Source organism: Candidatus Saganbacteria bacterium (genome assembly GCA_026387835.1).
Taxonomy (GTDB): Bacteria; Margulisbacteria; WOR-1; order JAKLHX01; family JAKLHX01; genus JAPLKZ01.
On record JAPLKZ010000010.1, the window covers coordinates 260,208 to 317,878 of the forward strand.

General features: G+C 46.9%; 55 protein-coding genes and 1 tRNA gene (2 of these 56 cut by a window edge). 18 read left to right on the forward strand and 38 right to left on the reverse strand.

The annotated features are described in order from the left end of the window. From pth to NTZ10_05405, 5 genes are all read right to left on the reverse strand, one after another. Positions 1-165 carry the start of an aminoacyl-tRNA hydrolase gene (pth, locus tag NTZ10_05385; GenBank protein MCX5749656.1) on the reverse strand. Its footprint begins 408 nt before the window's first position, so the window shows 165 of its 573 coding nt (coding positions 1-165); the start codon lies at positions 163-165; the stop codon falls past the left edge of the window. Positions 166-244: 79 nt separating this feature from the next. Further along, positions 245-2,191, reverse strand: coding sequence for a PorV/PorQ family protein (locus tag NTZ10_05390; GenBank protein ID MCX5749657.1), 1,947 nt, complete (start codon positions 2,189-2,191; stop codon positions 245-247). Beyond that, complete coding sequence (locus NTZ10_05395; GenBank protein MCX5749658.1) at positions 2,188-5,109, reverse strand: IPT/TIG domain-containing protein; 2,922 nt, start codon at positions 5,107-5,109, stop codon at positions 2,188-2,190. Before NTZ10_05395 ends, NTZ10_05390 begins: the two co-directional genes overlap by 4 nt. Continuing rightward, positions 5,099-5,869, reverse strand: coding sequence for a hypothetical protein (locus NTZ10_05400; GenBank protein MCX5749659.1), 771 nt, complete (start codon positions 5,867-5,869; stop codon positions 5,099-5,101). Before NTZ10_05400 ends, NTZ10_05395 begins: the two co-directional genes overlap by 11 nt. A gap of 62 nt (positions 5,870-5,931) precedes the next feature. Beyond that, a complete protein-coding gene (locus NTZ10_05405) occupies positions 5,932-6,987 on the reverse strand; it encodes a hypothetical protein (GenBank protein ID MCX5749660.1) in 1,056 nt (351 codons plus the stop codon). A gap of 218 nt (positions 6,988-7,205) precedes the next feature. Here NTZ10_05405 and NTZ10_05410 point away from each other — a divergent pair, with 218 nt between their 5' ends. The 4 genes from NTZ10_05410 to NTZ10_05425 are packed head-to-tail and all read left to right on the forward strand — an operon-like array spanning position 7,206 to position 10,142. After that, positions 7,206-7,469: a hypothetical protein gene (locus NTZ10_05410; protein MCX5749661.1), complete on the forward strand. Its 264-nt coding sequence runs from the start codon at positions 7,206-7,208 to the stop codon at positions 7,467-7,469. Positions 7,470-7,498: 29 nt separating this feature from the next. Continuing rightward, positions 7,499-7,867 (forward strand): response regulator, encoded by a 369-nt coding sequence (locus NTZ10_05415; protein ID MCX5749662.1) that lies wholly within the window; start codon positions 7,499-7,501, stop codon positions 7,865-7,867. Positions 7,868-7,873: 6 nt separating this feature from the next. Further along, positions 7,874-8,929, forward strand: a complete 1,056-nt coding sequence (locus tag NTZ10_05420; GenBank protein ID MCX5749663.1) for a HAMP domain-containing sensor histidine kinase — start codon at positions 7,874-7,876, stop codon at positions 8,927-8,929. A 4-nt stretch (positions 8,930-8,933) separates the two neighbouring features. Continuing rightward, the gene (locus NTZ10_05425; protein ID MCX5749664.1) at positions 8,934-10,142 is read left to right on the forward strand and encodes a hypothetical protein; all 1,209 of its coding nucleotides are present in this window, start codon (positions 8,934-8,936) and stop codon (positions 10,140-10,142) included. Positions 10,143-10,153: 11 nt separating this feature from the next. On the opposite strand, the gene NTZ10_05430 is transcribed toward NTZ10_05425, so the two are convergent. From NTZ10_05430 to NTZ10_05470, 9 genes are all read right to left on the reverse strand, one after another. Beyond that, positions 10,154-11,368, reverse strand: a complete 1,215-nt coding sequence (locus NTZ10_05430; GenBank protein MCX5749665.1) for an ROK family protein — start codon at positions 11,366-11,368, stop codon at positions 10,154-10,156. A 136-nt stretch (positions 11,369-11,504) separates the two neighbouring features. After that, positions 11,505-12,389, reverse strand: coding sequence for a ParB/RepB/Spo0J family partition protein (locus tag NTZ10_05435; protein MCX5749666.1), 885 nt, complete (start codon positions 12,387-12,389; stop codon positions 11,505-11,507). Continuing rightward, on the reverse strand, positions 12,350-13,228 hold the full coding sequence (locus NTZ10_05440) for an AAA family ATPase (GenBank protein ID MCX5749667.1): 879 nt from the start codon (positions 13,226-13,228) through the stop codon (positions 12,350-12,352). The genes NTZ10_05435 and NTZ10_05440 overlap by 40 nt, the downstream gene beginning before the upstream one ends. 34 nt (positions 13,229-13,262) lie before the next feature. Continuing rightward, positions 13,263-13,931 carry a 16S rRNA (guanine(527)-N(7))-methyltransferase RsmG gene (gene rsmG / locus NTZ10_05445; protein MCX5749668.1) on the reverse strand — a complete coding sequence of 223 codons (669 nt, stop codon included), beginning with the start codon at positions 13,929-13,931 and terminating at the stop codon, positions 13,263-13,265. Between the two features lie 24 nt (positions 13,932-13,955). Then, a complete protein-coding gene (locus tag NTZ10_05450) occupies positions 13,956-15,701 on the reverse strand; it encodes a BamA/TamA family outer membrane protein (GenBank protein ID MCX5749669.1) in 1,746 nt (581 codons plus the stop codon). Between the two features lie 52 nt (positions 15,702-15,753). Then, the gene (locus NTZ10_05455) at positions 15,754-20,403 is read right to left on the reverse strand and encodes a translocation/assembly module TamB domain-containing protein (GenBank protein ID MCX5749670.1); all 4,650 of its coding nucleotides are present in this window, start codon (positions 20,401-20,403) and stop codon (positions 15,754-15,756) included. Positions 20,404-20,455: 52 nt separating this feature from the next. After that, a complete protein-coding gene (gene ruvB, locus NTZ10_05460) occupies positions 20,456-21,511 on the reverse strand; it encodes a Holliday junction branch migration DNA helicase RuvB (GenBank protein ID MCX5749671.1) in 1,056 nt (351 codons plus the stop codon). Positions 21,512-21,547: 36 nt separating this feature from the next. Continuing rightward, positions 21,548-23,206 (reverse strand): transglycosylase SLT domain-containing protein, encoded by a 1,659-nt coding sequence (locus NTZ10_05465; GenBank protein ID MCX5749672.1) that lies wholly within the window; start codon positions 23,204-23,206, stop codon positions 21,548-21,550. A 53-nt stretch (positions 23,207-23,259) separates the two neighbouring features. Continuing rightward, the gene (locus NTZ10_05470; GenBank protein MCX5749673.1) at positions 23,260-25,392 is read right to left on the reverse strand and encodes a UvrD-helicase domain-containing protein; all 2,133 of its coding nucleotides are present in this window, start codon (positions 25,390-25,392) and stop codon (positions 23,260-23,262) included. 34 nt (positions 25,393-25,426) lie between these two features. Here NTZ10_05470 and galT point away from each other — a divergent pair, with 34 nt between their 5' ends. Both galT and NTZ10_05480 read left to right on the forward strand, forming a co-directional pair. After that, on the forward strand, positions 25,427-26,434 hold the full coding sequence (gene galT, locus NTZ10_05475; protein MCX5749674.1) for a galactose-1-phosphate uridylyltransferase: 1,008 nt from the start codon (positions 25,427-25,429) through the stop codon (positions 26,432-26,434). Continuing rightward, positions 26,431-27,198 carry a TlyA family RNA methyltransferase gene (locus tag NTZ10_05480; GenBank protein MCX5749675.1) on the forward strand — a complete coding sequence of 256 codons (768 nt, stop codon included), beginning with the start codon at positions 26,431-26,433 and terminating at the stop codon, positions 27,196-27,198. The genes galT and NTZ10_05480 overlap by 4 nt, the downstream gene beginning before the upstream one ends. Before the next feature lie 45 nt (positions 27,199-27,243). Here NTZ10_05480 and NTZ10_05485 read toward each other — a convergent pair whose 3' ends face one another. From NTZ10_05485 to NTZ10_05495, 3 genes are all read right to left on the reverse strand, one after another. Further along, complete coding sequence (locus tag NTZ10_05485) at positions 27,244-28,728, reverse strand: FGGY-family carbohydrate kinase (GenBank protein MCX5749676.1); 1,485 nt, start codon at positions 28,726-28,728, stop codon at positions 27,244-27,246. Positions 28,729-28,920: 192 nt separating this feature from the next. After that, positions 28,921-29,139, reverse strand: coding sequence for a hypothetical protein (locus NTZ10_05490; protein MCX5749677.1), 219 nt, complete (start codon positions 29,137-29,139; stop codon positions 28,921-28,923). 4 nt (positions 29,140-29,143) lie between these two features. Beyond that, positions 29,144-29,335 carry a hypothetical protein gene (locus NTZ10_05495; protein MCX5749678.1) on the reverse strand — a complete coding sequence of 64 codons (192 nt, stop codon included), beginning with the start codon at positions 29,333-29,335 and terminating at the stop codon, positions 29,144-29,146. A gap of 151 nt (positions 29,336-29,486) precedes the next feature. On the opposite strand from NTZ10_05495, the gene carA reads away from it, so the two are divergent. Genes carA through NTZ10_05525 form a run of 6 tightly spaced genes read left to right on the forward strand, consistent with a single transcriptional unit; the run spans position 29,487 to position 34,820 of the window. Next, complete coding sequence (gene carA / locus NTZ10_05500; GenBank protein ID MCX5749679.1) at positions 29,487-30,605, forward strand: glutamine-hydrolyzing carbamoyl-phosphate synthase small subunit; 1,119 nt, start codon at positions 29,487-29,489, stop codon at positions 30,603-30,605. Further along, complete coding sequence (locus NTZ10_05505) at positions 30,605-31,618, forward strand: serine/threonine-protein kinase (GenBank protein ID MCX5749680.1); 1,014 nt, start codon at positions 30,605-30,607, stop codon at positions 31,616-31,618. The genes carA and NTZ10_05505 overlap by 1 nt, the downstream gene beginning before the upstream one ends. Then, on the forward strand, positions 31,618-32,208 hold the full coding sequence (locus tag NTZ10_05510; protein ID MCX5749681.1) for a PASTA domain-containing protein: 591 nt from the start codon (positions 31,618-31,620) through the stop codon (positions 32,206-32,208). The genes NTZ10_05505 and NTZ10_05510 overlap by 1 nt, the downstream gene beginning before the upstream one ends. Beyond that, positions 32,201-32,848 carry a ribulose-phosphate 3-epimerase gene (gene rpe / locus NTZ10_05515; protein MCX5749682.1) on the forward strand — a complete coding sequence of 216 codons (648 nt, stop codon included), beginning with the start codon at positions 32,201-32,203 and terminating at the stop codon, positions 32,846-32,848. Before NTZ10_05510 ends, rpe begins: the two co-directional genes overlap by 8 nt. Positions 32,849-32,856: 8 nt before the next feature. Next, complete coding sequence (ribD, locus tag NTZ10_05520; GenBank protein MCX5749683.1) at positions 32,857-33,966, forward strand: bifunctional diaminohydroxyphosphoribosylaminopyrimidine deaminase/5-amino-6-(5-phosphoribosylamino)uracil reductase RibD; 1,110 nt, start codon at positions 32,857-32,859, stop codon at positions 33,964-33,966. Continuing rightward, entirely contained in the window at positions 33,963-34,820 is an 858-nt protein-coding gene (locus NTZ10_05525; GenBank protein ID MCX5749684.1) for a UbiA family prenyltransferase, read from the forward strand. The genes ribD and NTZ10_05525 overlap by 4 nt, the downstream gene beginning before the upstream one ends. A gap of 65 nt (positions 34,821-34,885) precedes the next feature. On the opposite strand, the gene NTZ10_05530 is transcribed toward NTZ10_05525, so the two are convergent. Together NTZ10_05530 and NTZ10_05535 are read right to left on the reverse strand one after the other, a co-directional pair. Beyond that, complete coding sequence (locus NTZ10_05530) at positions 34,886-35,455, reverse strand: SUMF1/EgtB/PvdO family nonheme iron enzyme (protein ID MCX5749685.1); 570 nt, start codon at positions 35,453-35,455, stop codon at positions 34,886-34,888. A gap of 172 nt (positions 35,456-35,627) precedes the next feature. Continuing rightward, positions 35,628-36,551, reverse strand: coding sequence for an aspartate carbamoyltransferase catalytic subunit (locus NTZ10_05535; GenBank protein ID MCX5749686.1), 924 nt, complete (start codon positions 36,549-36,551; stop codon positions 35,628-35,630). A 43-nt stretch (positions 36,552-36,594) separates the two neighbouring features. On the opposite strand from NTZ10_05535, the gene NTZ10_05540 reads away from it, so the two are divergent. The 5 genes from NTZ10_05540 (at position 36,595) to NTZ10_05560 (ending at position 40,219) form a co-directional block, all read left to right on the forward strand. After that, on the forward strand, positions 36,595-37,857 hold the full coding sequence (locus tag NTZ10_05540) for an acetate kinase (protein ID MCX5749687.1): 1,263 nt from the start codon (positions 36,595-36,597) through the stop codon (positions 37,855-37,857). Further along, complete coding sequence (gene nagB, locus NTZ10_05545) at positions 37,854-38,642, forward strand: glucosamine-6-phosphate deaminase (GenBank protein MCX5749688.1); 789 nt, start codon at positions 37,854-37,856, stop codon at positions 38,640-38,642. The genes NTZ10_05540 and nagB overlap by 4 nt, the downstream gene beginning before the upstream one ends. Beyond that, a complete protein-coding gene (locus NTZ10_05550; GenBank protein MCX5749689.1) occupies positions 38,642-39,751 on the forward strand; it encodes a putative sugar nucleotidyl transferase in 1,110 nt (369 codons plus the stop codon). Before nagB ends, NTZ10_05550 begins: the two co-directional genes overlap by 1 nt. A 146-nt stretch (positions 39,752-39,897) precedes the next feature. After that, entirely contained in the window at positions 39,898-40,140 is a 243-nt protein-coding gene (locus tag NTZ10_05555; GenBank protein MCX5749690.1) for a GIY-YIG nuclease family protein, read from the forward strand. Between the two features lie 8 nt (positions 40,141-40,148). Continuing rightward, a tRNA-Gln gene (locus tag NTZ10_05560) sits at positions 40,149-40,219 on the forward strand. A gap of 189 nt (positions 40,220-40,408) precedes the next feature. Here NTZ10_05560 and NTZ10_05565 read toward each other — a convergent pair. The 19 genes from NTZ10_05565 to NTZ10_05655 form a co-directional block, all read right to left on the reverse strand. Further along, a complete protein-coding gene (locus NTZ10_05565) occupies positions 40,409-40,630 on the reverse strand; it encodes a DUF167 domain-containing protein (GenBank protein MCX5749691.1) in 222 nt (73 codons plus the stop codon). Between the two features lie 24 nt (positions 40,631-40,654). Continuing rightward, a complete protein-coding gene (locus tag NTZ10_05570) occupies positions 40,655-41,281 on the reverse strand; it encodes an N-glycosylase/DNA lyase (protein ID MCX5749692.1) in 627 nt (208 codons plus the stop codon). Between the two features lie 75 nt (positions 41,282-41,356). After that, on the reverse strand, positions 41,357-41,935 hold the full coding sequence (locus NTZ10_05575) for a rubrerythrin family protein (GenBank protein MCX5749693.1): 579 nt from the start codon (positions 41,933-41,935) through the stop codon (positions 41,357-41,359). Positions 41,936-41,950: 15 nt separating this feature from the next. Then, positions 41,951-42,331 carry a desulfoferrodoxin gene (locus NTZ10_05580; protein MCX5749694.1) on the reverse strand — a complete coding sequence of 127 codons (381 nt, stop codon included), beginning with the start codon at positions 42,329-42,331 and terminating at the stop codon, positions 41,951-41,953. Between the two features lie 20 nt (positions 42,332-42,351). Further along, on the reverse strand, positions 42,352-42,849 hold the full coding sequence (locus tag NTZ10_05585; GenBank protein MCX5749695.1) for a ferritin: 498 nt from the start codon (positions 42,847-42,849) through the stop codon (positions 42,352-42,354). After that, positions 42,849-43,010, reverse strand: coding sequence for a rubredoxin (locus tag NTZ10_05590; protein ID MCX5749696.1), 162 nt, complete (start codon positions 43,008-43,010; stop codon positions 42,849-42,851). The genes NTZ10_05585 and NTZ10_05590 overlap by 1 nt, the downstream gene beginning before the upstream one ends. Positions 43,011-43,042: 32 nt before the next feature. Continuing rightward, positions 43,043-43,858 carry a hypothetical protein gene (locus tag NTZ10_05595; protein ID MCX5749697.1) on the reverse strand — a complete coding sequence of 272 codons (816 nt, stop codon included), beginning with the start codon at positions 43,856-43,858 and terminating at the stop codon, positions 43,043-43,045. Continuing rightward, entirely contained in the window at positions 43,859-45,034 is a 1,176-nt protein-coding gene (locus tag NTZ10_05600) for an FprA family A-type flavoprotein (GenBank protein ID MCX5749698.1), read from the reverse strand. Between the two features lie 12 nt (positions 45,035-45,046). After that, the gene (locus NTZ10_05605) at positions 45,047-45,979 is read right to left on the reverse strand and encodes an AEC family transporter (protein MCX5749699.1); all 933 of its coding nucleotides are present in this window, start codon (positions 45,977-45,979) and stop codon (positions 45,047-45,049) included. A gap of 12 nt (positions 45,980-45,991) precedes the next feature. Then, on the reverse strand, positions 45,992-46,513 hold the full coding sequence (locus NTZ10_05610) for a flavin reductase family protein (GenBank protein MCX5749700.1): 522 nt from the start codon (positions 46,511-46,513) through the stop codon (positions 45,992-45,994). Between the two features lie 150 nt (positions 46,514-46,663). Then, positions 46,664-48,019, reverse strand: a complete 1,356-nt coding sequence (locus tag NTZ10_05615) for a hypothetical protein (GenBank protein MCX5749701.1) — start codon at positions 48,017-48,019, stop codon at positions 46,664-46,666. Between the two features lie 152 nt (positions 48,020-48,171). Continuing rightward, on the reverse strand, positions 48,172-49,338 hold the full coding sequence (locus NTZ10_05620; protein ID MCX5749702.1) for a hypothetical protein: 1,167 nt from the start codon (positions 49,336-49,338) through the stop codon (positions 48,172-48,174). A gap of 57 nt (positions 49,339-49,395) precedes the next feature. Further along, complete coding sequence (locus NTZ10_05625; protein MCX5749703.1) at positions 49,396-51,012, reverse strand: FGGY family carbohydrate kinase; 1,617 nt, start codon at positions 51,010-51,012, stop codon at positions 49,396-49,398. Positions 51,013-51,087: 75 nt separating this feature from the next. Next, on the reverse strand, positions 51,088-52,515 hold the full coding sequence (locus tag NTZ10_05630; GenBank protein MCX5749704.1) for a hypothetical protein: 1,428 nt from the start codon (positions 52,513-52,515) through the stop codon (positions 51,088-51,090). Positions 52,516-52,656: 141 nt separating this feature from the next. Continuing rightward, positions 52,657-53,631 carry a dihydrodipicolinate synthase family protein gene (locus NTZ10_05635; protein ID MCX5749705.1) on the reverse strand — a complete coding sequence of 325 codons (975 nt, stop codon included), beginning with the start codon at positions 53,629-53,631 and terminating at the stop codon, positions 52,657-52,659. Positions 53,632-53,739: 108 nt separating this feature from the next. Further along, positions 53,740-54,162, reverse strand: coding sequence for an EamA family transporter (locus NTZ10_05640; protein MCX5749706.1), 423 nt, complete (start codon positions 54,160-54,162; stop codon positions 53,740-53,742). A 4-nt stretch (positions 54,163-54,166) separates the two neighbouring features. Continuing rightward, positions 54,167-54,463, reverse strand: a complete 297-nt coding sequence (locus NTZ10_05645; protein MCX5749707.1) for a YunC family protein — start codon at positions 54,461-54,463, stop codon at positions 54,167-54,169. 43 nt (positions 54,464-54,506) lie between these two features. Continuing rightward, on the reverse strand, positions 54,507-55,475 hold the full coding sequence (gene pfkA, locus NTZ10_05650) for a 6-phosphofructokinase (protein MCX5749708.1): 969 nt from the start codon (positions 55,473-55,475) through the stop codon (positions 54,507-54,509). Between the two features lie 33 nt (positions 55,476-55,508). Beyond that, positions 55,509-56,447: a radical SAM protein gene (locus NTZ10_05655; protein MCX5749709.1), complete on the reverse strand. Its 939-nt coding sequence runs from the start codon at positions 56,445-56,447 to the stop codon at positions 55,509-55,511. A gap of 34 nt (positions 56,448-56,481) precedes the next feature. Here NTZ10_05655 and NTZ10_05660 point away from each other — a divergent pair, with 34 nt between their 5' ends. Then, positions 56,482-57,671, forward strand: the 5' portion of a protein-coding gene (locus NTZ10_05660) for an NAD+ synthase (protein ID MCX5749710.1). Its footprint extends 430 nt past the window's final position; 1,190 of the gene's 1,620 nt are visible here — the first part of the coding sequence; the start codon lies at positions 56,482-56,484; its stop codon lies off the right edge, out of view.

The window sequence follows — 57,671 nt, forward strand, 5'->3', positions numbered from 1 at the left end:
TTCTTCGCCAAGCTTGCCTTTTCCGGCCCTTGCCATGAAAGATGAATTTCTCGACAGCTTAATGCCGTTGTTTTTTGCGAAAGTCTCGACAACCTCGAACCCTACGTTATGCCGAGTATCCTTATAATCATCTCCCGGATTGCCGAGCCCAATTATTAAATACATGATTTATCTTTCTTGTGTCGAGTGGTTAAATTATAGCATCCAGCAGGTCGGCATTCAGCAAAAAGACATTAGAAAAGAATCATTCATTATCGAGGTATTTAGTTAAATTTTTTGCTTCTATGACGGCTGTTTTCCCGTAACCTTTATTCCAGTCAAGAAGGTAATCGATCTTTTCCGTTCCGAAATCAGTCTTTGACAGGATTTCCACGGCTTCCGCTCTTGTCAGGCCTCTTTTCGGCTCGAATCTGATTGAACTATTATCGATCAAACCTTTTTGCTTGGCGGCATCAATGTCATTGGCTGCCCAGCTTTTTTTAGAAACATCCTTGTAAGGTTTTTCCGTGACTTGCGGAGTATCAAGGCTGTCAAACCTGGAAGCGACCGTCACGCCTTCCATTCTGTTAATATTCTTATCGGGTTTAAAGGTCTTGTCCGGATAACCGACAACAAGGCCCATTTCGTTCGCGGCATCAACATATCTTGTCGCCCAGTCTGATTTATTAAGATCTGGAAATATTCTCTTTTCTATAGTTTCCTTAATATCGACCCCGTTTGTCCTGACCAGCAAAGTCGCCAGCTCGGCCCGGCTCAGTATCCTGTTAGGCTGAAAAGTGCCGTCCGGATAACCTTCGGCAATTCCGGCGGTCGCTGTGTATTCTATGGGTTCTACTGCCCAGAAATCTTCCGTGACATCACTGAATGTCGCAAGCCTGATTATCCTGATCCTTTTTGATTCGAGGAGTACTCCGTTCTTGTCGTAACCTTCGACTACCACCAGTCTCTTTCCTGCTTTTTCAAGAGGGACTTTTGTCCTGAAAGTCTTGCTGCCGTCGACCGTGTCGAATGGGACAGGGATACCGTTCACCTGGATCTGATCGATGATCGGATGCACGATACCGGAAACTTTTACATAGTCCCTTCTTGTTATCAGTTTGTCCCTGGGTTTGATTATAGTTATATATTCGCGGTTTTTCTCCTCTTTTGGATCGTCCCCGACAAATGATATCGAGAAGTAATGCGTCGCGTTCTCCTGTATGCCGCTGTACGGGTGATACGCATAATCAAACTCTATCCCTTTTAGCCTGAGGCCGATACCGTAAGTCAGATTTCTGCCTTCGGTTATCCCGACGGTTCCCGGGACAGGATCCTGGTCGAGTCCCATCCTTATGGCAAGTATATCTATAGGCCAAAGTTCAGCTCCAAATCTCATCACGGCAGGTTTGCCGGACTGCAGGTAAAGATCGCTGTCCGCGGCAAGGTTGAGCCTGACCGGCGAAGCGATCAAAGCTTTTCCCTGTCGGCCCAAAAGGTTGACCTTTGTCCCGATCTTTGTGGTTGACGGAATGCCTTCTTCAATACCGCTTTTATAAGTAATGGCTCCGCCCATGTTCGCCGGAAGGATGTTCTGCTGGTTCAATCCGAAAGAAAGCCAAGAATTCGGAGTGTAAAGGATGCCGAGATCAAGGTCCACTCCCCTGCCGTTACCGGAAGAAGCATCGTCTGTTCCCGAAGCGGTCTGGTCAAAGTATTTAAGATTAGCACCGAGATATATGTTCTTTCCGTAATCGGCGGATATCACTTCCAGAGGAAATCCGTAAGATAAGAACAGGACGTTGTTTGAATACCCTCCGATAGAAGTCGGGGTCGGATAATGTGTGGACGAAGCCGCATTGCTTCCGAGCACCCATATATTGTCCACCCGTGAGCCGACATAACCAAGCCCTATAGAACCAACCTCAAGAGGATATGTTCCGCCCAGTACCGCATAACTTACGTCACCCATAAGGCTTGAATACATGCTTGTGAGTTTTGGAGTTTTCATCCTTCCGAGCCCGGCAGGGTTCATGAAGATGGATTCGGCATCTTCCGCGATCGCCACATATGTTTTCCCCATTCCGAGCGACCTTGCGCCGACGCCTACATATGACGGGTCAATAGCAGAATAAGTCGCCGCAAAAAGCATTGCCTGCGACAGGATCGCTGTCACAATAATTATGTATGATATATATTTAATCAGTCTTTTCATTTCTTTATCACCCAAATTTTTGCCCTGCCGATCAACTTGCCGTCGCCAACGATCCTTGCCATGTAGATACCGTTGCTCGCAATGTCTCCGTAGTCATCTCTGCCGTCCCACATGAACTCGTTATATCCGGCTGTGGCAACGAAGCTTCTCTTTACGGCTATCCTGCCCGTAGTATCGAACAAGTAGATGATTACGGTCGCATCTTTGCTTATGTTAAAGCCAAGCTTGGTGGTCTCAGCCAGCGGATTGAACGGATTCGGATAATTGAATGCGCTGCCTTCTATATAAAGTGTCCCGTCCGAAACTTTTAATTTTCTGGTAAACGTAGTAGAGTTGCCGGCTGGCGCGTCTTTTGCCGTAATTTTTAACGTAAACTCTCCGGCAGATATCGGGTCTGTCAGCGTCAATGTCATTAGCCCGCTGACGGGGTTGAAGCTGACAGCCGGGAGTGAAGTCGGAGAGAATGTAGAAATTGCCTCAACAGTGATAGATGCCGCGTCTACGCTGACATTGTCGGTTATCGTAGCTTTGATAGTCGGCTTGGTTGCTATAAGGTCGCTCTCAAGAACTGTTTTTTCGTCGACCGTTACATCGCTGATGACAGGCGGTATGGTATCGGCCGATGTGAGTATTCCGACGGCACTGCCTGAATCCTTGCCGACAACGTCCGTCTCTATGCCGTCACCGTTATAAGCGGAAATACCGTACCAGTATTTCGTGTCAGGTTCGAGCCCGTCATCATTATATTCTTTGTCTTTGATGGAATCTTTTATTTTTATCCAGTCACCGGGAGTCCCCTTTTTATCCTTTGCCCTGTAGACGCTGTATTTGCTAGAGCCGCCGTCTCCCGCGTCCCAGGCAAACTTGATCGATGCCACCGTGGCTGACATCTTGTGCAGGTTCACCGGTGTATTTGCAAGGGTATACCGCGTCACTGCTTCTGTAGTGGCTGATGCACCGTCATCGTTATAAGCCGCGCAATATCTTGTATACGGAGTGTTTGCGGACAATCCGGCCTCGTTCGCTTCCGTTAACGGCGAAGCAACGGTCTTCTTCAGGGCTCCCGCTCCATCGCTGATATTGAAACCGGTCTCGTTCGTCGAATTCCTTGCCCACGTCCACTTGATCCCCGTAGTCCCTGTGGCAGTTCCCGCAAACGATGTTGGCGCTGCCGGCGGGTTCAATACCGTCGCTATAAGATAATCCACGTAATGCGGCGTCAGGCTTGTATTCTTGCCTGTATATACGAACTGGTAAGCGCTGATGTTCTTGTCAAAAATACCGTTGCCGTCAGTCGGGGTCCCGTTATCAAAATTCTGGACCAGTGATTTGAACGGGATCTTCACGAATTGCCATTCCGTGTTCTTTAGGCTGATCGCAGGCCCTGAATATATCTCGTGTGTCATGCTCCATGATCCATATGGAGAAACGTTGGTCGCTTCAAATACATCCAGTCTTATCGTATTATTAGTCCCGTCACCTTTGAGCCAGAAGGCAAAAGCATTGGTAAGGATCAGGTTTTTGTTTGAAACAAGGTCCCCTTTCATCAGCCCGCCCCAGTCGCTTGAAAATGAATAAAGGATCCTTCTTGACTGCGCTCCGTTCTTTATGAACAAGGGATTAGTATTGAATACTGAGCTGCATCCGGTTCCGTAATTGTTATAAGCCGATACTTCCACGCCCTCGTAATTATCAATAAGGACAGACGTGCTCGGCCCAAAATCAATTGCCGTAAACCGGTCAGCGGCGGTGGACGGAGAAGTGCCTCCTGGAGTGACAACGGTAATATCATAGGTGCCTGCGGGAAGGCCCGATGGGATGGTAGCCCTGATTTCCGTAGCCGAGTTGCTGATCATCGTCAAGGGAACAGTTCCGATCTTAACAGCTGTAGCACTTGACAGGTTAGTGCCTGTTATAGTGATATCGTTCGGCACGTCATTGTTCCCGCTAGTCGGTGAGATCCCTGTCACGACGGGAGAAAGTGAGCTGATGACCGTGAACTGGTCGGCCGAAGACGTGGCCGATGTACCGTAAGTATTCGTGACGGAAATATGGTAGACTCCGGGAGTTAGTGCTGATTGTATTACCGCATTTATAGTAGTATCGCTGATAACTGCGAACGTGCTTACTGGATCTGTCCCGATCTTTACCGAGCTTGCGGTGGCCAAATTAGTCCCTGTTATTGTAACTGGCGTGCCTGCCGTGTTAAGACCAAAAGTCGGTGAGACACCGCTGACCGCCGGTACGGGCACCGCGAGCACGGTGAACTGGCCGGAACTGTTCGCAGGTGACGTGCCGTCAGCGTTGGTCACTGTAATATAGTAAGTGCCCGGGGTAAGACCTGAAGGGACTCTTGCAATTATCTCCGTGCTTGAATTGCTGACTATCGTCATGCCTGTTGCCCCGACATTTACAGCTGTCGCGCCTGACAGATTAGTACCTGTTATAGTGACCGGGACTTCCGCATTGTTTATACCGCTGCTCGGGGTGATCGATGTCACGGCCGGCGAACTGGTGGAAATCACGGAAAACTGGTCTACCCAAGACGTCGCAGATGTGCCGTCAGCATTTGTGACCGTTATATGGTAAACATTGGGGATAATTCCCGATTGTATGACTGCAGTTATGGTCGTGTCATTTACAACACTGAAACTTTGGACGGGAAATGAATCGATCTTTACGGCGGACGTTCCGGTAAAATAAACTCCGGAGATCGTGACTTCGGTAGTCCCTGTATTTAAACCGCTTACCGGGCTGATAGAAGTGACCGAAGGGACCGTTCCGCCTACGACTCCTGTTCCGATCGTTATCCAGCTGTCGGAAAAAGAGGCCGGTATGGAAAAAAGCAGCAGCAGCGCTGCAATGACAGCCACTGCGACCGGTTTGCTGTATAATGATCTTATTTTTTTACTCAACATTAAATACTTTTTCCTCGGTCTTTATTTTGTCTGCGCCATAATCAAACAATCCCAACATTTTTACATTGCCCTTTGGAAGGTCCGTTTTGCCGCTGTAATCAATATTATATTCTTCATCGGGATATGTCATGAAAGAACCCGCTTTAAGGGTGTCCAGGAGCTTTCCGTCCGGACCGAGGACTAGAAATGTAGCTCTAACGTCCTGAAAAGTGTTGCCCGTATTTTTAACTTTTGAGCTGATCGTGAGGACCTCTGATGAACATTTCGCGTCAAATGATTTTACCGACATGGCATGGTCCGCCGTGCCTTTCACCGAGACCCTGAAAGGCATTTCGATGTTCATATTTATGTTCAAAGTTATATCCGAAGGCCCTTGAACGGTGCTTGTCCGGTATGAGTATAAAAGGCCGGAGGAATATCCGCCCTTTGCATCCTGGGGAACTGCTGTCCTGAACCTCAGGTCTTTTATACTTTTGGGGGGGATCGAAAATTTTTCTTCTTCGATCTTTGTCCACTTTGAACATGAATATTTCGCGGGTTTCCCGTCTTTGTCCAGCGAATTTACCATCCCGGCCGTCACATCGATCGCGCTGTCGGAAGTGTTCTCAAGGATAACTCCGCCGTTAAATACCTGCCCTTTTTCAAGATAAAGCTCTATCGAAGGCTGTCTTAACAAAAGCGCCGACTGGCAAGGAGCACTGATGATAAATATTACCAGTGCCGGCAACAAGATGTTTTTTAATATACTAATAACTTTCATTATTATACCTTAATAACCGATAACCGAAAGGGGCCGCTTAAACGGCCCCTTTCTTATAAACTCTAGTTAGCCGTTCTCTGGTAAATGCCGATGTTGCATGATTTGCTGCCAGGAGTAACGCCCACTCCGGTGGGCCATATTGCAATGAACTGCATATGGAGCTTTTCTGTCCTGTGACATGTATTATCAGCCGGAGACACATAGACGAGGCCTACCTGGCTCCTTGCCGTTATCACAAAACCGTTGGCGTTGCTCGCGACTACTGTATTTCTGTCAGTATTGTAGCAGAGCGCGCTGTCGGTATTTGCGGCCATCTGGACCTTTGTCTTTCCGGAGATCTGCGCATCGTTAGGCGGAACTGAAGACCCCGCGGTGCCGATTAAAAACGTCTTGATCTGGTCGGCTGTGGCACCCGAAATGAGAGGGAGCGTGTTGAACAAAACAACAGACCCGTTGCTTTTATATCCCCACTGCTTTTCGGGGGTCCCGTTCGGATCATCGGACCATGAAAACCATCTCATTGTCGAGAGTCTGGGATCAAGCACTGTTCCCGTGGCCGCCCCTGCCGTTCCCGTAAGAACATCATTGTCGGCATAAGCATATACCGTCCACTGGTAATTGGCCAGATCCCAGTAAGGGGCCTGTATCGTCAATCCTGTCTCGTAGAACATATTGACATCTGTTCCTGTAAGATAAGTCGACGGTTTTGACGCTTCAGGGGATCCCGCGCCATCAGCCGGGTTTATGGCATCGCCCTTTACCCAGACCGAGGGGAACGGCGATGAAGCGGTCAGCGGAAATAATTTGTATGTTCCCGCATGATTAAGTATCGCCGAGGTCTTTCCCACTATACTTGTTTTTACCACCGATGTCGTACCGTTCAGGGTATTACCAAAAACTGTATTGGCTTGGTCCGCAAGCTGAAGATTGGAAATTGTAAGGTTGAACATAGCCGGCGCAACGGCAAAAGCCTGGAAACTCCACGCGCCGTTCGTGTATCCTTCGGTCAACGCGGGGTAGTCTACCGGGATCCCTCCTGATCCCGCCGCCATGGCGGGAACAATGAATACCGCTGACATGACCGCCGCGCACACTATCGAACAAAACACTTTCTTCATAATTTTTCCTCCTTTCTTAATAGAAGTGATCAAAGACATCGCACACATTAAAAATCACCTGCCTTTCCTTGCAGAATAGTCTTGTTTTCCCTTCAATAATATATCGTCAAATATTATTGTGAATTTCACTCTTTTTTGTGTTACACAACAATTTCATAAATATTGCAATCGATGATTAAAATGTTATAATATCCTTATTATATTCCGAGGTGGAACGTATGAACGATGCACATAACACAAATGAAGATCCGAACACAAAACTGGTGGAAAGCATAAAAAAATTCGCCGCTTCATACCGGGTTTTGACGCCCCAGGGAAAGACCGCCTTCCAGAACCAGATAAACATCCAGATGAAAACGATGGACGAGCGCACAAGAAAACTTTATCAGGCTCTTATCGATTCCACAAAGAACGACCTGAACGTGGATAAGACCGTACAAGAGATGGAGAGGGCCGATAAAAGGTATAAGTCCGGCATGTAGATCCTTTCTTCCCGGAGCGACCAGCAAAATTGAAAAACATTCTTATCGTTGAGGACGTAGAAGACCACTTAGAGATAGTAAAGATCATTCTCGAGCAGTACAACTATAACATCCTTACTGCCGCAAACGGCAGATCGGGGCTTGAAACGGTCCAAAAAAAACTTCCCGACCTTATTATCCTGGACGTGATGCTGCCCGAAATGAACGGATATGAGGTCTGCAAGGCTATCAGGGCGGACCAGCACACAAGGGTTATCCCTGTGATAATGCTGTCCGTCAAGTCAAATCCCGAAGACATCGAGGCGGGCTACAAGGCCGGGGCCAACGAATATATCACCAAACCTTTCAATCTTGAAGAACTCGTTAAAAAAGTAAAAAAACATCTAGGGGAGGAATAATTACAAATGATCAAAGAAGGTAAAAACTGCCTGCTTGTCCAAACTACCGGGATAAAGCCTTTCAAGAGATGCACGTACTGCGAACGCAGGGTGACAGATTGTTTTGGTATACAGTTTTTTATCGTCGCTTTCGGCATAATAGGGTTGTTGCTCGTAATGTTCACTATTAGGGACCTACCTATACTGGCCATCGACATCACCGTATTGATATTGATGATGCTTATCCTGCTGGGTATAATCGCCAGCCGCGAGACGAACGAGATCGTAGTCAATAACTTCCTCCTCAAGGAATTAAACGAAGAGCTTGAGGCCAGGGTCGCTCAAAGGACTAAAGAGCTCCGGTTCCTGAACCTTGACCTGAAAAAAGCCCTTCGCATAAAGTCCGAATTCCTTAGGAATATAAACCACGAGATCAGGACACCTCTTACGGCAATGCTCGGTTACTGCGATATAATAGAACGAAAGCAGCTCGGAGAATTGAACGAAAGGCAGATAAAAGCGGTCGACGCTTTAAAAAGGAACGGCCAGGACCTTTTGGGCCTTATCAATCAGCTTCTGGACCTTTCAAAACTGGAGGACAACAAGCTGGGGTTAAATGAAGAATGGTTCAACATTGCAAAGGTTATCAGCGATGTCACGGTCAATATCGAACCCCTTGCGTCCAAAAAAGACATAAATATTTCCACCAAGATAGATGAAAACGTTATAACAGTGTTTGGCGACCCCGACCGGATAAAACAGATACTGTTAAATCTGCTTTCGAACAGTATTAAGTTCACCGACAATGGCGGGAAAGTGACCGTTGAAACAAAAGATGACAAAGACGAGGTCATTGTATCGGTAAGCGATACCGGCGTCGGCATCAAGAGTGGTGACCTGCAAAGTATTTTTGAGCCCTTTTCCCAGGTCGACGGGTCGCAGACAAGAAAATACGGTGGCGCAGGGATAGGCCTTTCCATCGTGAAAAGCCTTGTTGAAGCGCATGGCGGAAGCGTTACCGTCGAAAGCGAGTTTGGAAAAGGCAGCGTCTTTTCGTTCACGATCCCAAAAAGAACGGTGTAAATAGTTGAGACCCAAGTATTTTTGGATCCTTTTTATATATATCTTCCTTATAGCTGTCAGCCTTTCCGGCGTATTTATATGCAATTTTAGTAAGGTCTCAATAACCATACTTGCCCTTGTCAGTTTCAGTTCGGTGATCGCGGCTGCTCTCCTTATCAGCTGGGGGGCCGAATGCTATCAGTTCGTGGTCTCTCAGGGATTTGCGATCGCGATTATCGCCCTCCTTCAGGTCATCCCGGAGTTCTTTGTCGAGGGTGTGATCGCGTGGGAAAAGGACGTGCCTCTTATGTTAGCCAACTTTACCGGCTCAAACCGGCTTCTCATGGGAGTGGGATGGTCCGGTATCTTTTTCATCGCTTCAGTAATGAACTTTGTTAAAAAAAAGAAATTCCTTAAGGAGATCGTGATACGCGAAGCTCACAGCATTGAGGTCGCCGCTCTTTTAATAAGCAGCTTCTATTTTTGCGTCGTGCTTACAAAAGGCACGCTGACCATAATAGATTCTATTGTGCTTCTTTCGATATTTGCCTGGTATATGAGGCTTTTGTTCAGGCTCGAGCCAGAGGAAAAAGAAAGGATCGATGACCTTATCGAACCTTGCAAGGTCATCGTAAAAATACAAAATGTTTTCGTAAAAAAGGCGGTGATACTGTTGCTGTTCGCCGTCGGGGGTGGAACATTTCTATTTATCGCGCAGCCTTTTCTTCACAGCCTGAGGGGTCTTGCCGGCGTTCTCGGCATATCGACCTTTCTTTTTGTCCAGTGGGTCGCTCCGTTCCTTTCGGAATTCCCCGAAAAGGTAACCGCCTTTTACTGGGCGGCTCACATAAAACTGGCCCCGATGGGTTTGGTTAACTTCATCTCATCAAAAGTGAACCAGTGGACGCTCCTGATAGCTATGGTGCCTGTGGTATATTCGGTTTCCTGCGGGAAGATAATGACAGTCCCCCTTGATGATTACCATAAATGGCAGATTGCGCTTTCAATGGCAATGACTTTTTACGGGTGTTCTACACTGGCAAAATTCAGGTTTACTTTTATCGACGCTTGCTTTATGTTCTCGCTGTGGCTTACCCAGTTCGTTTTTCCGCGGACATTGGCACCGACAACGTTTATATTTTTAGGGCTGACAATAATAAATATCTGTATTTACAGGAAAGAGAACAGGCTCTTTAAAAGCTTCGTAAAAACTCTAAAGAGCTTGAAGAATTAATACGGCCCTAACTATCCGTTGTTAATCATATAAAACAATGATCCCCACAGATTTGTCTCTTGAGAAGGAAATGCACCTGTAACATACTTTGGCGCTTTACCCCAGGACGGTCTTTCGATCGCATCTGCACTGAAACGTGTCATATCTCTTGTGAGATATGCACCTTTACTTACGCCCACGCCACCGATCAATGCAAATGTTATCGGCGATGCATGATCATCATATCCTCTTTGTAAAGCTTCAAGTCTAAAGGCCAGCAGATATGCTATCCTTGTCAGGACCTCTTTGCATATCGGCTCATTCCCTAAAGTTTTTCCCATTACAGCGTCCACATCATGATAGTTCAAGTGATCACTGGCCGATTTTATAATTTGGCCAGTATCTGTTTTGCTGATATTCATTCCGAGCCTTTGCATTACTTGTTTGATCAATACGTTCGACCTTAGTTCCGTTTCTGTCATTGCGGGATTTACAATATTGAATATCTGGTCTTTTGTGCGTGCTGAAGCAGCCACTATCCTGATATTGGATATCACGCCGCTGATTATCTTGTATATCGAAGGACCCTTTGCCAGTGTTTCAAAACAGACATCACCGTGCTGCCCGGTTATCCCGCAGCCGCAAGGGTCGAATGGTGCATAATACCTGAGCAATCCAAGGCCGTCGATCATTCTGTCGTGGATCAAAAAATGGCCGGGTTCAAATGCGCCGGGGACCTGCTCGATGCCTGAAGCGGTTTTCCTGTAAAGCCGTCCTCCGATACCATGCCCGATAATAAGGGCCAGTCCAAGATCGCCTGTCTTTAGATCTTTTAAAGCGCCCTGAGGACTGAACTCAGCCCACGCCCCTGCTTCGCCGTCATTTATTAAGATTACATCGACATCTTTACCTGCTTGGGATTTAAAAGCCGTTTTTAGTTCGGCACTGTAAGGAATGTCTCTTTTTTCGATACCTCCCTGGTTTGTCAGTTTTCTGATAATGCCCGCACCGGTATCCACAGGCCCTGCGATCGAGATCGCTATCCTGTGCTGATCATCCGGTATATCTCTTAATTGAGACAAAGAAAATCCTATTAGATCCCTTTTGCCGGAAAATTTTAGCTCTATAGCCTCCGGCTTTCCTATCATTGTCGCCCTCTTGCCGGCTTCTATCTGAAACAATGCTCTCCGGAAAGTCCCTCCACCGATATCGGCAACCATCAGCCTCCTGCATGCAGATGTATTCATGAACTAATTACCTCCTGATATTATTTTAATTGTCTTTACAGGTCGTGAAATTTGGCCTCAAATCTATTTCGTGTATATTTTAATGAAATTTCAGTGAATTTTTGAAAATAAGGAAAGACAAGGCGCATGGTCGAAGTTAAGGTGCGGTAAATCTCTCGGCAATCCTCTCGAGGTCTTCTTTGGAAAAATAATCTACCTCGATCTTTCCTTTGTTCTCGTCCCCGCGAAGGCTTATTTTTGTGCCGAGGCTTTCGGTCATTTTTTCGACGACATCCGCAAGGAACGGGTTCAAGGCTGATCTTTTTGAGGTTTTTGTTTTTCCTTTTGATCTTTCCTTCTTGACGCCAAGTATCGCTTCGACATCCCTGACGGAAAGGTTCGCTTTTAATATCTGCTCCCACGCTTTGATCTGTTTTTCGCGTCCCTGGATCGTCAAAAGAGGCCTCGCGTGGCCCGCCGTTATCTGCCCGGACGCTATGCTGTCCCTTATTTCTTTTGGCAGGTCAAGAAGTCTCATAGTGTTCGTCACGGTAGACCTGTCCCTGCTTACTTTTTTTGCGATCTGGTCATGCGTAAGCTTGAACTCCAGCGAAAGAGCTTTATAGGCCAAAGCTTCTTCCATCGGGTTCAGGTCCTCCCTTTGTAGGTTTTCAACTATAGCTATTTCGAGAGATTGTTCGTCGGTGAAATCTTTGATGATGGCGGGGATCGTCGTGATACCGGCCTTTTTTGTGGCTCGCAGTCTTCTCTCTCCCGCCACAAGCTCGAACATGTCACCGTTTTTTCTTAAAAGTACCGGGGATGTCACGCCCTGCTCCTTGATGGAGGAAGCAAGCTCGTTCAATTTTGCATGGTCAAAAGACTTCCTGGGCTGCCGCGGATTAGGGATTATTTTTGATATGTCTACCTGAAGGACCGCGCGTCCCGATGTGAACGGGAGGGCCGCTTTTTCGGTCTCTCCGCCTGAAGGGATGAGTGCGCTTAGGCCCCTGCCAAGGCCGCGCTTTGCGTTTGTTGACATTGCTGACCGCTTATCCTTTCTCTGCCCGGTATATCGTTTATTTCTTCATCCGGAACTTGCTCTTTTCCGAAAAGAGCTTTTTCTCTTTCAAGAAGTTCTTTCGTGAAATGCTCGTAAGCGACCGCGCCCGTCGAAGTCGGGTCATAGAACAATATCGGCATCCCGTGCGACGGCGCTTCGCTCAAACGGACATTCCTCGGGATAGGGGTATCAAAGACAAGGTCCGGAAAATGGTCTTTGACCTCTTCTCTCACTTCATTGTTCAGTATCAGCCTAGAGTCGTACATTGTCAGGACTATACCGCCTATTTTAAGCCCCGGATGGAGATTAACCCTTATCAGCTCTATAGTCTTTAATAGCTGCGACAGGCCTTCGAGCGCAAGATATTCGCATTGTATGGGGATTATCACTTCGTCAGTCGCGGCCAGGGCATTTACCGTCAAGAGTGAAAGGGAGGGTGGAGTGTCTATTATGATGTAATCGAATTTGTCACTGACATCTTTAAGCGCTTCCTTCAATTTAAACTCGCGGGCCATCATTCCTACAAGTTCTATCTCTGCTCCCGCGAGGTCTGTGGTCGCCGGTATGACGGACAGATTGTTCGTTTTTGTCTCTTTGATAGCTTTTTCGGCCTCGAGTCCGTCCGTCAGGATATCATAGATCGAAAAATCTACCGCATCCCTTGCCAGCCCGACAGCTGACGTCGCGTTACCCTGGGGATCCATGTCTATAAGAAGGACCTTCTTGCCGGAAACCGACAAAAACGCACAAAGGTTGATAGCGGTCGTGGTCTTTCCCACTCCGCCTTTTTGGTTGCATATGGATATTATTTTCCCCATTTATAGGGTTAGTATAACATAAAAAAAATTAGCATTATAGAGGCCGTTTTTTGCAAATTCCTGGTTTTCTCGGGTATTTTTCGGGCGTTAGTTTCTCTTTTTTTATGACTACGATCTGATGCAGATACTTTTTACGGTTCTTTTCATCGTCCAATTCTACCTGTATCGTCCTTTCAAGCTTTCCTCCCATGATCTTCAAAGCTTTTTCCGCGTTCTTTATTTCCGTTTCGATGTCTTTCCCTTTCATCGCTATAAAGATTCCGCCCGTTTTTACAAAAGGTAGGCAGAGTTCTGATGCGATGTTCAAAGGCGCAAGGGCCCTGCATACGGCCACGTCATATTGTTCTCTTCTTTTTTTTGCATAATCTTCGGCCCGTTCCCAGATGATGTCTATATCCTTAAACCCGAGGATATCGGCAATATGAGATAGGAATCCCGTCTTCTTTTTTATACAATCGAGTAAAGTCAATTTTATGTCCGGAAAAAGCACCTTCAAGACCAGCCCCGGAAATCCCGCTCCGGTCCCGATGTCGATTACTTCCGGATGTCCTGTTGAAAAATCGAAGGCTTCTTTTAGCGTTTCGCAGTCTTTGAAATGCTTGAGGATTATATCATCTTCATCGGTTATGGAAGTTAGGTTGAACTTTTTGTTCCAATTAATTAGCTCTTTTGAATAGATTTTAAATCGGGCTTCTTTGTCCACGTGTTATAAGTTATCGGCTAAGAGCTAAAATGCCTGGCCGATCGAGAAATGCAGAACGCCTTCAGAGAACATCTTATACGCGCCGACACCGAAATCAAGCCTGATGGGACCCATCGGAGTATTAAGTCTGAGACCGAAACCCCTGCCGGATATAGAGTTGTCCAAATCGGGCCATCTGGGATGGTACCATGCTTTACCCAGATCATAGAAAAGCACTCCCTGAAATGTTTCGTTGAAAGTGTAGCGGTATTCGATATTGGCAACATATTTTTTGGTGCCGACCTGCGCCTGGGACGGATCATAGCCCCTGACCGTATTGGCACCGCCAACATAATAGAGCTCTCCGGGAGGGATATCGCCAACCCCCACGCCTACCCCAAAGTGAAAAGCAAGTACCTGTTTATCTGCCAATTTTAAGAACTGGTTCAAATCGACCGTGTTCTTTGTGAAATCGGTAGTTATATCCGGCTTGACCTTCCAGCCTTTTGTTATCCCGAAAGTCGCAAACCTTCCCGTGGACGGGTTCATCCAATTATCTCTTGTGTCATATGCCAGAGAAAACCCTATAGTGTTTGAAGTATAGGGATCAAAATATGTCACTGTCGGTTCGACCCTTTCTGAACCTAGGGTAAGAGTAACATTCCATTCATCGTTGACGGGTTTATTTAAACTTAAGTCCCATCCGTTAAATTTCCCGTCGCTTTCAGGCTGGCCGATCAAATATACGTTCTTTCCGATCGTATACCATCTTCTTACGGTCGCCGAGACCTTATCACCAAGCTTGTCAGGCAGGAACCAGGGATACATGTACCTGAATTGATACGTAGACTGCTGCTGACCGGCCTGGCCACGGAGCAATATTCCCTGTCCGGTGCCGAAAACGTTCTCCGCACTAAGGTCGAGGAACCCGAACATTCCTTCGCGCTCTCCATAGCCGCCGCCGAAGTTGATCGTGTTGGTCTTGCTTTCTTTTACCTTAACCAGAAGTATTATCTTGTCAGGAGCAGCCGCAGGTTCGAAGTCCGGAGAAATATCCGAGAAGAATCCCAGGTTGAATATTCTTTTAAGGTCTTTTGCCAGGACCTTTTCGTTTAAGACCGTACCCGGCTTGCTTTTCATCTCCCTTAAGATCACATAATTCTTGGTCAGGGTGTTGCCGTCCAAAGCTATCTGTTCTATCGCTCCTTCGACAAGCTTAATTTGAAGGATGTCGGTGTCCGGATCGGTAGTGACGTTGACGACCCTTTCAAGGATATATCCGTCCTTGTGATACATATCATCGATGGCCTTGATGTCTTCTTGGATAGATTTGAAAGACATTATCTCCCCCTGCTTTGAACGCATCATGGAAAATATCTTTGCCGCGGGATAGACGCTGCATCCTTCTATTGTTATACCCTTCAGGCATGGGTTCTCGACCACATTGAAAGTCACCGCAGTGCCTTTTCTGGATTTGTTAAGATCCGTTGTCACATCCGCAAAATACCCCATTGCGTATATGGCTTTTACATCATTATTCAGACTTTGCTGGGTCATGCGGTCTCCAACGCGTATTGATACCTGCTCGAGTATTTTTCCCGACGGGATAATGAAATTACCTTTTATGTTTATTCCGGTTATAAGACTGTCAACGGTCACGGCATCTGTTTTTGTGACGGCAGGTCCGGTCAAGCTACCAAGATCTGGCGCGGACTTCAGGCTGAAATCTATCGCCAGCGAAATGCCTGACAGCAGAAAAACCGCGGCCGAGATGCAAAATATTTTTTTCATGTCTGATACTTTCATTTTACTTTAATTATACAAATTTATCCACACCTTGTTTTCAAAAAACGTACGCGTACTGAAGCATGAGCTTGTAATATGTAACGCTCCAATCCTTGATATAAGGCATCGGTTCCCTGTAATAAGCCAGCGAATAATATCTGTCGATCTTCCAGGATATCTGATAATTGAAAGATGAATTGTTGTAAACCGTGTTCTGCTGCGTTGACTGCGCGTACTTCAACTGAATAAATATTTTATCAAAAAAGCCCTTAGCTATGCCCACGGCCAGCTGTGGTTTGTCTGTATATCCGTACTCTCCGCGTCTTGTCGGAAGGTATTTTTCAAGGTCTCGTCCGAAATTGTAGTCCAGCGTAAAGCTCTCGAGCCCCAGCGCTTTTTCCACATTGCCTGTTATACTTTTTACAAGATATGAGTTTATGCTGGAGTTAAGGTAATCCACGAGTATCGCGTTCGTATCCATAACCCCGCCCGTATTTGACAGGTTCAACGTGTCCCTGACAAAATCAGGCAGTATTATCTCTCTTATTTTATTCTGGTCATAAGTAGTGCTGACCATCGGCGGTGTTTTTGAGGCGTCTTCCTTGAACGCGAAAAACTGGATGTTTAAAGGTCTCGCTTTTTCTTTGTCCGAAGGAATGCCGGTCGCTCTTGTCAGGACATATACTTTTTGCTGGGTATATTCCTGCGGCACACCGCTGTCGATCCCTGACGCAGGAGGCGTGGATTGAGCAACTTTTTCTTTTACCTTGACCTCGCTCTGCGCCGTGATCGACAGATAAGGCAGAGCAGAGGTTAAACCGCTGCCCCCCGAGAATATGGCTGTGTTTTTCATGATCATTGACCTGTTCAAGCTGAAATATTGCTCTTGTTTATCTTCGGATAGGATATTAAAATCCCTTCCCAGGATGTTAACCGTACCGCTTTTTATATCTACGTCTCCTATGATTGTCGGGGATGACAGGAAACCTTTTAACTCAAGATTTTCAGAGGCTACTTCAAGGTTAATATTAGACATGTCCAGAGAGATCGGCCTGTTCGACTCCCCCTGGACAAGATAGACCGATTTGCCGATATTAAGATCGACATCAAAACCGATGTCGACAAAAGGAGCTGCGTCGTTTTGTTTTCCCTGTGGGATTATTACCTTACCGTCATGTATGTTAAGGTCTGCTGACAAAACAGCTTTTTGCCTCTTGCTTAATGACCCGTCCATTGATAGCGTGCCTTTCAGGCTCAGGCGCCTCAAATCCGCCTGCCCGGAATAAAACCCGGGGATGCCGACCGAACCTGTCACGGGAGCTGCTGCGATATTCAGCCAGATCTGTTTTTTGCCGATCAGGTCTGCGAGATCGATATCTCCCGCGATAGAAAAAACATCGGATTTTTTCAGTGTCCTGTCTCCCGAGATAGTGCCGGAAAATCTTTTTATCGTCATATAGCTGTCCACTATCTTTATGTCCGCGTCAAAGTCATACAAAGTCGATCTGATCTGGTCGATATTGACTACAGCATCATTTATAACGACACTTCCGTTTATTAAAGGTTTATCTATTGTCCCGCTTAAGTCGAGATCTACTTGCCCTCCTCCCGAAGTCCAACTCACCCCTTTAAACAGCGTAACAAGAAGTCCGGCATTGTCCCCGGCCAGATCTATCTTGATGTCGATATTTTTTCCCGAGACAAAAGGCATCCTGCCTTTTATAGAAGCTTTCTGCTTGCCGTTGCGTATATCAAGCTCCTCGATATCCAGCATGCCTCCGGAGTAACGGGCTTTTGAATAAAGGCTTTCGACATAAAAACCTCCCACGGTTGTTTTGCTTATAGAAAAGACGGCATTGATATTGGGATCGAAATATTTGCCGTTTGCAGAAGCTTTAACTGTGAGCCTGCCGTCTATAGGAAAAGAAAGGCCGGTCGCGGTCTCTATCTTTTCCGCCGGAAGGTCTTTGGCGGAAACATTCAGATCTATAGGACCTTTAACATCGATCATGCCCGATGCATCAAGATTTCCTCCATGATCTTTCAATGACAGGCCATTCAGGTATATTTTCCCGCTTTTATATGAGCCGGATACATCCAGGCTGTCAAAATCATATTGCCCCAACAGACCGTTGATTATCCTGACCGAGCCTTTGACTTCAACATCCGCTCCCCTGCCTTTTACAAATATGTTCGCTCCAAGCAAGCCGGATATTTTAAGTTTTGAAATATCGAGCGCGCGCTGCTGTTCTGCCGACGGTTTGACGCTCTTTGTCCATGCCTTCAGAAAAGCGTTATCCGGAGTGAACAAAACGTCTCCTTTTTGTGATCTATATCCTGACAGATCAGGGAACGAAATATCATCTTTTCTTATCGCCACCTTTATCGGGGCTTTGTCCGCAGATCCGATCATCCTCAACGCTTCGGAATAGACCATGCTGCTGATCTGGACCGCTGTACTTAACCCGCCCCTGTTTGTATAGATCTGACCGGAGTAAGACGGCTCTTTCCCGTTAAGGTCCAGCTCTGCGGAGACAGAATATCTGTCAGCGCCCTGACTGATGATAACCGGTCCTTCGACGGAAATGAATTTATCTTTATACTTTATTGTTCCGTCTAACCTATCCAGCTTTATCTCATTAAAGACAAGGTCTTTTACTCTAAAATTGAGCAAGGCCAAGGGATGAGAGAATTTCCCGCTGATATTTCCGTTGAACACGGCGCACCCATTGATCCTTGCGAACCTCTGTGTGAGCGGCCTGAGCCTTGCAAGATCGATATTTCCGCTTAAGTTTATGTCCGCTTTATCATCAAGCCCGGCCTTGCCGGATATAGAAATGTTAGAGTCGCTGTTTGTCAGGGTGATATTCTTTATCTCGAGTTTCTTTTCCTTTAATTGGAACGATGCTTTTGCCGTTTTGACCTCTTCGCCTGATAATATCGCATCCTTAAGTTCCATCTCGCATGAAACATCAAGCCCCTGCAGGATCTCAAGAGGTGTAGTCCCTTTGTCCGGCACTCCTTTTATTGCGACGTTCACATCCAGCAAACCTTTATTACTTCCTCTTTCGGAGGGTGCGAATTTGTCAATGATCTTAAAGTCGGCCACATTGGCATTCTTGGCCCTGATCATTATCGAGGAGGCCGTGCCTCTCGCAAGTGCCCCGCTGGCCTCTATCTTAGAGTCACCGGCAAATAAAATAAACTTTTTTAGTTCAAAAGCTCCCTTTTTCAGTGAGGCCTGCGCCTCTGCAGAAGTAATGTCCTGCATAGATATCCTTGCGTCCGAAATTTTCATCTGTGCATCAAAATTGATATTTTGAAACGGTCTTTTGAACAAGGAATCGTCGATCCGGCCAGAAATATTTCCTTCAAAATAATCGAGGGTCCCTCGTACGCCATCCAGGAAATACGGGTTGCTGACACTGAATCTGCTTGCCGAAGCCCTGGCATAAAATGAAAGGTCCTTTTCTATCCTGCCGGAAGAGACGACCTTGGACTGCCCGTTGAATATTTCGACCCGGTCAAACGTGACGCATCCCCTCTCAAAAACAGCTGTGCCAGTTATCCTGTCGGCGTTTTGACCTGCAAGTGACGCATCAGAAAGAGAAGCTTCTGCTGTTAAATTGACATTCTCGCCAGCTCCGTTTATCAGGACGTTCCCGCTTGCAAGTCCTTTTGTTCCGGCAAGACCGCCGGAAAGTTTTTTCAGATCAGCTTTCGAAAAATTGACCTCCCCGTTAATAAGGGGTGTTTTTACCGCGAATAGCACAGCCAGGTTACCCGTTGTTGTCCCGCCGCAGAATGTTCCATTATCAGAACCGAGAACTAACCTTTTTTCATCAAAAGATATGTCAATTTTTCCGGAAAACGGTCTCCCATATATGTTCCCGTCAGAAATGCTTACGCTTCCTTTTATAAACATCTTCGGAAGTGTCTGGATATCAAGACTGACTGCGGTTTTACCGTTAAGGTCTGTAGCTTTTACGGCCGGGATCGCAAGATACTTGATCCACGGATTTGCTTTGAGCCCGGCAGCCGTCAATTTTATCCTTGCCCTTGAAGTTTTCAGGTTTATTTTGCCTTCCGATCTTATCGGGGCCCCGTCCGACAGGCATGAAACCGCAAAAAATATCTTGTCTTTTTTGCTAAGATCGGCAGTCCCTGTCACATTGGCGATCTTTGAGACAAACGGCTGTTTGAGGTGTTCGGGACCGAATCCGGAAAGGTCCCTGAAATCTACGGTGCCGTTACGGATGAAGATCTTGCCCTTGAACGGAGGAGGAGGGGCCCCGCCGCCGCCGGGATCCAGCAATTTCGCAAGGTTCCACGAACCGTCCTTTTCATGCTCCAAATAGACCTTAGGTTCGAAAACCTCGATCTTCCCTATAGCAGAGATAATGTCTTTTACCGCAAGCACCCGGATCACGTTGTAATGGACTTTCGCCCTTTTTATGGTTATTACGCTTCCCTGTGACAGTTTTTTGAACTTCGCGATCCTGACATCGTTCAAAGTAATAGAGTCCAAAAGTATCTCATCGACCGAACCGACCGAGATCTCCCTGCCCATCATCGCGGACGCTTGTTTTGATATTTCTTCTTTTATGTTTGAGAAAATAGGGTTCTCAATATTGAAAAAGGGGATGCTTTGGGCGCAGGAAAACGTCAATAAAAAGATAATACATCCACAACAGATCTTTTTGATCATTAGAAAAATTATAACACCTAATATATTTCGTGGAAAGGAGATTTTTCGGGGTCTATAACAAGCTTATCTGCGAGGCCGGCTGCTGAACATCTTTTTGATTTCTTGCCTGCGGAGGCGTTTTGCCGATATGCCGGTAAGCTGCTTCTGTAAGGACCCTTCCTTTTGGCGTGCGGTCCAAAAATCCTATCTGCATGAGATACGGTTCATAGACGTCTTCTATCGTGCCGGGATCTTCGCTTATCGCCGCAGATATGGTATCAACGCCTACAGGACCGCCGGAAAATTTTTCAGCGATGACAAGAAGGATCTTACGGTCGACATTGTCCAGCCCCAGTTCATCTACGTCAAGATGCTTCAGGGCGGAAGCGGCGACTTCTTTTGTGATGGAACCGCCCGCTTTTACCTGGCACCAGTCCCTGACGCGCCTTAGAAGCCTGTTGGCTATGCGAGGTGTCCCCCTTGCTCTTCTTGCGATGGCAAGCGCACCTTCTTTGTCAATATGGACACTCAGTATCTCAGCAGCTGCTTCAATTATTTTTGTAAGCTCCTGAGGAGTGTAAAATTCCAGCCTGGAGATCATCCCGAACCTGTCGCGGAACGGCCCCGTCAACAGGCCTATCCGTGTCGTAGCGCCTATCAGCGTGAACTTCGGAAGGTCAAGCCTTATGGACCTTGCGCTCGGACCTTTGCCGATCACTATATCAAGGCCGAAATCCTCCATCGCCGGGTATAATATTTCTTCAACCACTTTGTTCAGGCGGTGTATCTCGTCAATAAAAAGGACATCATTCTCGGAGAGGTTGGTAAGTATCGCCGCGAGGTCCCCGGGCCTCTCGATTGCCGGGCCGGAAGTCGTTTTGATATTGACTCCCATCTCGTTCGCCAGGATGTTCGCGAGGGTCGTCTTGCCAAGCCCGGGAGGACCGTAGAGCAGAATATGCTCCAGTGTCTCGCCGCGCTTTTTAGCGGCGTCCATGACGACCGTTATGCTTTCTTTGACTTTTTCCTGGCCGATATAGTTGTCTATCCTGCGCGGCCGTAGCCCGCTGAAAGCGGCGTCTTCATCGCTTCTCCCCAGAGTGACGATCCTGCTTTTATCCTCGTTCATTGACATAAGTTTATCATAGAAAAGGCGGTATAGCCCTTAACTTTGGCCATAGATCCTTATATACTGCCAGTAGCTTTCAAGGACTTTTTTTACGTACAATTTTGTCTCGGCTAACGGGATGCTTTCAACAAACTCGTCGATATCGGAATGATCGATCCTGTTCAGCCATTTATCCACATTGCCCGCTCCTCCGTTATATGAGGCTAGCGCAAGATATTTATCTCCGCCGAATCTTTTAAGCAGCTGTGAAAGATAATAGACCCCCATTTTAATATTCAAGTTGGGATTGAAAAGATATTTCGTCCTGTAAGGCCTGAGATAAAGCCTTGTTGCTATCCCTCTTCCTGTACGGGGCATTATCTGAGCAAGGCCTCTCGCGCTTGACCTTGAAACAGCTCTGGGGTTAAAGCGGCTTTCTTCCCTGATCAGCGCGAACACAAGGTACGGATCGACGCCGTATTTTTCGGCGACGGCAAATACCTGGCTCTTAAAAGCTGTCGGATAAGCAAGGTTCATCGCGAGATATTTTTCGCTGTCGAGATCCGTAGAATAGAAATCGTACTCTCCGGCCTTTTCAAGTGTTTTTATGGAGTGATAATAGTTCTTCTGCAGATTGAGTAAAAGAGAGAGGCATAGCTTTCCGGTCTTTATGTCTCGCTCGCTTGAGCTTGAATAGACCATTGTTTTTGCTTCGCTGGCCGCATCTTCAAAATATTTTATGCTGAGGAGCTCTTTAAATTTTTCAAAGTGGATATTGGCTATTGCCAGCTCGCTGAGCTTCGGAAGGCTGACTCCCGACTCCGGGACACTTTGGACCTGGTAATTAAGGATCTGGCAGGCGCGCATGCCATAATACGTGTACGGATAATTTACAGTTATATACTCTAATAGTTTGTGCTGCTCGCCGACCAGGCCGGCTTTTTCGGCACTCTTTGCCCGCCAAAAAACGCATTTTGAGACTATCCGCGGATCGGCATCTCCGGGATACTGCCCGAGCTTTATAAAAGCACTTTCAAAATCCCCGCTCTTGTAGAGAATAAATCCTTCGCGCCAAACTTCGTTTGCTGAGTCATCAGGAGAAATGTCTACTGCAAAAAGTGACCTGGTCTGCTTATATATTTGCTGCACCGAGCTTAATATCGAAACTGCTCCCATCTGATTTATTTTTTTCTTTGAGACCTTCGTTGTCCTGCTCTTGGGATAATTTACCACTATTTCCGAATAGCGTTCTGCGGCCTCGTCCAAATATCCCAGTTTCTCAAGACACTGCGCTGCCCTGAAAATGACCACGTCCCTGGAAAAGACCGGGACATTGAAAGAAAGGGATTTTTCAAAATTGGCTATCGCGTTTAAAAAGTCGCCTTTTCCGGCATACAGCTCGCCGAGCCTGTAATACGCCTTGCCGACAAAAACGCTCTCAGGGAATTTATTTGTCAGATTGGTATATTCTATTTCGGCCTGTTGTTTATTGCCCGAGACGTCAAATGCCGCTGCCAGTCTGAACGCTGCATGATCATTAAGGATATACGAATCATTTTCTGCCAAAGGCGCAAGCATGTTCACTGCCTGCTGGAACCTGCCTTTATTGATAAAATAACAGGCTTTTTTATAATCGGCCGAGGACTGTGAGTAACAAAATGATGTGCCGGAAAGAATTACTGCAAATATTAATCCTAGAACTCCGGAGTTTTTCATCAGAACTATTCTATCACTTTTCCGAAATTTTACACTGCTTTTTTTGAAGTATATTATGGGGCCTGCAAACGGTTTACTGGCGCGTACTTTAACATCAGTGATTTTGTGCCGAAGTTAGAGAATACGACGTCTATGACCGTATCTTCGCCGTCGCCATCTATCTTTATGACCTCACCCGTCCCCCACTTCGGATGATTTACCGCGTCTCCTACAGAGTAGATGTCGCTGCTGACCCTGATCTTGACCTGTTTTTCTCCGGGCTCTAAGTCCATCCAGCTTTTTTCGTCAAAAAGAACGGCAGGAATTTCCTCCAAAAACCTTGATGGCCCGTTACACCATGATTCACCGAAAAGCATTCTTTCCTGAGCGTGGCATAAAAAAAGCTTTTCTTTGGCGCGCGTGATCCCGACATAGCAGAGACGTCTTTCCTCTTCAAGCTCTTTAGGCTCGAACATCGCCCTGTAATGAGGGAATATGCCTTCTTCCATTCCCGCGATGAAAACTATCGGGAACTCCAAACCTTTTGCGCTGTGCAGCGTCATCATCAAAACGGAAGGCTTATCTCCGTCAGCTGTGTCCTGGTCCGTTACAAGTGACATCTGTGTCAGGAACGCACCGAGAGAAGGATCGTCGCTGATATCTTCAAAATCAAGAGCGACCGTTAAGAATTCTCTTAAGTTTTCAGCTCTTGAAAGTGCTTCGGCCGTCTGTTCTTCTTCAATATCCTTTATCATATCAGTATCTTCATAGATCTTGGCTATCAACTGGGAAGCGGGCTGTTCCGCGGAAAGATCTCTGAAGACCTTTATTTTTTTATCCAGAGCCGCCAGTTGTTGTTTTGCATTACGAGAGATCTGAAGGACGTCGCATTTTTCTATCATTTCCGCTAATGGTATCTTTCTTGCATTAGCTTCATTTTCGATCTTAGAGATTGTCACCTTCCCCACCCCTTCCAGCATGAAAGACAGGACCCGCAGGCAATTGATGTTGTCCGAGGGGTTATAGATCATTTTCAAAAGCGAAAGAATGTCTTTTATCTCTTTTCTCTCGTAAAACCTGAAACCTCCGATCATCCTGTAAGGGATCCCAGACTGCAAAAAGGCTTCCTCGATCACCCTTGACTGCGCGTTAGTCCTGTAAAGGACGGCGATCCTTGAAAAATCCCCTTTTGCAAAACGCCTGGCGTTGTCGGCAATGAACAGGGCTTCGTCTTTTTCGTCTTTCGCGAGATATCCGGCCACTGCATCTCCTTTTGCGTTCTTTGTCCAGAGAGTTTTCGGTTTTCTCATCGCGTTTTTGGCGATAACAGCATTCGCCGCGTCAAGGATGTTCTGCGTAGAGCGGTAATTTTCCTCGAGTTTGAATACTTTCGCATCTTTATAGTCCTTTTCAAAATCGAGGATATTGGCTATATCGGCGCCCCTGAACCCGTATATGCTCTGGTCGTCGTCACCGACCACGCAGATGTTCTTGTGCCCGCCGGCCAGGAGCTTCGTGATCATGTACTGGGCGCGGTTGGTATCCTGGTACTCGTCCACATTTATATAGAGGAACCGTTCCTGGTAATATTTCCTTACGCTCTCGTGTTTTTCAAGCAGCTCCACCGCGTACATCAGCATATCGTCAAAATCTAGGGCGTTGTTCTTGTTCAGTTTTTCCTGGTAAAGCCTGTAGCAGATCGAGACTTTTTCCTGCCATATATCCGATGCTCTTGCCATGTACTGCGCGTCGTTCACCAGGTCGTTTTTTGCTTTGCTTATAGATTCTAGCATCGCCGCGGGCTTGTACCGTTTTTCGTCCAGGTCCGCTTCCTTAAGCACCTGCTTCATCAGGATCTTCTGGTCGTTCTCGTCAAAGATAACATAGTTCTTTTCCCGTCCCAGTTTTTCAATGTCCCGCCGCAGTATCCTCCCGCAAATGGAATGGAAAGTGCCCACCCACATGTCTTTTGCCAGAATACCTACGAGATGTTTTAAGCGGTGTTTCATTTCATTAGCCGCCTTGTTCGTAAAAGTGACGGCCATTATCCTGTGGGGAGAGATGTTTTTTCCTTTTACAAGATAGGCGATCCTGTGGGTGAGCACCCTGGTCTTGCCTGAGCCGGCTCCGGCAATTATCAGCACCGGGCTTTCTGTGCAAAGAACGGCCTCTTTTTGTCTCTCGTTCAGGGATTTTAGGATAGCCATCGGGATATAAATTATAACATGCTATAATTTTGGCATGTCACAGCTCCGGCAGAATCCCGCTACCAAAGAATGGGTCATAATCGCTAAAGAAAGGGCTAAAAGGCCGGAAGATTTTGCGTTGGCAAAGATCCCTGAGCAGCTGCCCGAATATGACAGTAAATGTCCCTTTTGCCCTGGCAACGAATCGCAGACACCGAAAGAAATATTTGAATACAGGCCCTCCGGCACGAAACCGGGCTCAAAAGGCTGGCGGCTGAGGGCCATCCCGAATAAATTTGCCGCGCTTGAAGACAAGGCCGGCGAGGTCCCGGACAGGAAAAAAGAAAATGACTTTTTCAGATACATGGACGGACTTGGAGTACACGAGGTCATAATCGAATCGCCCAGGCACGATCTGCACCTTGCGATAATGGAACAGAAGCATGTCGAGGAGATCTTTCTCGCGTACAGGCAAAGATATATCGAACTGAGCAAAGACACACGGTTCGAGATCATCAAGATATTTAAGAACCACGGCAAAGGCGCGGGAACATCTCTCCAGCATCCTCATTCCCAGATAATAGCGGCGCCGGTCACGCCGACGCATATCAGGAGCAGGCTTGATGAAGCCATGAGATACTACGATGACGAGGGAAAATGCGTGTTTTGCGAGATGATAGAAAAGGAAAAAGAAGCCGGGTCCAGGATCGTCATGGAGACAGATAATTTCATCTGCTTTGAGCCGTTCGCTTCAAGGTCCCCTTTTGAGACATACATACTTCCTAAAGAACATCAGGATTCTTTCGGCATGATAAGCGAGGAACTGACAAAAGAGTTCGCCTATATCACCAAGAGCATGCTGGTAAAAATAAACAAGTCGCTGAACAATCCCGATTACAATTACATGATAAGCTCTACCCCGCCGCATGATTCAAGCGAAGAATATTATCACTGGCATCTCCGGATAGACCCGAGGGTCACTTCTGTCGCCGGGTTCGAGATCGGATCGGGAATTTACATCAACACTGTGATCCCGGAAGACCTCCGCAATACCCCTTTATGAAAAAACGCCTTGATCAGGTCCTTGCAGAGAAAGGTTTGTTTGAAAGCCGGACAAAAGCGCAGGCCGCCATCCTCGCAGGAACTATCCTTGTAAATGAACAGAAGATAGATAAAAGCGGCACCCTTGTCGATGAAGACAGCGAGATCCGCATCCTCGGCGAAAAAATGAAATATGTCAGCCGCGGCGGGCTGAAACTTGAAAAAGCGCTCGATGATTTTAAAGCCGATCCTTCCGGAAAGATCTGTATCGACATCGGCGCATCTACCGGCGGTTTTACCGACTGCCTTCTTCAGAAAGGAGCGGCAAAAGTCTACGCCGTGGATGTCGGCTACGGCCAGATGCATCTTAAAGTAAGGAACGACAAAAGGGTCGTTGTGATAGAAAGGAACAACGCCAGATATTTGACCCCGGAGGTTCTTTACGGGATAGACTTTGAAACCGGGAATTTTGCGTCTTTTTTTGTCATGGATGTCTCGTTCATTTCAATACTGAAAATCCTCCCGGCTCTTTATAAACTTCTGTCCGAAAACGGTGAAGTGGTCTCTTTGATAAAGCCGCAGTTCGAGGTCGGCAGGAAATCCGTCTCAAAGGGCGGCATAGTCAGGGATAAAAAGGCGGTCAAAGAGATGCTCGAAAATATTAAAAGGGAAGCTGAAAATTCAGGGTTTAAAGTAATGGGGACTATCGAATCCCCGATAACCGGAGCGGACGGAAATGTCGAATATTTTATTCACCTGAAGAAAAACAATACTGCTCTATCTTAAAGCTAAGCAGTCCTCCAACTAAATAACACCTCTTTCTTTATTATTCTACACGAGGTGTCCATTAAATCGGGGAAGGTCAAATTGAGACTCATATCCGTGTTTTATTTCTTGATAGATATCTCTATTCATCGGATTTGGACTGAATGTTTTTCCCCATGTGATCATATGTTTAGCTGCGGTTTTGAAGTCCGGGTAAAACCCGAGCCCGACAGCAGCGATCATAGCAGCCCCGAGAGCAGAAGCTTCAGTCTCGGCATTGAGAGTCACCGGCACACAGAGCGCGTCCGCGAATATCTGCGGCCAGGTTCCCGTATTATCGCGCGCTCCTCCTCCCGCAAGATTGGCCCTTGTTATCAGCGTGCCGAAATCACGCATTCTGTCAGCGCACATTACCATTTCAATTGCGACCGCTTCCATGAAAGCCCTGGCAATATGGGGCCTGCCATGAGTTGACTTCAGCCCGGTTATCTGACCGGCCAGACCTGGGTCCCTAAGCGGATGGTTTGCACCGGACAACCACGGGAATACCCTAACGCCTTCTGAGCCAGGACCGACTTTTAAGGCCGCTTGAGTAAGTTCATCCGGATCTAATCCGGTAATCTTTGATAACCAGTCAAATGCGCCGCCTGACGACATGCAGCACGCCATCAGCCAGTCTCCAAAAAAGTGGATCAGACCTTCCGGATCGCGTTTGCGCTCAGATGTAAATGCGGTCGTCACTCCCGATGTCCCAAGGTTAAAGCCCGCAACCCCGGCCTCAACTACCCCGAGTCCGATCCTCGCGCACTGCTGGTCCCCTCCTCCCGCAAAAACAGGGGTTCCCTCTAGCAATCCGGTCAGTTGAGCTGCTTCTTTGATTATTCGGCCAACCATATTAGTAGAATTGACTAACAGGGCAAATTTATTGGCCATACCCAGTGCTTTAAATAACCCGTCCGCATATTTCCCGTCAACTCCTATCGCTCCGATCATGTCGGACCTTTCCTGTCTTAATTCCCCTGTCAGATGATAATTCCACCAGTCTTTTGGTGTAACTACATATTTTGTCGCATCCCAAATATCCGGTTGTACTTTCATCCTGTGAAGCGCTTTGATGATCGTCCACCTTACTGCCGGTTGATTTCCGGTCAACTCGACAAAAAGATCCTTCGGAACACTTTCATATTGTGGCGCAGACCTGGGGCAATCCCACATCGATGCAGGGACTATCGGCACCAACTTGCCTCCCGCACCACTCCCGAGCAGAACATCACCGTGCATCCAGCCTGAGGTCGAGACTGCCAGTACTTCTTTTGGATCAATGTTTGTTGTAATGCGTTCTTTTATCGCCTTGCATCCCGCATCTGCAAGCTTGACCATATCCTGTTCTTTAAATCCGCTTGGAAGAGTCTTATAACTACAGGGCCATGCATCTGTTGTATGGCATTTATAGCTTTGTCCGGGAGTGGTACTTACCCTGATCGGTAAAACTCTTACTCCATGGGTACCGAAATCTACGCCAAGAATAACTCCGCTTTTTTGGACCGGCATGATGTTCTTCCTCCTGTGATTTTTGATATTTTCAGCCAAATGAGTATCGAGAGGTTATTTTGAAAATTTCAGTGAATTTATAATTCCGCCCAAAGATCATACAATTATCCTGACGGTATTTTAGAGGGGTGGCCTCAAAAGAAAAACCTCCAAACAGGAATGGAGGTTTTTTGCTTGAGAGAACAGCAACCGCTAATTCTTGCAGTTGCTCAGTTTGAGAGAACACCATTTAGCAAGATCGCCGATCATAACGAACCTGAAGGATGCTTTCAGGTCGGGCGATCCGCTTAAATGACACTGTCTGTAAAGGGTCGCTGTATAAGGTTTTGTCTCCCTTATTTCTTCGAGATAACCTTTAAAGATCATCTCGTTAAGCACTTTTAGCATTTTCGTATCGTTTAAGTTGAACATTTTGTTATCTCCAGTAAGAGACCGTTCTTCCGGGGGCTTGCCCCATGGAAAAACGGTTGGATATTATATTTATGAAACTTCCGGCTTCGTTCTTGATCAGTTCGGACAGGGCGGCGGAAGTGTTGCTCTTTACATACCTCTTGCCGCTTATCTCTATCTTTTCTATTGTCGTGTTAAGTCTTTCTGCGTCTGTCATTGTCTCTTTCCCCTTCACTTATTTATCGTCAATAATTTCAGGAAATTTCACTCAAACCGGTCTTTTTTAAAGAATCTCCGGTTTTGTCCTGTTTTGATATCGGCTTGAATTTTTGAATATTTCACTGTTTTAGAATATACTTACATATAATATGTACGGGGTACTTGTTCTTGAGGACGGGATGTATTTTGAAGGCGAGGCTTTCGGGGCTGAGGGGGTATCTTTCGGGGAAGCCGTTTTCAATACGAGCATGACCGGATACCAGGAGATACTTACCGACCCCTCCTATAAATACCAGATAATAACGATGACCTGCCCGCTTATTGGCAACTACGGGGTCAATAAGGACGATATGGAATCCTTAAAGCCCCATTGCTCCGGTTTTGTCGTCAGGGAAAAAAGCAACATCTTCAGCAACTGGAGGGCGGAGACCGACCTTGATTCTTTCCTGAAAAAGCACAATGTCATCGGCCTCTCCGAAATAGACACCAGGGCTTTGACAAGGCACATAAGGAGCAAAGGAGCTATGAAAGCCGTGATATCGTCATCAGAGACGGACATCAAGGATCTGCACAAAAAAGTGGCCGCTTCCGCTTCGATCGTCGGGATGGACCTTGTAAAGGATGTAAGCTGTGAAGAACCGTATTCATGGGAAAAGGGCCGCAGGGATTTTTTGACCGATCCGAAAAAGAAGAATAAAGATTCATTCAATGTTGTCGTTTTTGATTTCGGCGTGAAGTTCAATATCCTGAGAAAACTTCATTCTTTGGGGTGTAAAGTAACGGTAGTCCCCGCCGGCACAAAATCTGAAGAGATTTTTAAGTTAAAGCCGGACGGGATCCTGCTGTCAAACGGACCCGGAGATCCCAAAGCCGTGGCCTACGCGATAGAGACGGTACAAAAGCTCGTAGGCAAGTTCCCGATATTCGGTATCTGCCTCGGCCATCAGATATTATCGCTGGCGTTCGGAGGCAAGACCTATAAACTGAAATTCGGCCACAGGGGCGCCAACCACCCGGTAAAGAATCTTTTGACGGGAAGGATCGAGATCACATCCCAGAACCACGGGTTCGCGGTGGACCCCGGGTCCTTCAGGAACACGAACATCGATCTCACCCATATAAACCTGAACGACGGAACGTGCGAAGGGCTGTGCCATAAGAACCTGCCGGCTTTTTCGGTCCAGTATCACCCGGAAGCGTCCCCCGGCCCGCATGACAGCGAGTATTTGTTCACAAAGTTCATTGACATGATGAAAAAGGGGCTGTGATGGAAAGGATCCTTAAAAGCAAATATAAGATCCTTGAAAAGATAGCGGAGTTATCGTCCCACAACACATACTCCGGCGCTTTTGCCGACACCGAAAAACCGCTCATAATAAAGATCTTCAACAGGGGCATATTGAACAGCACCCTTACAAAAAAACTTAAGAAAGATGTCGTCAGGCTTACGAAGCTTGAACACCAGTTCATCCCGAGGGTCTACGACGGCGACTACGGCTGGCAAGGTTTCTATTTTGTCAGGGACTTTGTGGAGGGAAAAACGCTGGATGAGACGAAAAAACCGTTTGAGATCGAGGCCGCGTGCGAGCTTATGACAAAAGTCTGCGGACTTCTTTCTTTCGCGCATGAAAACGGCATAGCCCACGGGTCGCTTACGCCGAACAATGTCTTCATCTCAAAAAAGAACGTCTTCATATCCGATTTTGGCATAGAATCGGCCGTCAACCAGATGCTCGAGCAAAAGACCATGTCGCTTTTTTCTGAAAACGCAGCGTTCTTCGCCCCCGAAATGGTCCTTGGGGAGGAAGCTAGCATCCTTTCCGACATCTACCAGGCGGGATTATTGTTTTATCTGATACTTACCGGCAGGCTGCCTGCCGACGGGCAGAAAGGGCTTTCAAGCGCCCTGACAAGCCTTGGCGGCACAGTCCCCACGCCTTCATCGGTGAACGGCAAGGTGCCGAGATACCTGGACGAGATCGTTCTTAAATGCCTGGAAAAAGATCCTCTTCTGCGCTTTGCCGGTGCCGCGCAGCTTTCCGAAAGCATCAACAATAAAGTATTGATGCTCCCGAAAACCGAGATCTTCGAACTGCCGGAGATCGATCTGAACATCGAAGAGGAGTCAAGAAAAGACGAGCCGGTATTAGTCGAACTGCCCAACATCGAAGAAAAAAGTGATAAAATCAATCTGTTCAGGTGGATAATGTTCGCTGTCTGGGCTGCAATAGCGGCAGGGATAATATATTCTCTGATACAGATATTTATAATAGGTGAATGATGGCTGATCTAGTTATTTATTTTATGCTCTCGGCCGTGGCACTCGCGGTGATAGGATATTTTATCGGCGCGGGAAAGATCTCTTTGAAGCCGGTCACTTTGCTTGTCATGTTCCTGATCCTGGTGCTGCCGGTCGGGCTGAATCTTTTTATCTGGATCTACTCGGGGACGATCCCCGAAGTGTTCGTCCCGGACGTACTTGGAAGTCCGGGCAGTGACGCGGTCGCAGTGCTTGAGAAGACTGGCCTTAAAGGCGAAATAGCCGGGATATCCTTCTCAAAAGAACCGGGCGGCACCGTCATCAGCCAGCAGCCCGAAGGCGGTAAAAAAGTCAAGGCGGGCCGCCTTGTCAAACTGATCATCAGTGCAAGGGAAAGATCGGTCACCGTACCGAACCTTATCGGAAAGACAAGCACGGAAGCGGAAAGCATTCTTATTTCTTTCGGCCTTAATATCGGCCAGGTGTTCGAAAGCCCGGGCGACGGAACGCTCGGTATAGTGACAGACCAGAAACCGGCCGTGGGAGAGGTCGTATCGCTGGGGTCCAACGTCTCGGTCACTATAACCGTAGGAAATGAAACCCGTGATTAAGATAGCACCTTCAATATTATCAGCCGACTTCTCCAGGCTGGGGGAAGAGATCAGGGCTGTGGAAGCGGCCGGCGCGGACCTCATACATATCGACGTTATGGACGGGCATTTTGTGCCTAACATCACGATCGGCCCCGCGATCGTCAGAGCTGCAAGGCGCGTAACGGCTCTTCCTCTGGATGTCCATCTTATGATAGAGGATCCCGCTAAATATATCCGTTCTTTTCTTGACGCGGGCAGTGATATAATCTCTTTTCACATCGAAACTGCAAAGGATCCTGACAAAGTGATCCGGGAGATCAAAAATTCCGGCAAGGGCGCGGCGATCGCGCTGAACCCTGACACAGACATAAAAAAAATAGAACCATATCTGGAAAAGATAAAGATGGTCCTTGTAATGTCTGTATTCCCGGGGTTTGAAAAGCAGGTTTTCATCCCGAGTGTCCTCCCGAACATAAAAAAGCTGCGCGATATCATTTCGGCAAAAAAGCTGGATGTCGACATCGAGGTGGACGGCGGCATAAACCCGATCACGTCTAAAGACGTCATTTCCGCCGGCGCAAATATCCTTGTCGCGGGATCTGCGGTCTTTTACGGCGATGATTACAAAAAAGCCATTCGGTCAATAAGAAATGCTTGATAAATAAAATGACCCCACAAAAAAATGGCGCTGATATAAAATTCATGAGAGAGGCGCTAAAGCTTGCCTCAAAAGTTTTGGGCCTTGTCTCGCCAGATCCCGCAGTCGGAGCGGTGATCGTCAAGAACGGGAAGATCATCAGCAAAGGATATCATAATAAATTTTCAACCCCCCACGCCGAGGACTATGCGATCAGGAAAGCAGGGAAATCTGCAAAAGGATCTACCCTTTATATCAACCTTGAGCCCTGCTGCCATTATGGCAACAATCCGCCGTGCACTGATAACATCATAAGGTCCGGGATAAAAAGGGTCGTCGCTGCCATGAAAGACCCTAATCCTCTCGTCAACGGCAAGGGCTTTAAAAGGTTGAAAAAGGCCGGAATAAAAGTTGACGTCGGCTTACTTGAAAATGAGGCCGCAGTGCTCAACGAGTTTTTTGTCGGGCATATCACGACAAAAAGACCTTTTGTGATACTGAAGATGGCGATGAGCCTTGACGGAAAGATTGCCACTAAACTCGGGGAGAGCCGCTGGATTTCCGGAGATAAATCAAGGGAATTTGTGCATTATTTAAGGGGCATCGTCGATGCGGTTATGGTAGGCATCGGAACTTTGCTTAAGGATGATCCTCTGCTTAATGTGAGAAATGCAAAAGGCAAAAATCTCACTGACCCGCTGAAGATAATAATCGATCCTGAAGCAAGGGTCCTCCTATGCTCAAAAGTCCTACAAGACCCGTCAAGGGTTATCGTTGCCGTATCTGAAGCGGCCCCGGCTATCAGGGTAAAAAAGCTGGAAGGCATCGGCGCAAAAGTGATAAAGGTAAGGTCCCGTAAAGGAGAAATGGACCTTGGCCATCTTTTATCAACCCTTGGAAAACAAAAAATAACAAGTATCATGATCGAGGGCGGCGGGAATCTGGCGGCCTCTGCCATCGGGACTGGGATTGTCGATAAGGTCGTGTTCATCGTTGCACCAAAGATAATCGGTGGCAAGACGTCCCCTACCCCGGTTGAAGGCAAAGGGATCGATATCCTGGCGCGCGCACTCCGCCTGAAAAATGTCTCCACAAGAAGGCTTGGCGAGGATATAATAATAGAAGGATATTTAAAATGAAGGTCCTTGAACTTATTTTCATAACGATGCAACCGTCAAGATGGTGGCGTTGCAGCGTGATACTTATTTCTTTGTTCTTTACCGGAGGAGCATGGAATATTATAATCATATTGAAAATGATCGTGGCTTTCCTGATATTTTCTCTCCTCACCGGTGCCATCAATATAATGGACGATATAGCCGACCTTGAAAAAGATAAGCAGGACCTATTAAAGCGCACCAAGCCGCTGGCAAGCGGCGAACTGTCCGTGAACAAGGCCGAGTTTTCCGTCGCGATGCTGCTAATAGGCTCGTTTGTCGCCGCTTTTTTCTTCGGGCCGCTGTTCGGCGCTGCAGCGGTAGGTTATTTCTTCATCGAACTGTGCTATTATCTCTTTTTCAAAAAAATAGCCGTGGTCGACAGCCTCGCGATCGCTGGTGAAACCTGCATGCTGTTCATTGCCGGTACTGTCGCCTCGGGGAAAGTTCTTTCTTCGTGGCTTTTTGTCTTTGTAGTCGCGTCATCGGTCTTCCTGGTCTTCTGCGAGAACAAAAGGCGCCTTGCGCTGTCACCGGAAGACCAGGGACTTTTAAAAAAATACGGTGCGGCATCTTTGGGGCGGCTTATCGATATCTCCGCTCCTTTTGTCCTTATCATCTATTCTTTATATACTCTGATATCTCCCGACGGGATAAGGTTCAATCTTGTGTATACCGTTCCCTTTGCCATGTATGCTGTCTACAGGATCATGATGCTGATAGATGAAAAGACCTCTGACAAAGGGTTTGAAAAAATACTGCTAAAGGATAGGAATTTCATTGTTGCAATTGGATCGTGGGCGGCGCTTCTTCTGGTATTGACCTCGATATTTTAAATTTTTTTACTTCCCGCCTTCAAGAAGAAGGAACAGGACCGTTCCGACTCTTTCACAAAGTGTAATTATTTTAAGTCCTCAACAAGACGGACCGCAATAATGTAGTCACGAAACCACGATGGTTGGGTGTGGCGGTTCTCGATGTGCAAGCAGCGAAGGGCAAAGGATCTTTTTTCAACGGGGGTTTCTGTCCATTCCCATTTGCTTCCGGATAGTTTACTTCCGATTGTTGCCGCGGCATCTAGCCATTCTTTTTCGGTTGGGAGCCTAAAACTTCTTCCTGTCATTTCGCTCAACCATTTAGCATATGCCCGGCCATCATTCAAGTTTAAATATATTGCCGTTATTGTTTGACCGGGAAGGGTTGACACTAGAAGGTTTGCTTTGTCTCCGGTGATCGCGTATTTTGCGCTATCAACAAATTGGCGGAATTGGTCAGTCGTGACCTCCCCTTTCATTATTCTAATAGGCTTTCCGGTAATTTTTGCGAACGCCGGTATTTGCATGCGCGTTAAGATTGTATCATCCCCTTGTTTTATTCTATCTGCTACTGATAATAAGCGCCTAAAGTCTATTCTTGACACGGGTTTCCCGCCGCTCATCCATCCGCTCATGGTCCCTCTAATATTATTCACTACTTTTCTCCTTTTGATATTTTCGCCCTTATCTACGGCCGCTCAAATTAGGGCTCTATTTCCCATCTACATATTTATCGAAAAAAAACATCTGGGATTTCACTTTATTTTGGCGGACTTAGGAAAGTCTGGCGGGACGGCGAAAGCCTGTGATTTTCTGATCAGCGGTCTTCTACTTACCGCCCTCAAGGAGAAGGAACAGGACCGCCATCCGGACGGCGACGCCATTGGTCACCTGGTCAAGGATCACGTTATATGGGCCGTCGGCAACATCGGAGCTGAGTTCGACTCCCCTGTTTATCGGACCGGGATGCATGACAATAATATCCTTTTTAGCCTTTTTGAGCCTTTCCGCCGTGACGCCGTAAAGCTTGTGGTATTCAAGAAGCGACGGAAAAAGACCGCCCTTCTGCCTTTCAAGCTGGATGCGCAGCACATTCACAAAATCCGCGTTCTCAAGCTCCTTGTCCAGGTCATATGAAACTTTCGCGCCGGTCTCTTCGATGCCTTTCGGGATGAGCGTCGGAGGACCGACGAGAGAGACCGAAGCTCCGAGCTTTAAAAGCCCCCACGTGTTGCTGCGCGCGACACGGCTGTGCAGAATATCTCCGACGATCACCACTTTTTTGCCTTTCACGGAACCTTTTTTCTCTATCATCGTGAAGATATCCAGAAGCGCCTGGGTCGGATGTTCGTTGCAGCCGTCACCTGCATTTATGACGGGACCGGAAACATGCCCGGCTATCAGGTGCGGAGCGCCTGCCATGCTGTGCCGCATTATTATGGCATCGGTCCCGATAGCTTCAAGATTTCTGGCGGTATCTATCAGTGTCTCGCCTTTCACGACGCTGCTGGTGCCGGCGGCAATGCTGTTGGTCGATGCCGAAAGAAGTTTTGCCGCTGTTTCAAAAGAATTCTTTGTCCGCGTGCTCGGCTCGTAAAAAAGCGTGGTCACTATCTTGCCGGAAAGCGCGGGAACGGTCCTCATCGGCCGCGAGAGGATCTCTTTCATGCTTTCTGCGGTGTTGAGTATCTGATTGATCTCGCCGGCGGACAGTTCTTTGAGACCGAGGAGGTCTTTTGACTTTAGCGCCATGTTGATTTTTGCCTTCGGTTATTATATCATACACAAGGAAGCAATGAAAATCTTAGCTCTCAACTGCGGAAGCTCCTCCGTAAAATACCAGCTCTACGATTGGACCCAGAAAAAGGTAATTTGTAAGGGGATGGCCGACCGCGTCGGACTTCCCTCGGGTTCACTATGTCACGAAGTGCCCGGGAAGCCGGACCTGGTCCTTGAAAAGGATTGCCCAAACCATTGCGTTGCGATCGACCAGATACTTAAAGTGCTTGTTGATCCCGGTTACGGCATGATCGCGGATATAAAAGAGATATCCGCCGTGGGCCACAGGGTAGTGCACGGCGGGGAAAAATTCCAGCGCTCGGTAAAGATAGATGATGACGTGCTCGCGGCAATAAAAGAAGTCAAGGACCTTGCCCCGCTGCATAACCCTCCCAACATCGAGGGGATTGAAGCCGCAATGAAAGTCCTTCCGGAAGTCCCCCATGTAGCTGTATTTGATACCGCATTTCACCAGACAATGCCGCCGGAAGCATATCTGTATGCCGTGCCTTTTGAATGGTACAAGATGTATGGCGTAAGGAAATACGGATTTCACGGCACTTCCCATCTTTATGTCTCAAAAAGGGCCGCGGTACTTTTGAAGAAGAAGCCCACGGAAACAAATGTAATAACTCTTCATATAGGCAACGGGGTCAGTGTAGCGGCTATTAAAAACGGTGTCTCGATCGACACATCAATGGGACTGACTCCTCTTGCCGGCGCGATAATGGGGACCCGGAGCGGCGATCTTGATCCTGCGATCGTCATTTTTATGATCGAGAAAGAAGGTTTCTACGCGAAAGAGCTTGATAAAATTCTTAACAACAAAAGCGGCTTGCTGGGTATAACCGGCAAATACTCGGACAGACGCGAGATCGAAAAAGCTTCCGCCGCAGGCGATGAAAGGTGCCGGATGGCAATAGACATGGAAGCTTACAGGCTCAAAAAGATAATCGGTTCATACATCGCTTCGATAGGACAGGTAGACGCCATCGTATTTACCGCGGGCGCAGGCGAGATGGACGCAAATCTCAGGGCCCGGACGCTGGCAGGGCTGGAATCTTTGGGGATTAAATTCGATCCCGTCAAAAACGGGAACGCAAAGACCCACGGGGTCGAATCCGTAATATCGGCTGACGATTCAAAGATAAAGATCTTTGTTATTCCGACCAATGAAGAGCAGGTGTTCATCGAGGACGTGGTCGCGATCATTGAAGGCAGGTACGACATTCACACAAAGTTCACCTATTCTTTCCAAAGCGAGGATTACAAAATATGAGGGTGATCATAACAAAAGATTACGATGAGATGAGCAGAAAAGCCGCGGAATTCATCGTAAAGGAACTGAAAAATAAACCGGACTCGATATTGTGCCTTGCGACCGGGACCACACCTGTCAGCACATATAAGGAACTTGTCCGCCTTTATAAAGATAAGAAAGTCGATTTTTCAAAGGTCTCGACATTCAATCTTGACGAGTATTACGGGCTTGCCGACGACCATCCGCAGAGCTATCACTATTTCATGAACGAACATCTTTTCAGGCATATCAACCTTAAAAAAAGCAACTCGATGATACCCGACGGAAAAGTCAAAGACATAGAAAAATACTGCTTTCATTACGAATGGGAGATAAAACAGAAAGGCGGCATAGACCTCCAGCTTCTCGGGCTCGGCCGCGACGGCCACGTGGGCTTCAACGAACCTGGCTCTTCTCTCGGCTCCAGGACAAGATTGAAGACCCTTACTGAAGAGACCGTCGAGGACAATTCCAGGTTCTTCAAGAAGAAGGATGAAGTCCCGAGATATGTCCTGACCATGGGTATCGGCACAATAATGGAGGCAAAAAAGATACTCCTTCTGGTCTCCGGCGAGAACAAGGCCGGCGTGCTGCAAAAAGTGGTGGAAGGTCCGATAACCTCTATGGTGCCGGCTTCGGCCCTTCAGATGCACAGAAATGTCATACTTATAGCTGACGAAGCGGCAGCGTCCCGGCTTTCAAGAAAAGATTATTATGTGTATGTTGAAAAGATGCAGGAGCGCCATGAAAAGGGCGAGATCTGATGGACATTCAATTTTTTGACGATGAGGAAGTAAGGAACCTTCGGCCGTTGAATTTTATCAAGATGACCGAGGAGCTCCGCTGCGGAGTCCTCACCCTTGAAGAAAAAGCCGGCCTTTTGTTCTCCAGGACCAGATCGCCATTTACATTATTATTGAATTCAAGATTGATAGCCGGTCCGGATCTTGCGAAAGAAATAGCAGTCCGCAAACACGAGCATGTTTTTACATCCAACGGCAGAATAGTCGCGGCCCTTATACGTAAAAAAGATATTGCTTTCTCCCGCACTTCGGCTATCCAGTTTTTCAATTCTTCAGTTATTCACAGGAGAGAGATAAGGGCCTCGCTTGTTTCCTACCCCTGGGATATCATCCACAAGAACGCCGAAGAGATAAAAAATGACATCGCCCTTCTCAGACCAAAAAGATCCCTTAATAAAGACATCTACATCGGCAAAGACTGCAAGATAAAACCCGGCGTCGTGCTCGATCCGGAGGACGGGCCGATCTTTATCGACGACGGGGCAAAGATACTCGCGAACTCCGTAATTATGGGCCCGTGCTACATCGGAAAAGGAACAACGATAAAAGCCATAGCGAAGATCTACGGCGGCACATCCATAGGTCCGATGTGCAAGGTCGGCGGAGAAGTGGAGGGTTCGATATTCCAGGGGTACTCCAACAAACAGCACGACGGTTTCCTCGGTCATTCATATATCTGCGAGTGGGTCAATCTTGGGGCTGACACGAACAATTCTGATCTTAAGAATAATTACAGCAATGTAAAGGTCTATATGAACGGCAAGATGATAGACAGCGGCATTATGTTCGTCGGGCTCATGATGGGAGACCATTCAAAAGCGGGCATCAATACGATGTTCAATACAGGGACCGTTGTCGGAGTGTCTTCAAATGTCTTCGGAGCGGGATTCCCTCCAAAATTTATTCCGTCTTTTTCATGGGGCGGAGCTGAGAAGATGGTCGAATATGACATCGAAAAGGCCATTCAGACTGCAAAAGCCGTGATGAAGAGAAGAAGGTTCGTGATGACAATTGATTACGAAAACAAGCTCCGCAGTGTTTTTGCCGAAACCGCTCAGGAAAGAAAATAACCAACAAAGTTCTTTTTTCCCTTATATTTTTTAGCTCGGTTTTCCGGACTATCTTTGCTATAATACTTTTAATTGCCGGATCGGCTAACGGCCCGCCCGCAACGCTTCGCGTAGCGATGCGGGCGCGGTAGGACAGGAGCTATAAAGTGTATTTCACATATGTGTTGAGGAGCATTAAAGACGGGAAACTTTATGTTGGGTTTACGGAGAATTTAGAAAATCGAGTGGCCCTTCATAATAAAGGGGAAATCGAATCAACGTCTAACAGAAGACCTCTGGAACTTATTTATTATGAAGCGTGCAATAATAAACATGATGCTTTGGATCGTGAAAGACAATTGAAAACAGGCTTTGGGCGAGCATACTTAAAAAGAAGGATATCAAAATAGGTCTTTATTGCCGGATCGGCTAACGGTAGGCCATCGCCCTTTGGAGGCGACTATCCTGGTTCGAGTCCAGGTCCGGCAGTCCTTCGACTCGGCGTTGCGCGCCTCGCTCAGGACAAGTGCCTCTTTCCGAGGCGAAGGAAACCGAGCAACGAGCGAAGTTGCGAGCTTTGTCGAGCCACGAAGCGAGGAGTCGAGGTTCTATAACCGCTCGGCGCAAGTTATTCTTTTTATCTCGGAATAAATATTGGCACCCTGTCCAATTTTTTCGCTAAAGATCTATCCCGATAATCTTCTTTCTATTTTTTTCACCGGACAGTATTTTTATCTGTTTTTTCTTAATTTTGAAATGCTCCATTAACGCCTCTATCACCGCCTCATTGGCCTTCCCTTCTAACGCCGGAGCATTTACGTAAATCTTTAACTGTTTTTCTTCCTCGATTATCCTTTGCTTTTTTGCATTGGGAATGACCTTTACATTGATGCGTTTCATATCAATATTGCTGGATATTCATAATCATTTAAGCACTTTACCGGTTTCAAGATACCAAAGATAAAGATCGAGCTCTCCAAGGCTCATGTTCATTTTTTTTGCGAGTGATCTAAGGACTTTTTCAACTTCAATATATTTTCCCTTTGACATTGTCTTGAAGCTTTTTATCATTTTGTGTTCTTTCAGGATATCAACAATATGGAAATCAATTATCGCACAGTTGCAGCGTCCGATATTCCTCAGAAAATGGCTTGACTCCTTATATCCCAGCCCCTTTATATTCTTTGCAAGCCATTCTCTTACGATTTGATCCTCTGATATTTCATTTAAGATCTTTAAAATGACTTTTTTATGTTTCCTTGCCTCCACTACGAACTTTGCCCTTGTATTTGGAAAGCGGTGCCCCAGCTCCTTAAGTCTTTTTGATAATTCTTCCAGTGAGAGTTTATGAAATCCGCCTTTGATTTTGTTTTGTATCTTTATGCTGCGTTCGGCGTTGAAATTGGCAGTCATGAGACAGAAGCAGAGTTCATTGAAAATTACATCAATAGAACTATTACCGGCCGACCCAAACTTTTTCATCCGTTGGTCGATGACCTTTTTTATCGGGGATTTACGGAGAGATCTGATGGAGCTGATTAGTTTATGCATTATAGAGCTGAAGGCTGAAGAGCTGAAGTTCTGAAGATGTCGTACTTCAGCCTTCAGCTCTTCAGCACTTTGTTTTCAGTAATTCTCCGCCAATATTTCGTAATAAGCCTGGGGATGCTTGCAGGCCGGGCATTCTGCCGGAGCTTCAGTACCTTCATGGACATACCCGCAATTGCGGCAGCGCCATTTCACCGACTTATCTTTTTTAAATACTTTATTTTCTTTCACGCTTGCAAGGAGTTTTCTGTATCTTTTCTCATGCTGGGCCTCGACTTCCGCGATCTCACGGAAAGATGTCGCAATATCCTGAAAACCTTCCTGCTCCGCGGTATCCGCCGCTTCTTTGTACAGTTTTGTCCATTCCATATTCTCTCCGGCTGCCGCGCCTTCAAGATTCTTTGCAGTAGTACCGATCACCCCGGCAGGATATCCCGCGGTTATCACCAGCTCTCCGCCTTCGAGATATTTAAAGAATACTTTTGCGTGTTCTTTTTCATTTTCGGCCGTTTCAAGGAATATCGCCGATATCTGTTCCAATCCTTCCTTTTTTGCCGCTCCCGCGAAATACGAGTACCTGTTTCTCGCCTGTGATTCGCCTGCAAATGATGCTAATAGATTCTTTTCCGTCCTCGTCCCTTTAACTGATTTTGCCATCATTTTTCTCCTTTTTTAAGATTTCCAGAGTCCGTGCAGATTGCAGTATTCCCTTGCGGACATCGTCCCGTTTGCCAGTTTAAATACTGCTTCGGGCGTCATGCCCGGCCTTAGGAATTCCCGATAAGATCTGTCTCCCGCTATTATCTGCACCCATTGTATATAATGCTTGTCCTCCATCGGGTGCGCAATGCTCCCGATCTTTACTTTGATCCCTTCGGACATTTTTTCAATGACCGGCACGTGTTTTTCTTTTGAAGCATCAACCGTGTTCTCTACCTGAAGGACCATCGGCTGTCCGCAGCAGACCAACTCTCCTCCTCCGACGAATAATACTTCGACTATATTTCCGCAGACGCTGCATTTATAGACTTCCAGCCTGTTTGCTACTGCCATGTTTTGCTCCTTTCGATTTTCTATCCGTGAAATTTTCGTTGCCCCAGCAATGCATCCAATCCGGCAATCTTTTCTTTAGAACCACCTGCCTTTTTAAAATTATTGACCTGCTTTTCCGCTGATTCTTCCTCTTCAACCTGTTCTTTGACAAACCATTGGAGGAATTTTTCAGCATCGCTTTCTTTTTCCGACCTCGCCATTTCAACCAGAGCGTTTATCAGTCCGGTGACCATTTTTTCATGAGCCAGTGTGTGCTCAAAAGCGGCAAGAGGGCTTTCCCATTGAGACTCCGGAGCCTCGATAGGCAGCATCAGCGCTCTTGATCCTCTGGCGTACAGATAATCATATATCTTAGTGGCGTGCACCATCTCTTCCTGAAACTGGACCTTCATCCAGTTCGCGCCTCCCTTCAGGCCGATGGAATCAAAATATGAGGCCATTGAAAGATAAAGGTACGCGGAATAGATCTCCCTGTTGACCTGGACATTGAGCGCGCCGGATAACTTGTTGGATATCACTATTTTATTTCCTCAAACTGGTCTTTGGCCGCCCCGCATACCGGACAGACCCAGCTATCTGGCAGTTTTTCAAACGGTGTGCCTGCCGGCGCTCCGTTATCCGGGTCCCCGCTTGCCGGGTCATAAACATAACCGCAGACATTGCATACATATTTTTTCATTTATTCCCTCCGACTTGCTGATGATAAGACCATTATAGAACATTTTCGACAAGTTCGATCATCGGGTAATTTTCTTTGAACTCTTTATGATTAGTTGCCTTTATTTTTTCGGTTTCATTGGCATGAAGAAGATAATATCTACACTTGTCGGCAAGGCCTTCATACGCAAAAGACTTAAAAGACACTTTTTCGTAAGGATTAATATCGGATTCTTCCGCCACGATAAAACATTTGTTGTTCAACAGATAAGATATTCTCGGCGCTTCAAATATTTTTGCATCATAAAAATGCATGCTCAGGGCGATCCTGGTCCTTGCGATGATTTCATCTCTTTCTTTGCCGTATACCCCGAAAAGCACCTTGACGTTTATGTTCTTAAGTTCGTCCAGTACTTTTTTTCTTCTTTCGTTGATGCTCCCGTAGAACAGGACATCGATGTCTTTGTTGTTGCCGGCATCCGGAATTAATTCGAGTTTTTCATGGTAGCCGACTGGCAGATATTTTGCTTTAAGGCCTCTTTCGTTCAACCGCTTAATGTTCTCCAAAGAATAATCCCATATCTCAAATGCGTTCTCCAAAAGTTTTTTCTGGTTTTCGCTGTCCCAGCCCCCTTCCGCACCTATCTGCTCAAATTGATATGGGATATATTTTATTTCTTTCATCCCGTCATTAAATGGGATAAGGTGATAGCCCAAAACAATATTGGTTTTTTCTTTGTTCAGATAGTTTTCTTTTATCTCTGCTGCTATTCCGAGCGAATCAAAAGAGCTTTTAAGTAGTAATGCTATTTCGTCAAAGCATTTTGCGTGAATATAACCATCCGGATGAATGAGACAGATATTATACATTTATAGTGTTTTATGTTTTTCTGCTATATTTTCTGCAAGTTCCTGTATCAGCTTATGATCATTCTCTTTAGGATATCCTTTTATTATTACCGGCTCTATCAGTTCCACTTTCAAATTAGTCAATTGTCCTGTTATTGTCTCGACAAGCTTGCTGCCCCAGCCGAATGAACCGATAAGTGAAGCAAATCTTGTCTTTGGCCTCAGAGCGTTTGCGAGATAAGCGGCATAGACCGCCAGCGGATGCGCCTGCGCAAGCACAGCAGGAGCCCCTATTACAACAGTTGCCGCATCTACTAAGGACATTGCAAGTTCTCCGATATCTGTCTTCGGGATATTGAACGGTTTTACTGTGATGCCCTTTTTAGTCAGCTCGTCCGTTAATATCTCTACCATCTTTTGGACACTGCCGTGCATGGAAACATAGGGTATCACGACTTCATTGGCAACTTTGTCCGATATCCAGTCTTTATAAGCTTCGATTATGAACTTAGGGGTCTGATAGACCGGACCATGGCTTGGACAGATCATGTTAATTTCGTATGAGGCAAGTTTTTCAATATGGCCTTTGATACTCACTCTGAATGGCATCATTATCTCCGCATAATATCTTTTTGCGCTTTTATATACATCCGCTTCGTTCTCAACAAAAAGGCCTGACTGCGCTCTGTGGGAACCGAGAAAATCGCACGGGAATAATATCTTATCTTCTCTAAGATATGAAAATATCGTTTCCGGCCAGTGTACCCACGAAGCATGGATGAACTCCAGCGTCTTGTTCCCCAGGGAAATCGTCTCTTTATCTTTTACCGTTATTATTCTGTCTTCAGCGGCAAGAGAAAGATCCACAAGCATCCCTTTGCACTTCTCGCTCGAGATGACCTTTGCCTTCGGGAACCATTCAAGTGCATTCGGGATCGAACCTGAATGGTCCTGCTCGGCATGATTGCAGATGATATAATCAATATTTTTTATTCCTAAAGATGTCAGATTTTCTTTGAGGGTTGCTGTCTTTGTTGGATCGACTGTATCAATAAGAACGGTCTTTTCACTGCCCTTGATCAGATAAGAGTTATAGCTCGTGCCGTCGGGAAGCGGTATCAGCTCATCAAAAAGCCTTCTGTCCCAGTCGACCGCGCCAACCGCGAAGATATCATCTTTTATTTTCTGTGCCGCCATTATATTGCTCCTTTACTTTATACCTAATATTATAAGCCACACAGGCAGGTATATCACCGAAAGAACTGAAGAAATGATCGTCAGCGTCGCGATCAAACCTTTGTAAAAATCATACCTTTCACTGAACACTATCATTGATACCGCGACCGGCATTGCGTTCATGAGCAATGCAATGTTTTTTTCTGGCCCATTAAGGTTGAAATATACGCATGCCGCCAGTGCAACCAGTGGCAGAATAATTATTCTGAGAAGGCTCAGCACAAACGCGGCAGGGACGCTTTCAAGTCTTTTGCCGAACATGACCATGCCCAGCATGAACAGGGCCACGGTCGCTGTGGTGCCGCCAAGCATATGAAGCGTCTGGGAAAGAGGAGAAAACATCCTCACTTTTAAAAGCGCCATGATAAACCCGGCGAAGATGGATATTATAAGAGGGTTCTTGTAAAATACCGAGATCAGCCTTTTTATTCCGCCCAAAAAGGATATCCGCCCCATTTTATACAGTTCCAGTACCAGCACAGTCAAAATAACGCCCGGTATCGCGATCGCGGCGACAGACAGGACCGCCAATTTCTCCGCGACCAGCGTTGGGAACGCGAACATAATAAAAGGGATCCCGAAAAATGCCGTGCTCCCGAAGGCAGTACAGAATATCAGAAGATAGAGAAGTTCCTTTTTGAACCTGAAGATTAAGAATAATAATAAATAGAAGGCGGCAATGATCATTGTCGGCAGAGCGCAAGCGATCATAAAATTGAGCGTACTCTGGTTAAATTCGGTTTCGGCAATGTTTACGAACAGAAGCGCCGGAAGCGCAAAATAATAAACATAGGAACTGAAAGATCTGTCATCTTCCTTCTTGAATATCTTAAATGCTTTTGACAGATACCCCAGAAGTATCAGCAAAATTATCGGCAGCAATGTCCTTATGATTATCTCTGCCATAGATTTCCCGTTTCAGCTCTTCAGCTCTTCAGCGCTAATATATGTCGGCGCCGTTTTCGGGGATTTTCCTTTTAAATACTCATGATAATAGGAATATGTCATTGGTTCTTTATCGGATAACACCCTTGAATCTGTGATCTCGCCGATGAATAGCGTATGTGTCCCGACATCAAGAGATTTTACAACCTTTCCTTCAAGGCTTGCGACGGCAAAATCAAGCACGATAGGAACTTTTGAGGTGCCTGTTTCATATTTTGTATCCTTAAATTTATCGGTATCTCTTCCACTTTTAAATCCGAACTTCCCGATGAATATCATCGGAGTTTCCTGCGACAGGACCGAGACAGAAAATATTCCGCTTGAAGAGATGAATTCATGTGTCAGGTTCTGTTTATTTATACAAACCGCTATCTGCACTGGCTCCGACGTCACCTGGAATACCGTGTCGGCTATCTGACCGTTGATGTTGCCGTCTTTAGTCGAACAGACGACATACATGCCGTATGACAATTTACGAAGGGCTGAAGTGTCCATGGATATATTTTACTACATAAGATGGCGGCATTGAGTATTAACGGCGGGTTATTTATTTCCAACAAAAAGGCCCTGTTTTTTAAGCAGAGCCTTTCGTTTAACTTACGGACACGACAGAGAGGGCAGGTGTAGTCGCGCCCGCGTTGGGACTTAATTTTCCGTCGCGTCCAGCCCCGCAACGATCTTCTCGAACTTCGCCATCGCCTTTGTGCCTTCCGGAGTACCGGCCCTTCTTATGGCCAAGAGGTACCACTGCAGCGCAGCGTTGCCTCCGCCCATCTGATCATTTACCGCTTTCATCAGTTTTTCATGCGGATGCCTTCTTGCCTGACTGAATGCAGCTGTCAGCTGAGTATAATTGATATCCAGGGCCTCGCTTAATGGCATTCTTAGTGGGTTGATGTCCGGCGTATTCACGCCTTTGTATCCTGCCATCTGAAGCGCCCATGCAATCGGTTCGATCATATCAAATTCATAAGCCCCTACGTTGTCATCGATATCATAATTTCCTTTCGGCTGACCGTTCCAGTGTATGCAGAACAACCTTGAATCCATCAGGCAATCCATGAATGCAGCTGGCAGATTTTCAAATCCCATCTGCATGTGTCCGATCTCCGGGGTCATTCCTACCATTCTGATCCCATGATCAAGCAATGCCCTGTTGGTTGAACTGGTAAGCCTTAATTCAATTGCCCTGGCAAATGTCAGTCCTTTTGCCGTGGAATCCATATGGTTAACGCCTCTTGGCTCATATGGTTTCGGTTCCTTTGTAGCCTGCTGCCCGGGCACCGCATCCATTGCATCTGCTGTCGCACCGGCTATCATATCCCTGACCCATTTGTAGTTGCAACCGAATGTATTTTCTACCCCGTCTATACCATACCAGTGGTTTACGGTCGGGATCCCCAAAAGATCTGCCATCTGGAAAGTTTCAAGCTGCCTTCTTCTGGCAAATTCCCTTATCGCCTTGTTCGTGTTGGTCAAGGAGCCGTGCTGGAAGATCGCATCAGCAAAAAGGAGAGGAACTATCGAATCCACCCCAATGCCGGTTTTTTGCATCATCTCTACCCATTTTACAACGTTTTGAGGACCAAGCTCTCCTGGATAGTGGCACTGCAGGGATATTTTAACGCCGATTTGTTTCTGCATCGCTGCCGTTCTCTCAAAGATCCACTGAACCCACTGGTCGCTCCCTTTCTCACCGCCGCAGAGTTCCTTTACATCTTCGTATCCGGCATGGAATCTTGTTCCGCTCTTTGGATAATACCAGACGCCCGCCGAAGCATTAAGCGGGATCTCATGTGTCGACATTAATTTGATCCGATCTTTCCCTGTTAATGCTAAATTAACCGCCTGATGCCTTGTATCGATCACCTCTCTGTCCGCTACAAAACGCATCCCCAATCTTTGTCTTAGGGGTGCATTTACTTCTCTTACATTTGCCGGAAGCCCCAATGCTTTCGCGCTTATTTCTGATGGTGCCGGGATCACTAATTTAACTCCCATTGTTCCTTCTCCTTATTTATAATTTATCTTTCGGGTTTCATATGAAGACCTCACAAAAAATCTTTTTATTTTGGATTTGTTCCCTCCTTTTCAATTATTATATCTGCTTCGAAAACTCTACATTCTTCTATCGAACGCCTTTTCCGGAAATTTCACTTCATTTTTGACAGCAGGTATTTTTCGACCAGAGCCTTCGGGTCATTGACCTGATCTGTCTGTATTGCGTCAATAAAAAGTTTTGCCGGATAAAATGTGTTCTTGGGCCTGGCCGTTTCAAATGTATCGATGCCGGACAACTGCGCCAGCGCGACTGACTTTTGTATCCCCAGAGGAAATGGGGTGTTGGACGGCTCGAGCCCCAACACCTGAGTCCTGGGTATTTTCCCGTCTGTTGACCACGGTGTCGCTGTCTTTGATCTGTTCTCTATCCACCTTGCCAAGAACGGCGCATCCTCTCTTTTCCATGCTGCCATCATCGCTATTCCGAGCTTCGGGTTGTGAAGAAGGAACCATGCGTATTTCAGGTCCTTGGGAAATACCTGGGCAGTAAAATCACTCTGCGACATTATGTTTTCGGCCGGGCTGAACGTCGACAGGTTTATGAGCGCTCCTGTCTTGCACAATCCAAAAGGCCAGACTTCTTCACCGCCTTCTTTCAGGAACTGGCTTGCGCCTCCGAAATCACCCGGAAAATTATGCACGCTTGTCCCATACGGGAGATAAAGTCTGGATGCGAGAGCGAAAGCGCCGAAATTCATGTGTTCCGCCCATGTGATATTCTTATTTTTGTCGTCCTTGTTCTCGCATGATGTGCATATTTCAACAGATGTTCCTCCGGGAACGAACTGGAATCTTCTTGCCACGGACCAGCCGGTTATAGGTAGTTCCGCCTGAAGGACCATTGCTGTTTCACCAGAAAGGGACCTGTTTAATGTCCATGGAACAATGTTAGCTTCGCTGTGCAGTCCACCTGTTTCTTCCATCTTTCCCGGGCCGAATGCCGGAAAGCAGAACGATGAGCCTCCGACTGACGCGCAGCGTTTCCTCACGTCCCTGCCGCCGTACTCGTCGAAAGCGGGATCGTCCAGCCCGACTTGTTGCGGATCATGCAGTTCCCACGGCGCTTGCCAGAGTATATTTGTCAATTCTCCATTCCTGTTAAGGACGCTATAACGTCCGATATTGCCGCCGCCTGCAAAAACGGAAAATTCCATGGCAAGCGCGTTTGAAAGAAACCCTTTCGGTCGGAATGATTGTGCCCGGAATCCTATCCTCGCTCTAAATGTATCGCCTGAAGAAAAATCTATCCTATTTCCCATAATTACTCCTTTTCTTTTAATTATTATTGATTTGAAGCCACCGATTTGCACGATTTCCTATTTCGATGCTGCATGGGCTTTTACAAGATCTGCCCACGGTCCTTTGTCGTTCGTCGGACAATAAGTAATATTTTCCGATCCTTTTTCCAGCATATCCATTACTTGGTCACTTTCATACCCCGAGCCTATGAGCAGGGTCGCGGCATTGCCTATCGGGGCAAGAGCTTGAAAAGTTGTTGTCACGTTCATCTGTGTTACGTTCGCAAGCGCTTGTAGCATCATACGATCGTTGATCAGGCCGCCTCCCACTATGATCCCGTCCGGTGTCCGGCCGTATAATTCATTCGTCAACGCCGCGTTCTGCCCAACCGCTTTCCCCATCGCGAGCACCATTCCCAGTACAACGCTTTTAACGATCTCGGCCTGGGTGGTCGGGGCTTCCTGACCAGTATCTGAACAGAATTGTTTTACCGGGCTGATCACCGGCCCGCCTTGCCTGTATAAGAATTTTGGGCTCATGATATCTATGACCGCGGCTCCGGTATCAGGGTTATGCACACCTGCAAATAATCTTTTGAACCTGTCAGTCTGGTCTTTCAGGCCAAGTTCCGCCAGCAATGAATCTATCAGCATTGTTCCCATCACGTTCATGACGCCAAAAGTCGCCGCTGTCCCGCCTTCAACGCCGATCTTATGTTTGTAAAGGATTTTAATCGTCTCGTCTTCAAGCCCTACGGCATCGATAAGCGAGCATACAAGGCTCCAGGTGCCCGTAGATATGAACACATTATTACCGGTGGATAGATATTTCAGCGCGGCCACCGCACCGGCCGTGTCGTGCAATCCTGCCAGGACGACCTCGGCCTTATCGCATCCCATATCATTTAAGATCTCGGGCCTTACATCGCCCATTGACGTGCCGGTCGGCAGAATCATCGGAAAAGCCGATACCGGTATGTCGAGCGTGTCTAAGAGCTGCTGGTTCCATCTAAGGCCGTCCCTTTTTGCACAGTTGAACACCCTGGCAAAGCTTTCTTCGGTTGCATGAACGCCTGTTAGAAAATGGTTCAGTACGTCCGGGGTCCCAAATATTCTTGCATCAGAAGGGATCTTATGTCCGGAAATTGATATGGCCGCAAGATGGAATAGATTGTATACTGTCTGCCATCCCTGTCCTGCAGACTGGCTGTGTATCATTTTAAATGCTTTTTCAAGATCACCGCCTGCGATCATATCCGCGATATACTGCGCTCCGGCGCTTTGACCGGGATGCGTGTACATCGTAAGCGGCGTATGGATGCTCCCGTCACCGTTCAAAATTTCAAACCCCGCACCAAAAGTATTTACCGCGATCGTCCTCGGAATAGAACGGTCGTATCGCCGGCTCACATCGAAAAGACTTTCACTGAAACCTTTCAGAAGTCCCGCCTTATCGATCATATGGTCTGTCACAGTAAAGGGAAATGTCGCGACTCTCTCTTTTTGAACAAAAGAGAGCTGTCCGTCTGCATTGTGGACCTCAACTGTCAGCCATCTTCCTGTACCTGAAGCTCCAAGATCTCCGATTATCAACAATCTTTCAGGGCGCTGTTCACCGTGCATTGCTGATGGTGCTGTTTTAGGCAGGACCACGGGTGCGGTCAGTCTTATATTCCTTATTAACGGTGTTGCCATGTTCTTTTCTCCTTTTTGTCATCCACAGGATCTTATCGATACGATATTCCCCAAATTTCACGCAATTGTTAATTCTTACGATTCCGAGATCACTTCATCTGCGCCTGCAGACGGTTTTGCCTCAAAAAATTCGGGCTCATAGATATCCGGATAACCTGCTTCTCGCTGTTTTTGCACATATGATCGTGCTATCTCTGCTTGCGTCTCCGGGGTCATATGTTCCGGAAGGGCGACTCCTGACAGGAATCCTCCCCCTCCTCCTCCCATCATCTTCCACGCAAATGAAAACGACTGCTTTTGGAATTCACGCGAACCTTTTATGGCTTCCGCAGTCGCCTGCCTTAAAAGATCAAGGTATAGCCTTTCCTGAACTTTCCCATCCGCATCTCTGACAAGGGTCGCACTCACCCGGAATTTACCGGTCATTGAAAGCTCATCTCCTTCTTCATTGATCGCTTCCAGGCATCCCATAATATTATTTGCACGAAGGTTCCGGATAAATCTCAAAACCCTTGCCCTTTCCTGCACGACATAGATCGCCCGCATAAGCATATCCGCCCTTGCGCGGGCATCATATTTTGAAGAACCTTCTCCCGCAGATTTTGCCGCCCTGTGCATTGCTGCATCAAAGTCTCTTCTTTTTGTCGCTGTCAGACTGATGATCTGGTTTTCCGAGTAAGCCGAGACATGCAATCCCTTTCCCGCAGGGACTTTAAATATTGTGGGCAGAAGTCTTCCAAGCCGTTCAAGTTCCCCCCTGCGTTCCATATAATATGTTCCGCCGAGGCCTCTTGCCACGCCGCTGTTGATGAGGTAAAAACCGTAACCGGCATTTGTCAATGGCGACAGGTCGACTGTTGTTATCTTTGAAAGATCGCCGAAATTTATTAATATTGCCTTGTTCTTCCCGCTGAATAAAGATGCCATCTGGTCAAGCAGCCCGCATTTTACCCGTACATACGGAGAATGCTCTGCTGCCTGGGCCAGATGGGCGATCTCGGTTTTTGATTTGTTCCAGCCGAATACAGCGTTCAATGCGAGGTTCATCCCCACGCAAAGCGCGGCCGATGCTGAGGCTCCTTTCCCGATAAGGCCGGCGCTGTTACCACTGATCTGGATCCGCATACCTCCCAAGGGCAGTTTGTTTGAAAGAGCTGTGCTGAAAATACCGAGCATGTATTTGCCCCATGGATCTGACGGGTTTTTGGGAGCTTCCGGCGGATGTTCCAGGGCAAAAGAAAATTCCGGTTCTTTCATTGCCGGCGAATGGATCTCCACCTTGTTGGTGCCCGGCGTCGGCGCAACGGCAATAACCGTCCTGAACGGAAGGCCAAATGCTATCGTAAGATTTGTGCCGTCTCCTTCTATTACGGAATAATCAACATGGTCCCCTATCGGCACCGCCCTCAGGGGCGCGGAAAATATCCTTTGCGGGGGGGTCTTAAACCTTCCCGCGAATGTACTCTGGATCTGCCTGAATTCAGCTTTCGGTATAATAAACATTTTGTGCCCTCAGATCTTATCTCGCAAATATACAAAACTATTACAACAATCTATCGGATGATATTTTGGGAAATTTCAGTGAATTTTTAAATTCTTTTTTCTGGCAAGGTCGGCGGCAAAAGAAAAATATTTTTCTTTTTTTTATTGTCTGAATACATATCGGACGACCCCTCCCACCTTTACCTTTTCAGCATCTGTAAGCTGTGCTGTGCCGTCGGTGGTCAACGATGAGCATATCGCGAGAAGATCTAGCGCGTATTTAAGTCCCGCCACTATTTTTCTTCTTTGCCCTGTCAACGGTATCACCGCTTCGTCTATCCTCAGTTGAAATTTGTTCATGGCCTCCAATGTTGTTGCCTCGAACAGTCTGTTCGGAAAAGGAAAGACATTCCCCATGGATGCCACGGAAAAGGTCGCCCCTGCCTTTAGCGCTTCTACTATTCTCGTTTCATCTCCCTGTCCCACTTCCACGAACCTGCTGTAACTTTCTATCCTTTCAAGGTCGCCTGAACTGTCCTTGATAGCGGGGACAATATTTGCTATGGAAGCCATCGTTTCCGGCAAAACATTCTCCCCTCTTGTGATCCCGGGATTATTATAGAAAAACAAGAAAAGCCCGCTTCCTTTTATTGTTTCATTCAGCCTTTCGGCGTGCCTGGCAATATCTCTGTTATTCCTGATGTAATATATCGGGGCTGCGACTATCCCTTTAATGTTATTGTGCACATTTGTTTCGGCTTTCCCTGCCGCGGTCCTCAATCCCGCGACAAAAGCCGCGTTTTCCAGGGTCTCCTCCTCTGAATCACCCGTAACATTCACAAAGACATTCAGGCGGGTACCCGCGCATGCCGAAAAACTTCTGATAGTTTCTCTTCTGACCCCGCTCGGAAGGAATCTGAACTCCCCTGTTTCTCCCATTACGAAGATTGATGTACCGCCGATCTCTGTCAAATGCCTGACCAGACGACCTATCCCTTTGACATCCGGCAATAATCTTCCATCCTCCCTTATTAGCGGTGTTACGACCGGTGTGATATTTTCCCTCGCAAAAAGCGTTTTTCCTCTATGAACGATTTTTGTTGCCGGCTTTAGCGGTAATGCGTGATTGATGTTCACTGAATTATGGCTCCTTCTTATCAGAACTTTTACAAATATCTATCGGCGGGTATTTTTTGAAATTTCAGCGAATATCAGGGAGACACATAAAAAGGGAGGCTTGGGTCCCTATCCTATCTTTAGAAGCCAGACCCCTATCACAGCGAGGATGACTCCGAGCAGCTTCAAAAGGCTGAAGGATTCTCCTAGAAGAAAGATGCCAAGTACAAATGTTATAAGAGGGTAACTGCCCGATATTGGGACGATCCTGGACATTTCTCCCCATTTAAGCGCGTGGTAAAAAAGTATCGTCGCCACAAAACTCGCCAGGAACCCGCCGGTCATGACAAGCAGGGCTGACCTGAGGTCGACTGATCTTATTTCCGCCGGCTTTAAAAAGAAAAGTACAAGTATCACCAGACCGATCAAAACGCCGCAGCTCCGGTAAAAAAGCCCGACAAGGGGTTCTATCTTCCCGAGTCCTATCTTTTCAAGCAGGGGGACAAATCCCCAGATGACGGCCGCCATTATCGCTAACCAGAAAGAGCTCATCTTATTACATTCTCTCCAGTGTTTCTTTCCCCGTAAATCCTTCTTTGATACCAAGCAAGACTGCCGGCGCGTTGACTGAGACCGCGCTTGCTTTGAGCAGATCATCTAATGTATTAATAGAGCCTTCAGCGGCTTTAACTTTTACCGCGGGAAAACCGAACTTTTCAAATGTCGCAATATCTATTATCCCGCAGCCCACAATGCCTTTATTCGTCTTTGCAAATACGAGCTTGACCGGGCCAAAGTCGATAATGTATCCGTCCGCGCTTTTTGATGCTAATTGAATTTTTTCGGTTTTCATTTTTAAAATCCTCGCCCCGCCTTGGCCGGGACCGGCGGTGAGGTTATATCGCCAGGACCTTCGCCAGTTTATAAGAATCCATATCAATCTGTTTTTTCGCTTTTAATACTTCTTTTATCGGGAATGAAGTGATCTTATTTTTGTTGGTCGCGACCATCCTGTTCATCTTTCCCTGCAGGATGAGATCGACCGCCTCTTCACCGAATTTACACGCGAGGATCCTGCCGAACGCGTTCGGTGTTCCGCCCCTCTGTATATATCCGAGGATCGAAACTTTGACATCCAGGTCCGTTTCTTTCCTTATCTCGTCCGCGACTTTGTTCGGATCTCCGGCGCCTTCCGCCATGACAATAATACTGCTTGATTTGCCTCTTTTGTGTCCTGCCAGAATATTCTTTACGACACTGTCGATGCTCCACTTTACTTCGGGCACAAGGATGACTTCGGCCCCGCAGGAGAGCCCTACCTCGACCGCCAGGAACCCGTGCTCCCGGCCCATCACCTGTACTATAAAGACCCTCTCGTGTGAAGACGCGGTGTCCCTGATCTTATCTACAGCTTCGACCGCCGTGTCTACCGCTGTCATATATCCGATCGTGAAATCGGTGAGCGGCAGATCGTTGTCGATCGTCGCCGGGACCACAACGCACGGAAAGCCAAAATCATCTTCAAGTTCTTTTGCTCCGTGAAGTGACCCGTCGCCGCCGATTATGACCAGGACATCTATCCTGTTCTTTTTAAGGTTGGAAAAAGCTTTTTTTCTTGAACTCTTTTGCTTGAACTCCGGGGACCTGACAGTATGAAGGATGGTCCCCCCCCTGTTGATTATTCCGCCAACCGATTTAACGTCAAGAGGGCAGATTTCCCCTTTTATCAGTCCCGCAAATCCTTTTTCGATGCCGACGACCTCAAGGCCGTTAAAGATCGCTGACCGGACAACCGCCCTTATCGCCGCGTTCATTCCTGGAGCATCGCCGCCTGTCGTAAGCACACCGATTCTTTTAATTTTCATGATTTTATCCTTTGGCATAATTATATCACTAAGCTAAAAAGGATTATTCTTGCTGAAATCCGGCAGATATGTTTCCGTCGACGACATTTCCTGTATCAGATAGTTTTCCAGCTTCAAGCTCTGCGCGTGCCTTATCACATCCCAATATTCTTCCGGTGTTATCTTCCTGTTAAGCTCGGGATATTCTTTAGCTTTGTTCTGCGGGCTGTACTGCGACATTATGCTTATCCATATATCCTTTGATATGGAGGACAAAAAATCAAGAACTTCTTTTCCGCCTGAAATATTGTTTGGCAGGCCCAGGTGCCGCACCAAGAGGCCTTTTAGGGCGATATCTTCTCCATCCAAAACTAAATTGCCGGCCTGCCTGAACATTTCTTTTATCCCGGCCTTTGCGGTCTCGACATAATTCTCGGCGTTGGAATATTTTTTAGCTTTTTCATCATCAAAATATTTAAAGTCGGGCATATATATGTCGGCTATTCCGTCAAGTATCTTCAAAAGCTCTAAAGAATCATAACCGTTGGTATTATAGACGACCGGAATATCCAGGCCTTTTTCAAAAGCGATCTTCAAAGCCGCAAGTATCTGCGGCATGAAATGGGTCGGCGAAACAAGATTGATATTATGGCAGCCTTTTTTCTGCAGAGACAGCATTATGTCCGCAAGTTCTTTTTCGCTGACTTTTTTCCCGAGGTGCTTCTGGCTTATTTCGTAGTTCTGGCAATAAGCACAAGAAAGGTTGCAATAAGTAAAGAATATCGTTCCCGAGCCTTTTGTCCCTGAAAAAACAGGCTCCTCTCCGAGATGCGCCGTATAAGATGAAATATATATATCTTTTCCTGCTCCACAGATGCCTAGCCCGCCTGACGTCCTGTCCGCCCCGCACCTGTGCCCGCATAAACAGCAGCGCTTTAAAAGTTCCTGCGCCTGTTTTATCCTCTCCTCTATGATTGTTGCTTTTGATGGCATTGTTAGATATCATTATATCAACCCAAAAAGCTCTATGAAAAGACAACAGCCTATAAAGATCGCCCTCTGCCAGATCAACCCGACCGTCGGGGACCTAAAAGGCAATGCACAAACAATAATTGGGAATATCAACAAATGTAAAGAACTCGGGATTGATATTGCCGTTTTCCCCGAGCTTGCTGTCACCGGCTATCCTCCCGAAGATCTTCTTTTAAAGGCGAATTTTGTCGGCGACAACATCGCCGCATTAAAAGGAATAATCAAAGATTGCAGGGGCATAGTCGCCGTTATTGGTTTTGTTAATAAAAAAAGCGGGAGGCTGTTCAACTCCGCTGCAGTAATAAAGGACGGAAGAATTATCGGTATCTATGACAAGATATGCCTTCCTAATTACGGCGTGTTCGACGAAAAAAGATATTTCTCGGCCGGGAACCGTATTGTGAAATTCAAGCATAAAAATCTTACTGTCGGTATCTGCATATGTGAGGACATCTGGGACGATGGCGGGCCCGCATTCAAGCTCTCAAAAGAAAAGGTGGATTTGATATTTGCAATAAATGCTTCCCCGTATTCCGTTGAAAAGTGGAAAGAAAGAGAAAAACGGGCAAAACGGCTGGTGAAAAACAAAAGATCTGTTTTTGCTTATTTGAACCTTGTTGGCGGCCAGGATGAACTTGTTTTTGACGGCCACTCCTTTGTCATGGGGCCTCAGGGAAAGATCCTTGCCCGCGGTAAACAGTTCGAGGAAGATCTGATCGTTTTTGAACTTCCCTTAGCCCGCGAACCACACGCCACGAACCATGCACCACTTTCAAGGGCTGCCGAGATCTATCGCGCACTCTGCCTGGGCCTTAAAGACTACGTCAGGAAAAACGGCTTTAAGAAAGTCTTCCTCGGCCTTTCCGGCGGTATAGACTCGGCGCTGGTAGCAACCATAGCCGCTGATGCTCTCGGGAAAGATAATGTTGAGACGCTTTTTATGCCTTCACGGTACACTTCGGAGCAGAGCCTGGCTGATGCGATGCTTCTTGCGCAAAACCTCGGCATCGAATGTAAGGAGATCGGCATTCAGGGCATACTTGAAAAATATATCGGGGAACTGGACCACTATTTCAAGGGGATCCCTTCAAACGTCGCCGAAGAGAACCTTCAGGCGCGCATCAGGGGAAATCTTTTGATGGCTTTCTCGAACAAGTTCGGCTCCCTGGTCCTGGCGACCGGCAA

Coding starts and splice junctions, on each gene's coding strand:
- NTZ10_05390 (MCX5749657.1), bottom strand. CDS start 2,191: ATGAAAAGACTGATTAAATATATATCATACATAATTATTGTGACAGCG.
- NTZ10_05395 (MCX5749658.1), bottom strand. CDS start 5,109: ATGTTGAGTAAAAAAATAAGATCATTATACAGCAAACCGGTCGCAGTG.
- NTZ10_05400 (MCX5749659.1), bottom strand. CDS start 5,869: ATGAAAGTTATTAGTATATTAAAAAACATCTTGTTGCCGGCACTGGTA.
- NTZ10_05405 (MCX5749660.1), bottom strand. CDS start 6,987: ATGAAGAAAGTGTTTTGTTCGATAGTGTGCGCGGCGGTCATGTCAGCG.
- NTZ10_05410 (MCX5749661.1), top strand. CDS start 7,206: ATGAACGATGCACATAACACAAATGAAGATCCGAACACAAAACTGGTG.
- NTZ10_05420 (MCX5749663.1), top strand. CDS start 7,874: ATGATCAAAGAAGGTAAAAACTGCCTGCTTGTCCAAACTACCGGGATA.
- NTZ10_05430 (MCX5749665.1), bottom strand. CDS start 11,368: ATGAATACATCTGCATGCAGGAGGCTGATGGTTGCCGATATCGGTGGA.
- NTZ10_05435 (MCX5749666.1), bottom strand. CDS start 12,389: ATGTCAACAAACGCAAAGCGCGGCCTTGGCAGGGGCCTAAGCGCACTC.
- NTZ10_05440 (MCX5749667.1), bottom strand. CDS start 13,228: ATGGGGAAAATAATATCCATATGCAACCAAAAAGGCGGAGTGGGAAAG.
- NTZ10_05450 (MCX5749669.1), bottom strand. CDS start 15,701: ATGAAAAAAATATTTTGCATCTCGGCCGCGGTTTTTCTGCTGTCAGGC.
- NTZ10_05455 (MCX5749670.1), bottom strand. CDS start 20,403: ATGATCAAAAAGATCTGTTGTGGATGTATTATCTTTTTATTGACGTTT.
- ruvB (MCX5749671.1), bottom strand. CDS start 21,511: ATGAACGAGGATAAAAGCAGGATCGTCACTCTGGGGAGAAGCGATGAA.
- NTZ10_05465 (MCX5749672.1), bottom strand. CDS start 23,206: ATGAAAAACTCCGGAGTTCTAGGATTAATATTTGCAGTAATTCTTTCC.
- NTZ10_05470 (MCX5749673.1), bottom strand. CDS start 25,392: ATGGCTATCCTAAAATCCCTGAACGAGAGACAAAAAGAGGCCGTTCTT.
- galT (MCX5749674.1), top strand. CDS start 25,427: ATGTCACAGCTCCGGCAGAATCCCGCTACCAAAGAATGGGTCATAATC.
- NTZ10_05480 (MCX5749675.1), top strand. CDS start 26,431: ATGAAAAAACGCCTTGATCAGGTCCTTGCAGAGAAAGGTTTGTTTGAA.
- NTZ10_05485 (MCX5749676.1), bottom strand. CDS start 28,728: ATGCCGGTCCAAAAAAGCGGAGTTATTCTTGGCGTAGATTTCGGTACC.
- NTZ10_05490 (MCX5749677.1), bottom strand. CDS start 29,139: ATGTTCAACTTAAACGATACGAAAATGCTAAAAGTGCTTAACGAGATG.
- NTZ10_05495 (MCX5749678.1), bottom strand. CDS start 29,335: ATGACAGACGCAGAAAGACTTAACACGACAATAGAAAAGATAGAGATA.
- carA (MCX5749679.1), top strand. CDS start 29,487: ATGTACGGGGTACTTGTTCTTGAGGACGGGATGTATTTTGAAGGCGAG.
- NTZ10_05505 (MCX5749680.1), top strand. CDS start 30,605: ATGGAAAGGATCCTTAAAAGCAAATATAAGATCCTTGAAAAGATAGCG.
- NTZ10_05510 (MCX5749681.1), top strand. CDS start 31,618: ATGGCTGATCTAGTTATTTATTTTATGCTCTCGGCCGTGGCACTCGCG.
- ribD (MCX5749683.1), top strand. CDS start 32,857: ATGACCCCACAAAAAAATGGCGCTGATATAAAATTCATGAGAGAGGCG.
- NTZ10_05525 (MCX5749684.1), top strand. CDS start 33,963: ATGAAGGTCCTTGAACTTATTTTCATAACGATGCAACCGTCAAGATGG.
- NTZ10_05535 (MCX5749686.1), bottom strand. CDS start 36,551: ATGGCGCTAAAGTCAAAAGACCTCCTCGGTCTCAAAGAACTGTCCGCC.
- NTZ10_05540 (MCX5749687.1), top strand. CDS start 36,595: ATGAAAATCTTAGCTCTCAACTGCGGAAGCTCCTCCGTAAAATACCAG.
- nagB (MCX5749688.1), top strand. CDS start 37,854: ATGAGGGTGATCATAACAAAAGATTACGATGAGATGAGCAGAAAAGCC.
- NTZ10_05550 (MCX5749689.1), top strand. CDS start 38,642: ATGGACATTCAATTTTTTGACGATGAGGAAGTAAGGAACCTTCGGCCG.
- NTZ10_05565 (MCX5749691.1), bottom strand. CDS start 40,630: ATGAAACGCATCAATGTAAAGGTCATTCCCAATGCAAAAAAGCAAAGG.
- NTZ10_05570 (MCX5749692.1), bottom strand. CDS start 41,281: ATGCATAAACTAATCAGCTCCATCAGATCTCTCCGTAAATCCCCGATA.
- NTZ10_05575 (MCX5749693.1), bottom strand. CDS start 41,935: ATGGCAAAATCAGTTAAAGGGACGAGGACGGAAAAGAATCTATTAGCA.
- NTZ10_05580 (MCX5749694.1), bottom strand. CDS start 42,331: ATGGCAGTAGCAAACAGGCTGGAAGTCTATAAATGCAGCGTCTGCGGA.
- NTZ10_05590 (MCX5749696.1), bottom strand. CDS start 43,010: ATGAAAAAATATGTATGCAATGTCTGCGGTTATGTTTATGACCCGGCA.
- NTZ10_05595 (MCX5749697.1), bottom strand. CDS start 43,858: ATGTATAATATCTGTCTCATTCATCCGGATGGTTATATTCACGCAAAA.
- NTZ10_05600 (MCX5749698.1), bottom strand. CDS start 45,034: ATGGCGGCACAGAAAATAAAAGATGATATCTTCGCGGTTGGCGCGGTC.
- NTZ10_05605 (MCX5749699.1), bottom strand. CDS start 45,979: ATGGCAGAGATAATCATAAGGACATTGCTGCCGATAATTTTGCTGATA.
- NTZ10_05610 (MCX5749700.1), bottom strand. CDS start 46,513: ATGGACACTTCAGCCCTTCGTAAATTGTCATACGGCATGTATGTCGTC.
- NTZ10_05615 (MCX5749701.1), bottom strand. CDS start 48,019: ATGGGAGTTAAATTAGTGATCCCGGCACCATCAGAAATAAGCGCGAAA.
- NTZ10_05620 (MCX5749702.1), bottom strand. CDS start 49,338: ATGGGAAATAGGATAGATTTTTCTTCAGGCGATACATTTAGAGCGAGG.
- NTZ10_05625 (MCX5749703.1), bottom strand. CDS start 51,012: ATGGCAACACCGTTAATAAGGAATATAAGACTGACCGCACCCGTGGTC.
- NTZ10_05630 (MCX5749704.1), bottom strand. CDS start 52,515: ATGTTTATTATACCGAAAGCTGAATTCAGGCAGATCCAGAGTACATTC.
- NTZ10_05640 (MCX5749706.1), bottom strand. CDS start 54,162: ATGAGCTCTTTCTGGTTAGCGATAATGGCGGCCGTCATCTGGGGATTT.
- NTZ10_05645 (MCX5749707.1), bottom strand. CDS start 54,463: ATGAAAACCGAAAAAATTCAATTAGCATCAAAAAGCGCGGACGGATAC.
- pfkA (MCX5749708.1), bottom strand. CDS start 55,475: ATGAAAATTAAAAGAATCGGTGTGCTTACGACAGGCGGCGATGCTCCA.
- NTZ10_05655 (MCX5749709.1), bottom strand. CDS start 56,447: ATGCCATCAAAAGCAACAATCATAGAGGAGAGGATAAAACAGGCGCAG.